Annotated in this window: 35 protein-coding genes and 6 pseudogenes (1 of these 41 running past the window's edge); 25 read left to right on the forward strand and 16 right to left on the reverse strand. The window is 70.3% G+C overall.

What is annotated here, in order from left to right; translation table 11 throughout:
- The 3 genes from paaE to ABZ396_RS22110 all read left to right on the forward strand — a co-directional run.
- On the forward strand, positions 1-243 hold the 3' end of the coding sequence (gene paaE / locus ABZ396_RS22100; RefSeq protein ID WP_358918074.1) for a 1,2-phenylacetyl-CoA epoxidase subunit PaaE. The gene continues 858 nt to the left of window position 1, outside the view; only the last 243 of its 1,101 coding nucleotides appear in the window; its start codon lies beyond the left edge, outside the window; it ends in the stop codon at positions 241-243.
- A gap of 110 nt (positions 244-353) precedes the next feature.
- On the forward strand, positions 354-1,061 hold the full coding sequence (locus ABZ396_RS22105) for a DinB family protein (RefSeq protein ID WP_358918010.1): 708 nt from the start codon (positions 354-356) through the stop codon (positions 1,059-1,061).
- 450 nt (positions 1,062-1,511) lie between these two features.
- A complete protein-coding gene (locus tag ABZ396_RS22110) occupies positions 1,512-1,853 on the forward strand; it encodes a hypothetical protein (RefSeq protein ID WP_358918012.1) in 342 nt (113 codons plus the stop codon).
- Positions 1,854-1,969: 116 nt separating this feature from the next.
- Here the strand turns inward: ABZ396_RS22110 and ABZ396_RS22115 are convergent, their stop codons facing one another.
- Together ABZ396_RS22115 and ABZ396_RS22120 are read right to left on the reverse strand one after the other, a co-directional pair.
- Positions 1,970-2,716: an SDR family oxidoreductase gene (locus ABZ396_RS22115; RefSeq protein ID WP_358918014.1), complete on the reverse strand. Its 747-nt coding sequence runs from the start codon at positions 2,714-2,716 to the stop codon at positions 1,970-1,972.
- A 136-nt stretch (positions 2,717-2,852) separates the two neighbouring features.
- Positions 2,853-3,326, reverse strand: a pseudogene (locus tag ABZ396_RS22120) (RNA polymerase subunit sigma-24); the annotation flags it as partial.
- Here ABZ396_RS22120 and ABZ396_RS22125 point away from each other — a divergent pair.
- The 3 genes and pseudogenes from ABZ396_RS22125 to ABZ396_RS22135 form a co-directional block, all read left to right on the forward strand.
- Positions 3,287-3,548 (forward strand): annotated as a pseudogene (locus tag ABZ396_RS22125) (RNA polymerase subunit sigma-24); the annotation flags it as partial. The pseudogenes ABZ396_RS22120 and ABZ396_RS22125 overlap by 40 nt on opposite strands.
- 24 nt (positions 3,549-3,572) lie before the next feature.
- A complete protein-coding gene (locus ABZ396_RS22130; RefSeq protein ID WP_358918076.1) occupies positions 3,573-3,779 on the forward strand; it encodes a non-oxidative hydroxyarylic acid decarboxylases subunit D in 207 nt (68 codons plus the stop codon).
- 222 nt (positions 3,780-4,001) lie between these two features.
- The gene (locus ABZ396_RS22135; protein WP_358918016.1) at positions 4,002-5,258 is read left to right on the forward strand and encodes an MFS transporter; all 1,257 of its coding nucleotides are present in this window, start codon (positions 4,002-4,004) and stop codon (positions 5,256-5,258) included.
- Between the two features lie 211 nt (positions 5,259-5,469).
- On the opposite strand, the gene ABZ396_RS22140 is transcribed toward ABZ396_RS22135, so the two are convergent.
- From ABZ396_RS22140 to ABZ396_RS22160, 5 genes and pseudogenes are all read right to left on the reverse strand, one after another.
- Complete coding sequence (locus ABZ396_RS22140) at positions 5,470-7,191, reverse strand: MFS transporter (RefSeq protein WP_358918018.1); 1,722 nt, start codon at positions 7,189-7,191, stop codon at positions 5,470-5,472.
- A 61-nt stretch (positions 7,192-7,252) separates the two neighbouring features.
- Positions 7,253-7,657, reverse strand: coding sequence for a MarR family transcriptional regulator (locus ABZ396_RS22145; protein WP_358918078.1), 405 nt, complete (start codon positions 7,655-7,657; stop codon positions 7,253-7,255).
- A gap of 355 nt (positions 7,658-8,012) precedes the next feature.
- Positions 8,013-8,216, reverse strand: a pseudogene (locus ABZ396_RS22150) (MFS transporter); the annotation flags it as partial.
- A 19-nt stretch (positions 8,217-8,235) separates the two neighbouring features.
- Entirely contained in the window at positions 8,236-9,093 is an 858-nt protein-coding gene (locus ABZ396_RS22155; RefSeq protein WP_358918020.1) for a DMT family transporter, read from the reverse strand.
- A 148-nt stretch (positions 9,094-9,241) separates the two neighbouring features.
- A complete protein-coding gene (locus tag ABZ396_RS22160) occupies positions 9,242-11,014 on the reverse strand; it encodes an ABC transporter ATP-binding protein (RefSeq protein ID WP_358918022.1) in 1,773 nt (590 codons plus the stop codon).
- Between the two features lie 207 nt (positions 11,015-11,221).
- On the opposite strand from ABZ396_RS22160, the gene ABZ396_RS22165 reads away from it, so the two are divergent.
- Together ABZ396_RS22165 and ABZ396_RS22170 are read left to right on the forward strand one after the other, a co-directional pair.
- On the forward strand, positions 11,222-11,485 hold the full coding sequence (locus ABZ396_RS22165) for a DUF2630 family protein (RefSeq protein WP_358918024.1): 264 nt from the start codon (positions 11,222-11,224) through the stop codon (positions 11,483-11,485).
- 161 nt (positions 11,486-11,646) lie between these two features.
- Complete coding sequence (locus ABZ396_RS22170) at positions 11,647-12,660, forward strand: amidohydrolase family protein (protein WP_358918026.1); 1,014 nt, start codon at positions 11,647-11,649, stop codon at positions 12,658-12,660.
- A 242-nt stretch (positions 12,661-12,902) separates the two neighbouring features.
- Here ABZ396_RS22170 and ABZ396_RS22175 read toward each other — a convergent pair whose 3' ends face one another.
- Entirely contained in the window at positions 12,903-13,421 is a 519-nt protein-coding gene (locus ABZ396_RS22175; protein WP_358918028.1) for an aldo/keto reductase, read from the reverse strand.
- Positions 13,422-13,504: 83 nt separating this feature from the next.
- Here ABZ396_RS22175 and ABZ396_RS22180 point away from each other — a divergent pair, with 83 nt between their 5' ends.
- Complete coding sequence (locus ABZ396_RS22180; protein WP_358918030.1) at positions 13,505-14,248, forward strand: YoaK family protein; 744 nt, start codon at positions 13,505-13,507, stop codon at positions 14,246-14,248.
- Between the two features lie 211 nt (positions 14,249-14,459).
- On the opposite strand, the gene ABZ396_RS22185 is transcribed toward ABZ396_RS22180, so the two are convergent.
- Positions 14,460-15,128: a response regulator transcription factor gene (locus ABZ396_RS22185; protein WP_358918032.1), complete on the reverse strand. Its 669-nt coding sequence runs from the start codon at positions 15,126-15,128 to the stop codon at positions 14,460-14,462.
- 133 nt (positions 15,129-15,261) lie between these two features.
- A complete protein-coding gene (locus ABZ396_RS22190) occupies positions 15,262-17,097 on the reverse strand; it encodes a DUF4118 domain-containing protein (protein ID WP_358918034.1) in 1,836 nt (611 codons plus the stop codon).
- Between the two features lie 378 nt (positions 17,098-17,475).
- On the opposite strand from ABZ396_RS22190, the gene ABZ396_RS22195 reads away from it, so the two are divergent.
- The 4 genes from ABZ396_RS22195 (at position 17,476) to ABZ396_RS22210 (ending at position 22,745) form a co-directional block, all read left to right on the forward strand.
- Positions 17,476-17,949 carry an ATP-binding protein gene (locus ABZ396_RS22195; protein WP_358918036.1) on the forward strand — a complete coding sequence of 158 codons (474 nt, stop codon included), beginning with the start codon at positions 17,476-17,478 and terminating at the stop codon, positions 17,947-17,949.
- Positions 17,950-18,101: 152 nt separating this feature from the next.
- On the forward strand, positions 18,102-19,580 hold the full coding sequence (locus tag ABZ396_RS22200) for a catalase (protein WP_358918038.1): 1,479 nt from the start codon (positions 18,102-18,104) through the stop codon (positions 19,578-19,580).
- Positions 19,581-19,740: 160 nt separating this feature from the next.
- The gene (locus ABZ396_RS22205) at positions 19,741-19,965 is read left to right on the forward strand and encodes a type II toxin-antitoxin system VapB family antitoxin (RefSeq protein ID WP_358918040.1); all 225 of its coding nucleotides are present in this window, start codon (positions 19,741-19,743) and stop codon (positions 19,963-19,965) included.
- A gap of 212 nt (positions 19,966-20,177) precedes the next feature.
- Complete coding sequence (locus ABZ396_RS22210) at positions 20,178-22,745, forward strand: LuxR C-terminal-related transcriptional regulator (RefSeq protein WP_358918041.1); 2,568 nt, start codon at positions 20,178-20,180, stop codon at positions 22,743-22,745.
- 738 nt (positions 22,746-23,483) lie between these two features.
- Here the strand turns inward: ABZ396_RS22210 and ABZ396_RS22215 are convergent.
- The gene (locus ABZ396_RS22215; RefSeq protein WP_358918043.1) at positions 23,484-25,349 is read right to left on the reverse strand and encodes an arabinofuranosidase catalytic domain-containing protein; all 1,866 of its coding nucleotides are present in this window, start codon (positions 25,347-25,349) and stop codon (positions 23,484-23,486) included.
- A gap of 385 nt (positions 25,350-25,734) precedes the next feature.
- Between ABZ396_RS22215 and ABZ396_RS22220 the strand changes: the two are divergent.
- Positions 25,735-26,088 (forward strand): annotated as a pseudogene (locus ABZ396_RS22220) (MFS transporter); the annotation flags it as partial.
- 246 nt (positions 26,089-26,334) lie between these two features.
- On the opposite strand, the gene ABZ396_RS22225 reads toward ABZ396_RS22220, so the two are convergent.
- Positions 26,335-27,858: a catalase gene (locus ABZ396_RS22225; protein WP_358918045.1), complete on the reverse strand. Its 1,524-nt coding sequence runs from the start codon at positions 27,856-27,858 to the stop codon at positions 26,335-26,337.
- 1,070 nt (positions 27,859-28,928) lie between these two features.
- On the opposite strand from ABZ396_RS22225, the gene ABZ396_RS22230 reads away from it, so the two are divergent.
- The gene (locus ABZ396_RS22230; protein ID WP_358918047.1) at positions 28,929-33,203 is read left to right on the forward strand and encodes a discoidin domain-containing protein; all 4,275 of its coding nucleotides are present in this window, start codon (positions 28,929-28,931) and stop codon (positions 33,201-33,203) included.
- Between the two features lie 166 nt (positions 33,204-33,369).
- Positions 33,370-33,873 (forward strand): DUF1203 domain-containing protein, encoded by a 504-nt coding sequence (locus ABZ396_RS22235; protein ID WP_358918049.1) that lies wholly within the window; start codon positions 33,370-33,372, stop codon positions 33,871-33,873.
- A 94-nt stretch (positions 33,874-33,967) separates the two neighbouring features.
- Here the strand turns inward: ABZ396_RS22235 and ABZ396_RS22240 are convergent, their stop codons facing one another.
- Together ABZ396_RS22240 and ABZ396_RS22245 are read right to left on the reverse strand one after the other, a co-directional pair.
- Entirely contained in the window at positions 33,968-34,882 is a 915-nt protein-coding gene (locus ABZ396_RS22240) for a hypothetical protein (RefSeq protein ID WP_359185543.1), read from the reverse strand.
- 4 nt (positions 34,883-34,886) lie between these two features.
- Entirely contained in the window at positions 34,887-35,981 is a 1,095-nt protein-coding gene (locus ABZ396_RS22245) for an NlpC/P60 family protein (protein ID WP_358918053.1), read from the reverse strand.
- 424 nt (positions 35,982-36,405) lie between these two features.
- On the opposite strand from ABZ396_RS22245, the gene ABZ396_RS22250 reads away from it, so the two are divergent.
- From ABZ396_RS22250 to ABZ396_RS22260, 3 genes and pseudogenes are all read left to right on the forward strand, one after another.
- The gene (locus ABZ396_RS22250; RefSeq protein WP_358918055.1) at positions 36,406-37,137 is read left to right on the forward strand and encodes an alpha/beta hydrolase; all 732 of its coding nucleotides are present in this window, start codon (positions 36,406-36,408) and stop codon (positions 37,135-37,137) included.
- A 63-nt stretch (positions 37,138-37,200) separates the two neighbouring features.
- Positions 37,201-37,338, forward strand: a pseudogene (locus ABZ396_RS22255) (IS5/IS1182 family transposase); the annotation flags it as partial.
- 531 nt (positions 37,339-37,869) lie between these two features.
- Positions 37,870-41,850, forward strand: a complete 3,981-nt coding sequence (locus ABZ396_RS22260; RefSeq protein ID WP_358918057.1) for a Pls/PosA family non-ribosomal peptide synthetase — start codon at positions 37,870-37,872, stop codon at positions 41,848-41,850.
- An 81-nt stretch (positions 41,851-41,931) separates the two neighbouring features.
- On the opposite strand, the gene ABZ396_RS22265 is transcribed toward ABZ396_RS22260, so the two are convergent.
- Positions 41,932-42,156, reverse strand: a complete 225-nt coding sequence (locus tag ABZ396_RS22265; protein ID WP_358918059.1) for a hypothetical protein — start codon at positions 42,154-42,156, stop codon at positions 41,932-41,934.
- 139 nt (positions 42,157-42,295) lie between these two features.
- On the opposite strand from ABZ396_RS22265, the gene ABZ396_RS22270 reads away from it, so the two are divergent.
- The 5 genes from ABZ396_RS22270 (at position 42,296) to ABZ396_RS22290 (ending at position 47,287) form a co-directional block, all read left to right on the forward strand.
- On the forward strand, positions 42,296-42,985 hold the full coding sequence (locus ABZ396_RS22270; protein WP_358918060.1) for a response regulator transcription factor: 690 nt from the start codon (positions 42,296-42,298) through the stop codon (positions 42,983-42,985).
- 6 nt (positions 42,986-42,991) lie between these two features.
- Positions 42,992-44,434 (forward strand): ATP-binding protein, encoded by a 1,443-nt coding sequence (locus ABZ396_RS22275; RefSeq protein WP_358918062.1) that lies wholly within the window; start codon positions 42,992-42,994, stop codon positions 44,432-44,434.
- 227 nt (positions 44,435-44,661) lie between these two features.
- Positions 44,662-44,973, forward strand: a complete 312-nt coding sequence (locus ABZ396_RS22280; protein ID WP_358918064.1) for a hypothetical protein — start codon at positions 44,662-44,664, stop codon at positions 44,971-44,973.
- Between the two features lie 256 nt (positions 44,974-45,229).
- A complete protein-coding gene (locus ABZ396_RS22285; RefSeq protein ID WP_358918066.1) occupies positions 45,230-45,907 on the forward strand; it encodes a response regulator transcription factor in 678 nt (225 codons plus the stop codon).
- Between the two features lie 3 nt (positions 45,908-45,910).
- Positions 45,911-47,287 carry an ATP-binding protein gene (locus tag ABZ396_RS22290; protein ID WP_358918068.1) on the forward strand — a complete coding sequence of 459 codons (1,377 nt, stop codon included), beginning with the start codon at positions 45,911-45,913 and terminating at the stop codon, positions 47,285-47,287.
- Here ABZ396_RS22290 and ABZ396_RS22295 read toward each other — a convergent pair.
- A complete protein-coding gene (locus ABZ396_RS22295; RefSeq protein ID WP_358918080.1) occupies positions 47,202-47,480 on the reverse strand; it encodes a substrate-binding domain-containing protein in 279 nt (92 codons plus the stop codon). The genes ABZ396_RS22290 and ABZ396_RS22295 overlap by 86 nt on opposite strands.
- A gap of 47 nt (positions 47,481-47,527) precedes the next feature.
- On the opposite strand from ABZ396_RS22295, the pseudogene ABZ396_RS22300 reads away from it, so the two are divergent.
- Positions 47,528-47,802 (forward strand): annotated as a pseudogene (locus tag ABZ396_RS22300) (AraC family transcriptional regulator); the annotation flags it as partial.
- Positions 47,803-48,026: the final 224 nt, after the last annotated feature.

Raw genomic sequence — 48,026 nt, forward strand, 5'->3', positions numbered from 1 at the left:
TCCACCACCGCCCGGCTTCCGCGCGGGACCGCGATCCTCGACTCCGCCGCCCGCATCCGCCCGGACCTTCCCTTCGCCTGCAAGGGAGGCGTCTGCGGTACGTGCCGTGCGCGGATCACGGACGGCGAGGCGGACATGCGCCGCAACTACGCCCTCGAACCGGCCGAGGTGGAAGCGGGCTATGTGCTGACCTGCCAGACGTATCCGGTCTCGGAGAAGCTGACGGTCGACTACGACAGCTGACCGCCCGTGACCCGAGGCCGCGGCTTCGAAAATCCGTCGCCCCCGCTCCGGCGGGTCGCTAGTGTCCGCCTGAGCGGGGCGGGACAGGCGACCGCGAAAGGCGGCTACACATGGGGACGGGCCGTACGGCCTTGCTGCTCGACCAGTTCGACCGCGCCAGGGAGCTGGCCCAGGTGCGGCTGACGGGCCTCGACGACGAGGAGTACCTGTGGGAGCCGGTGCCCGGTTGCTGGTCGGTCCGGCGCCGGGAGGAGGCGACGACACCCGGGGCGTACGGCCCCGGTGACTGGGTGCTCGACAAAGGCGCCCCCGACATCCCGGCCGGCGAGTACGCCGAGGTCGCCCGGCAGGCCGCCGCGGGCATGAGCGTCGCCAAGATCGCCGCCGACTGGAGCGTCGGTGTCGAGCGGGTCGAGGAGATCCTCGGCCGCACCGGCCCGCCGGAGCCCGACCGGACTCCCGTCACCACCATCGCCTGGCGGCTCGGGCATCTGCACTCGGGCTTCGCCGGCCGCTGGGAGTGGACCTTCGGTGACCGGCGGCAGCACCCGAAGCTACTGGTCGACTTCACCCCGGACGCCGCTACGGCACTGGACCGGTTCTGGGCCACGGCAGACCGCTGGCGGGCGAGTGTCGCCACCGTGACCGACGAGCAACTCGACACGGTCGGCTTCTCGCAGTACCCCTCCGGCTCCGACCCCGACGATCCGTTCGTCGACGTGCTGTGGGAGACCAACCTCGAGCTCGTCCACCACATGGCCGAGATCGCGCTCCTCCGCGACCTGCGGCAGGCCCGGTTCAACGGCGGAGGGTGTTAGGTGGCCTGTGCCGTCCGTCGCCGCCGCACGGATGCCGTGGAGGCCGGTGGCGTGGTCGGCGGGTCGGGCGGACAGGGCAGCCGGCCGTCGTAGGACCGGCCGGTGCGAGCCGGCGCGGTGGGGGACGCGCCGCCGAGCCAGACGGGCGGGCCGCCCGCCCTGACCTGCCTGAGGGGGAGATCACCGCACCGGCCGCCCTTGGGCCGCGCCCAGAAGAGTGCAGGGCGGTGCGGTGCCGGTGCTCTTGCGGCTTCAGGCGGAAGTTGCCACGCTGGTCGTTCACGTTGCCTGCTCCAGCTCTCTGCGCGGCGTTCGCGAGATCGCCGGCCCGACCAGTCCCGGCCCGACCGTTCGTGCGCGCTGCTCTCCTCCCCGGCGCTGACGCGCGTACACCGCGCCCACACCACAGTGACCGGCCGGACAGCCGCCGCCTCACTTGGGGAGCACACCATGGACACGAACGAGGAGGCCGCCCGCGGCCTGACCGACATCCAGGATTTCCTCTACCAGCAGGCTCATCTGCGAGCGGCACGTCAGCGGGTCGCGGACTTCACCGCACGGGAGCCGGGACTGACCCCGGACCAGAGGACGGACATCGAGCGCTGGTATCTCGCGGAACAGGCGTATGTGGCCCGCATGGTGACGGAGCACATCGCCGCGAGCATCGACGTTGTGGAACAGCGGCATCGTGCCCGCTTCGGACACTGGCTGCGCGGGACGCTGACCGCGATGATCCTGATCACCGTGGTCATGGCGCTGTGCGTCACCGTGGTTGTGGTCGGCGCGTCATAAGCCGGAAGGCTCTCAGCGCCGACCTCGGTCTGCGGCACGCACACGCAGCGAAGTCCTTGAGTGGACTCGGAAGCGGTGCGGCCCCGTCGGCCGACAGGGCCACCGCCCTTCGAGGCCTACTGCTGCCGTGCGAGCCAGTCGGTGAACCTGACCTCGCCGACGCTCGCGTCCGGACCGGGCAGGAGCGTGTCCTCCCGCAGCTCGGCACCCCAGTACCGCGCCTGCGGGTCCGTGACGACCTTACGGGGGTCGTTCGTCGCGGCCAGCGCCGTGCGGATGAACTCCTCGAGCTGGAACGCCTCGGGGCCGCCGACCTCCACCACGCCGTTGACCGGCGCGCCGGCCGACGTGCGGGCCACGGCCGCGGCCACGTCGTCGGAGACGATGGGCTGGATCTTGGCGTCCGGCAGGCGCACGGTGTCGCCCTCGGTGACCCCGTCGGCCAGCCCCTTCGCGAACTCGAAGAACTGGGTCGCGTGGACGATGGAGTACGGGATGCCGGACGCCTTGATCAGATCTTCCTGAGCCTGCTTGGCCCGGAAGTACCCGCTCTCCTGGAGCCGGTCGGTCCCCACCACGGACAGCGCCACATGGTGCCGTACGCCGGCGTCGGCCTCCGCCTGGAGGAGGTTGGCCGTGGAGGTGCGGAAGAAGTCCAGGACGGCCCGGTCCTCGAACGAGGGGGAATTGGACACGTCGACCACGACCGAGGCGTCCTGGAGGACCTCGGCGAGACCCTCGCCGGTGAGGGTGTTGACGCCGGTACTGGGCGCGGCCGCGACCGCCTCGTGCCCGTGCTCGCCGAGCCTGCCGACCAGCTTCGAGCCGATGAGCCCGGTGCCACCGATCACGACGACCTTCATGAGGATTTCCTCTCGGAGTTTTTCTGGTGTCTGCACCAGAAGAGACCGGGCAGCTCTTCCGCGTGTGACAGCCGTCCGCGCAATCGAGGAAATTCATCCGTTGCCGCCCCGGGTGCGGCCTAATGGACGAGGGGTCTCATCCGTCCAGCGAAGCCACGTAGGGGGACAGCTTGGCCGGGTTCATCACCCACATGATGCGTTCGATACCGCGTACGGACACGTCGACGGACAGCAGTGCCACCGCGTTCCCGCCGGCCAAGACCAGGACGGCCGGCCTGCCGTTGGCCTCGACCCAGCGAACGTCCGCCTGAGGCCAGAAACGCGGTACGAAGGCGACGAGGTACCGGGAGACATGCGGGAGCCCGAAGACCGGGATCTTGGACGCCCCGCGCATTCCGCCGCCGTCGGCGTGTCTGACCACGTCCTCGGTGAGGACTTTTTCGAGGACTGACAGACGGCCGTTCTGCGCCGCGGCGAGGAACACCTCCAGGAAACGCCGGTGCTCGGCGGAGCCGACCGGTTCCCGGCGCTCCGCCGCGAGGCGCTTGCGGGCACGACTCACCAACTGGCGTGCGTTGGCCTCGCTCGTCTCCACGATGTCCGCGATCCGCCACGGTCACCACCCGGCTGGCGATCAACTTCACCCAGTCCGCCCGGGTGCGCAGGGAGTCGTACGTCGGCCCCTGGCTTCCCGAGCCCGTCGACACGAGCACGGACCCGCAACTGGGCGCGGAACGCGCGGAGGCACTCGACCTGGCGGTTCTCCTCCTCCTGGAGAAGGCTGAACCCCGTGGAGCGGGCCGCTTACGTGCTGCGGGAAGCGTTCGACTACACGGCTGCTGTCCGAAGCCCGCGGCTGACCGGCGCCGACCGCGCGCCCCCGCCCCGTCTCACCGCGGTCTGGGACGTGCTGCAGTGCCACCGCTGCCTCTACACCTGGCGCACCACCGAACCCGCCCGCCGCAGGGCCGACGCCTACCCCGAGGCCTTCCGCCTGACCCCCGAAGCGATGGCGAACGCGCCGGAGGTCCCCGCCGTCCCGCCCCTGCGCGACCGGGCGTAGCGGCGCCGGGAGCGAGCACAGGCCGCCGCCGTGGTGACGCAGGTCACCCCGCCGTGTGAGCCGATCCCGGAATGCACACCCGCTCCATCTCGCTGCAACGTTCTTGGGGTGTGCTGGGCAAGGGCGCTCGGCGCGGCGTGCCCCGGAGGCAGAAGACACCTCCAGGTCCCGTCCCGCTCCCCGTCCCCGGACCGCCATCCCCGAAAGGTTCGCTCACCCACCATGCCTCTGGCTCTGCTGGCCCTTGCCGTCGTCACGTTCGGTATCGGCACCACCGAATTCGCCACCATGGGCCTGCTGCCCCAGATCGCGGACGGGGTCGGTGTGTCGGTGCCGCACGCCGGCAACCTCGTATCCGCCTACGCCCTCGGCGTCGTCGTCGGCGCCCCCGTGCTGACGGGCATCGGCGCCCGGGTGCCCCACAAGCGGCTGCTGCTCCTGCTGACCGGGCTGTTCGTCGTGGGCAACACGGCGTCCGCGCTCGCCCCGAACTTCGGCCTGCTCTTCGCCGCCCGCTTCCTGGCCGGACTGCCGCACGGCGCGCTGTTCGGCGTGGGCGCCGTCGTCGCCTCCCGGCTGGTGGCTCCGGACCGCGCGGCACGCGCCGTCTCCAGCGTGTTCCTCGGGCTCACCGTCGCGAACATCGTCGGCGTCCCCGCCGGTACGGCGCTCGGCCAGCATCTGGGCTGGCGGTACGCCTACTGCGCGGTCGCCGTCATCGGCCTCGTGGCGCTCGCCGCGCTCGCCCTCCTCGTCCCCCACCAGTCGCGCGGCCCGCAGGCGGGCATCGGGCGGGAACTGCGGGCGATGGGCAACCGGCAGGTCTTCATCGGCCTCGCCACCGCCGTCGTCGGATTCGGCGGCTTCTTCGCCGTCTACAGCTACCTCGTCCCCATGCTGACGCAGCTGACCGGCATCTCCGACTCCTCGACCACCTGGGTTCTCGCCCTGTACGGCGTCGGCATGACCCTCGGGACCCTGGCCGCGGGCCCCCTCACCGACCGGGCCCTGCGCCCGACGCTGTACGCCGGGATCACCCTGCTGGCAGCCGCGCTGGTGACGTTCTACTTCACCGTCCACAGCACGGTGCCGGCCCTGGTGACGGTCACCTTCATCGGCGCGATGGGCGCGCTCATCACCACGCCCGTCCAGATGCTGCTGATGATGAACGCGAAGGACGCCCCGACGATGGCGGCGGCCTCCAACCACTCCGCCTTCAACCTGGCCAACGCGGCCGGCGCCTGGCTCGGCGGCCTGGTCATCTCGGCGGGCTGGGGCTGGGCCGCACCCAACCTGGTCGGCGCGGCCCTCGCGATGGCCGGCCTGGGGCTGGCCGTCACCGGCGGCATCCTGGACCGCGGCAACCGCCCCTCGAAGGTGGTCACCTCCCAGGGCCCCGGCGAAGCGGGCCACACGTCAGCGTCCGCGGGTGAGGACATTCATGACCTCGCCGTCGAGGACCACCGCCCGGCCACCTGAGGCAGCCGCCCGTGCCGGCGAGCGCCACGGGCCGGGCGTGGCGCCCGGCATCGCGCCGGGCGTCACGCTGTCGGACGGACGGACGGAGTCCGTGGCCGGCCCGGGCGGTCAGGCGCAGGCCGACCATGGTGAGCCGGACGAAGGCGACCCGACCCGGTTCGACCGAGCGCCGCCGGGCCGTCGCGCCACGGCGGCGGGCCGATTCGCCGGGTCAGGCCGGGTTGTCGCGTAGTTCCACGAGCGTGGACGCCGTCAGCGGCAGTGGCGCGTCGGCCGGGTCGACGAGGACGACCGTGCAGGTCGCGGCATGGGCGAGCGCGGTGGTGAGACTGCCGTCGGCGAACTGGGCGAGCGGACCGCGCGGTGAGCGCCCGACGGCGACGGCACGGGCGTGGACCTCGGCGGCGTGCCGGGCCAGCATCCGCCCCGCGGCGGCGTGATCACCGACGCTGTCCAGGACCTGGCCGGTGGCGGCGAACCCCTGAGCCGCGAGCCGGTCCAGATGGCCGGTCACGGCGGCCCGGGCCTCCTCGGCGGTCTCGGTGTCCGCCGCCTGCTCCTCGACGACGGCGGTCCGCTGGACGTGCACCACCTCCAGCGGGCTGCCGGTGTCCCGCGCCAGCCGGGCGGCCGCGTCGACGATGGCGGCGGCCCGCTCGTGGTTCCCGACGGCCACGACGACCGGGCCGGAGCCGGCCTCGACCCGCCGCCCGACGGGGGTGAGGGCCGGGAGGACCGGCTCCCCGCCGCCGAGACGGGCCTCCGCCTCGCGCAGCAGCCGGTGCCCGCTGGCCAGGACCGGAATCGCGAGCAGGAAGGTGCCGGTGCCCAGGTAGAACGGCACACTCAGGTCGGTGGCGTCGGCGAGCTTCCCGGCGACGTACGGGGCCAGGCCGCCGCCGATGAACCTCAGGAAGCCGTACGCGGAGGAGGCCACGGGACGTTCCACCGGCGAGACCACCATCACCGCCTGCGTGGTGAGCGTGTTGTTGATGCCGATGAAGACGCCGCTCACGATGACGGCGACGATCACGACCGTCGGCGAGTCGACCCCCGCGGCGATGACGGCCATCACCGCGCCCAGGCCGACGAGATTGGCGTACAGCACGGGGGCGGTGCCGAAGCGGGCCTGCAGACGCGGCGCGAAGAAGACGCTGAACGCGGCCACCAGCAACCCCCAGCAGGTGAAGACGAGCCCCAGCTGATGGGCGTTCAGCTCCATTGGGTAGGGCGCGTAGCCGAGCATCGTGAAGAAGCCCCAGTTGTACAGCAGAGCCATGATGCCCATGGTCAGCAGACCGCGGTGGCGCAGCGCCGTGATCGGGGCCAGCGGTGAGGTACGGCGCTCCGGCTTGGGCAGCGCCGGCACGAAGGCCAGCGTCGCGAGGAGCGCGATCGCCATCAGGACGGCGACGCCGAAGAAGGGACCCCGCCAGCTGATGGCGCCCAACTCGCCACCCAGCAGGGGGCCGACGGCTATGCCGAGGCCGAGGGCGGTCTCGTAGAGGATGATCGCGCCGCCGAAACCGCCGCTCGCCGAGGCGACGATGACGGCCAGCGAGGTGGCGATGAACAGGGCGTTGCCCAGCCCCCACCCGGCGCGGAAGCCGACGATGCCGTTGATCGAGCCGGAGGTGCCGGCGAGCGCGGCGAACACGACGATGATCGCGAGCCCGGTGACGAGGGTGCGCTTGGCGCCGATCCGGCTGGACACCCAGCCGACGATCAGCATCGCGACCGCGGTCACGATCAGGTAGCTGCTGAACAGCAGTGAGACCTGGCTGGGGGAGGCGTGCAGGCTCTCGGCCAGTGCGGGCAGGATCGGGTCCACGAGGCCGATGCCCATGAACGAGATCACACAGGCGAACGCCACGGCCCACACGGCCTTCGGCTGTCTGAAGGGGCTCGCGGCCCTCGGGTGCGGTGCACTCATCAGCGGTCCTCTCTCCGGATGCGGACGGACGGGACGGCCCCTGGGGGAAGGGCCGGAGTGGTCAGTCGCGGGCCTGGCGTTCCTCTATCGCACGGGCCAGGGCGGGCAGGGCGAGCCGTACCGCCCGCTGTTCGGGCTCGGTCAGCTCCTCGATCAGTTCCTGGAGGGCGTGGGCGCGTTCGGCGCGCCGCTGCCGGAAGACATCGAGGCCGGTCCGGGTGATCTCGACCAGGACGCCCCGGCCGTCGGTGCTGTCGGCGTTGCGGGCCACCAGCCCCGCGCGCTCCAGCCGGCCGACGAGTTGGGTCATCCCCGGCTGCGAGACGCCTTCGGCACGGGCCAGTTCGGTCAGCCGCAGCGGACCCTCCCGGCCCAGCCGGGCCAGCGCGGAGGAGGCGGCGGTGCTCAGGCCGCCGGCGGTGGCGCTGTGGCGCACGTGGCGCACCAGCCGCTCCACGGCGATCATCAACTGCTCGGCCGAACCCGCGGGGCCCTCCGTGCCCGCCGACCCGTCGGAGGCCTGCCGATCTTCGACCCGGTTGTCCATAACGGCATTATGCATCTAGCTGTACTGTGAATCAAAGGGTCCGGGTTTCCGGGTTGCCGGGTAACGCCCGCCGCGTCGGGGAGCGTCGGCGAGTCCGTAGCTGAGGCGGCATCACATCCTCGCGTACCCCCACCCGTGTTCGAGCGCCACGTCATAGGCCGCCCGGGGTCGTCGACGCCTTCCCGCGGGCCTTCGGCCAGACCCCGGCTCCCATCCGGCGGACTGACGGACGACGTCCGCGCCGGAGGTCACCCGCGGGCCGCTTCCGTGTCCCTTACCCCTGCGGCGACCGGGCGGCAGGCGTGGCGAACACGGCGGCGACCACCAGGACGAGCACCAGGATCAGGGCGTGCCGCAGTCCGAAGTGCTCACCGAGGTATCCGAGGGAGGGCGGGCCCACCAGGAAGGCGACATAGCCGACTGCCGCGGCCAGTGAGATCCGGGCGGCGGAGCCGGGGCCGGAATCGCCCGCCGCGGAGGCCTCTGAACCGGCCCCCTCAGTGCACGACGTCCGCGAGGTGGGGTACGACGCGCGTCAGCCGGACCACGCCCCACAGGATCAGTCCGGCGCCGATCGCCTCGGGCAGCAGCCACCAGCCGGTGCGCACCGACTCGTCGAACAGGGCCACGCCCAGCAGCAGGCTCACCGCCGCGTCGCCGATCGTCAGCGCGGGCTGGGACGCGACGAGCGGACCGGCCTGCAGTGCGTTCTCCAGGAGCATCAGCGCCGCGATCCCGGCGAGCGCGAAACCGTAGGTCTGCCAGGTGGTGAGGAAGGCGGGCAGGCCCGCGTCGGCGAGCCGGCCGGTGGCCGACTTCATCAGCGCGGCGGTCAGCGCGTTGCCGATCGCGGCGCCCGACGCCAGGGCCGCCGCGCGGAACAACGGCGACGAGGAGGACCGTTCGAGCAGCACGGTGCAGGTGATGGCACCCACGGTGAGGGCCAGGGCCGGGATCCAGCGCTGCATGGACGCCTGCTCCCGTCCGCCGGACGGGGCAGCCGAGGCGAGGAGGAGGGCCAGGCCGGTCACGACGACCGCGATCGCCCGCCATCCCTGCGGGCTCGGCCGTCGGTGCAGCAGCGGCACGGCGATCAGCAGAGCGAACGGCAGCTCCAGCATGAACAGCGGCTGGACCAGCGCCATCGGTCCGTTCACCAGGGCCAGCGCCTGGAACACCGCGGCCCCCGTGACGCCGGCGATCCCGATGGCCCAGGCGGGCCGTCGTGCCAGGGCGAGCAGCAGGCGCACCCCACGGCTGCCGGGCAGCGTGGAAGCGGCCTTCCGCTGGAAGGCCGTGCCCGTCGCATTGCTGACGGCACCCAGGACGGCGAAGATCACGGCGAGCACCATCATGGTTCCAGCATGCCGTGAGCGGGGCACGCGCTCTCCCCGAGGGCACCGCCGGAGCCGTCCCCGGCCGCATCGGTCTCTCACATGCTGGGAAGCGGATCCCGAGCATCAAGATGCCTGAGTCCGCCGCGCGTCCCCTGGGCCCCTCCGGTCAGGCCACCTGCCCACCGTGCAGCGCGGTGTAGACACCGCCCCGGCGCAGCAGTTCCTCGTGGGTGCCGATCTCGCGGATACGGCCGTCGTCCATCACCACGATGCGATCGGCGCCGCGCACGGTGGACAGCCGGTGGGCTACCACGAAGGTGGTACGGCCGTGCAGCAGGCGGGCCAGGGCCTGCTGCACGAGCGCCTCGGAGCGGGTGTCCAGCGCCGAGGTGGCCTCGTCGAGCACGAGGACCCGCGGATCACGGATCAACGCCCGTGCGATGGTGAGGCGTTGGCGCTGACCACCGGAGAGCCGTGCGCCGCGCTCGCCGACCAGGGTGTCCAGTCCCTGGGGCAACTCGTCCACGAACTCAAGGGCGTTGGCGTCGCGCAGCGCCGCACGCACCGCTTCCTCGTCGGCCTCGTCCTCCATGCCGTAGGCGACGTTCTCCCGGATCGTGCCGTCGAAGAGGATCGACTCCTGCGGGACGACCGAGACGAACCGCCGGTAGGTGCGCAGATCGAGTCCGCTCATGTCGGTGCCGTCGAGGAGCAGCCGGCCGGCGGTGGGCCGGATGAACCCGATGACGAGATTGAGCACGGTGGACTTGCCGGCACCCGAGGCGCCCACCAGGGCGACGGTCTCGCCAGGCACCACATCGAGGGTGAAGTCCTGCACGGCCGGGCGGTCGGTGTCCTCGTAGGCGAAGCCGACCCGGTCGAACGTGACGGCACCGCGGACGGCGGTGACCTCCGTCCTGCCTTCGTTGTCCTCCAGTTCGGGCGCCTGCAGCACCTCACCGACCGAACGCACCGACTCCAGCCCCTTGGTGATGACCGGGGCCAGACTCGTCAGCGTCGTCGTGGAGTTGGTGAGGGTGGTCAGGAAGGCGCTGAGCATGACGACGTCGCCGGCGGAGACACCCCACACGCCGTAGTACGACACCAGTGCGGCGGCGGCGAGGACGGAGACGCCGATCACGTTGAGGATCACCCAGGCCAGCGAACCGAAACGGCCGTTGACCAGGTCCAGGCGCATTCCGGAGGTGAGCAGCCGGCGCAGGGTGCCGTCCATGCGGCGCAGCGCCTTGCCCTCCAGACCGTGGGCGCGGGTGACCGGGATGAGCCGCGTCATCTCGGTCACCCGGGAGGAGAGGGTCTCCACCTCGTGCCGGAAGTGCTCGTTGTGGGTCCGCAGCCGCGACCGCAGCCGGGCCACGAGCACCGTTGCGCCCGGCACCACGACCAGGAACACGGGCAAAAACTCCGGTGTGCGGACGGCGATGATCACCAGTCCGCCGGCCAGCACGGTCAGCGCGCCCAGGCCCTGCTCGGCGGTCTGCTGGACCATCTGCTCGACGGTCTCGACGTCCCGCACGACCTTGGCCTGGAGGACGCCGGCGCTGACCCGGGAGTGATAGCCGATGGACAGCTGCTGCATGCGGGTGCACAGCGCGGAGCGCAGCGTGGTGCCCATACGGCGGACGCTGCCGTAGAGGAGCCGTACATACAGCACATGCAGCGGGTAGTTGACCAGCAGGATCGCCATGATGATCAGCACGGCCGTCCACAGCCGGGAGACCTGCCGGTGCTGCACGACCGTGTCGACGACCGAGGCGGTGATCAGCGGAAGGAGCCAGACGGGGCTGTGCTTGACGGTGAACACGAGGACCGCCGCCGCCAGGCTGCGGCGGTCGGCGCGCAACAGGTAGACGAGTGTGCGGATGGGATGTTCGCCCCGGTAGCGGTGGTCGAGCGGCCGTTCCGACGTCGACGCCATCGGCGGTGATCCTCCCTGCGCGTCCGGCTTCCAGCAACCGCTTTCCGCCGGTCACCGTACACCCCGCGCCTCACGAGCACAGTGGGTCTGCTCGACTGATCGATGCGGCTGGGGGCCGAGTGGGAGAAGGTGGTGGAAGAGGGGCGGACGAAGCGGCGGGCGCCCCGAGGCAGTTGTGATCCACTCCGTCGCCGGAAAGAGGCAGCCATGACAGGACCAGAGGCCGAGGCCGAGAAGCAGATACTCGGCCGCATCACGGAAATGATCAGCCAGGAGAAGGACCTGCGTGAGCGCCTGGCGCAGCAGGACATCGACGGGACGACCGAGCACGCCCGCCTGGCACATCTGGAGACCGAACTCGACCAGTGCTGGGACCTGCTCCGGCAGCGGCGGGCCAGGGTCGCGGCGGGTCAGGACCCCACCGAGGCGAATGTCCGTTCGGCGTCCCAGGTGGAGGGCTACCTGTCCTGAGGACCGCACCCGCTCGGTCCGGCACGACCGCACCCGCCACGGTCCGATGGGCAGGGAGGGCGGCCCCGCACAACGCGGCGCCGCCCTCCCTGCCCCACAGGGAACGGACCGCCGTCGGAGAGGGACTGGACTCGACGTTCACCAGCACCGATCGTGGCGGTATGAACGATCACCGCACAGCACCCGCCGCCCCTGCCGAACCCGTCCCCGTCCCCGCCCAGGGCCCCTCCGACCGTCCGGGAGCACCGGTGCCGGACGATGCCACAGGCACGGCGGAGGGCACGAGTGAGGCGGGTTCGCGGGCGGAGGCCGGTGAGGTTCGCCGATTCCGGGAACGGCTCGGTCTTCCCGGACTGGTCGACGTCCACACGCACTTCATGCCTGAGCGTGTCCTGCACAAGGTGTGGAACTACTTCGACACGAACGGCCCGCTGATCGGGGGACTGGAGTGGCCGATCACCTACCGCAAGGAGGAGGAGGAACGCACCGCCCTGCTCCGGGAGTTCGGGGTGCGGGCCTTCACCGCGATGCTCTACCCGCACAAACCCGGCATGGCGATGTGGCTGAACGCGTGGGCCGCCGACTTCGCCCGCCGTACCCCGGACTGTCTGCACACCGCGACCCTGTACCCCGAACCGGGCGTCGAGACGTACGTCCGCGAGGCCGTCGAAGCAGGCGCCCGGGTGTTCAAGGCGCATGTCCAGGTGGGAGCGTACGACCCGGCCGACGAACTCCTCCAGCGGACGTGGGGCCTGCTGGCCGACGCCGGGATCCCTGTGGTGATCCACTGCGGCTCCGGTCCCGCGCCCGGCAAGCACACCGGCCCCGAGCCGATCGCACGGGTCCTGGCACGGCATCCGAGGCTGCGCCTGATCGTCGCTCATATGGGGATGCCCGAGTACGAGGACTTCCTCGGCCTCGCCGAGCGGTACGAGGAGGTGCGGCTTGACACGACGATGGTGTTCACCGACTTCACCGAGAGGTTCATGCCGTTCCCCCGCAACGCGCTGCCCCGGGTCGCCGCCCTGGGCGACCGCATCCTGCTGGGATCCGACTTTCCCAACATCCCCTATCCCTATGTGCACCACCTCCACGCCCTGGAACGTCTGGACCTCGGACAGGAGTGGCTGCGGGCGGTCTGCCACGACAACGCGGCCCGGTTGTTCCGGCTGTGACCGGGCGCACGGTTCCAACAGCGCACGCGAGTCCGCCTGCGTCGGCATGTCCTCGCCGACCGACGGCGCGCCTGCCGCATCGCGCGGGTGAGGGCGGCTGCTCAGCCGATCGCGGTGAGATGGTGCGATACCGCCGAGACGTCGCCGGAAAATGGCCTTCAGTGTCGGCGAGGTGGTCGGGGCCGGCCGGTTCTCCGACGACATGGAGAGTCCGGAGTCCGGACGGGGAGGCTGGGCAGCTTTCACGCCATGTCTTCCGGGGTGGGGCCGCCGAACGGCATTGCAGGGGCCATGATGCGTCGATTTCGGCAAGACCCTCTCCGCTCAGCCTCAGGCCGAGGGCCCCGAGGCTCTCCTGGAGGTGGGCCGGCGTACGCGAACCGAGGATGGCGACCTGGACGGTCGATGGGCAAGCATCCAGGCCACCGCCGGCTGGGCGATGGTGACGCCGCGTTCGGCGGCGGCCTGGTCGAGCGCGGCGACGACGTCCGGATAGCGCCGGAACCCGGGCCCGGTGAACGCCCGGCTGTGCGCCCGCCAGTCGTCTGCGCCGAAGAGGCGCTACCGGTGGTGGCGCCGAGCAGTCCGTGGTCGGCGGCGAGTGCCCGGCCGAACAGCCGCTCGGAGCGGCCGAACCCGTAGGCCTGCGCGGTGTCGAAGAAGTTGACGCCGGCCGAGCGCGCGTGACCGATCGTGCTGACGGCCGCCTGCTCGTCCGCGGGCCCCCAGCCCCCGCCGAACTGCTGGGTGCCGTACGCCATCGGCGCCAGTTCCAGTGAGGTTGGGCATCTGTGCGCCTGGTGGGTGTGGGAGCGGACGCCATTGGGACCTCTTCGTCGGCACGATGCGTTCAGGGCTGGGGGCCGTACGCCATGTCAGCCGCGCTGCCAGGTCATGCGTATCGCGTGAAGCCGGCTCACCAACCTGGGCACCACCCTGGGTCTCGCCCAGTTACCTCCGCCTGGGCCGAGTATTCGTCGCGAACATGACGGGCAATGTAGTGTTCCTCGGCTTCGCCGCGGACCCTCACTCCGGCCTCTCCGCAATCGCCTCGGTGATCGCGATAGCAGGGTTCCTCCTTGGCGCGCTGGCCGGCGGCCGGGTCGCACACACCCTTGCCCCCGGGCCGGCTCGCTGGCTGGCCACCGCGTTCACCGCGGAAGCGGTCCTTCTCGGCCTGGTCGCCCTGCTCACCGGCATCGGCGTACTGCCCTTCACCGGAGACGGCAGGTTCGCCACGATCGCCCTCCTCGCCGTCCCCCTCGGCGTGCAGAACAGCACCGTCCGCCATCTCGGTGCCCCTGACCTCACGACCACCGTGTTGACGCTGACCCTCACCGGGCTTGCCGCGGACAACCCGCTGGCACGCGGGCCCGGGGCCAAGCCTCACCGTCGGCTCAGCTCCGTCGCGGTCATGCTCGCCGGCGCCGCAGCGGGCGCGGGCATCCTCCAGTGGTCCTCCGTCGCTGTCATCGCGATCGCAGCCGCCCTCGTTGCCGCTGTCGCGGTCCTCTTCATGACCGCCACCCCTGATGTCATCCTCCGGACGCGCCCGGCTCCCTCGCCTTCCGTCGGACTGCGTACCTGATCCGGCAGTGCTGCTCGCCCCGACGTCGGCGCCCACACGAGTTGCAGAGACCTGGCAGGCCCGAATGGGGCCCGATGGCCTGACGCGGCGGGCAGTCCGGCAAAGGAGGGCGATGCCCGCGCGCCCCCGGACCCGGCGGTAGCCGCTTATCAGTCGTGGGGTTCAGCGAGGAGCCCGGTCGGTCAGCGGGGTGTGACGATGAGGTCCGCGATCAATGCATCCGGCGGGATTCCAGATAAGTGATGACAGCGCGAACGCGCCGGTGATCGTCTTCCCCCTCCTGAAGCCGCATCCGGCACAGGATGCTGCGCACGTGCTTCTCGACGGTGCCCTCAGCAATCCAGAGCCTGCGGGCGATGCCCGCGTTCGAGCGCCCCTCCGCCATCAAAGCGAGCACTTCGCGTTCACGCGATGTGAGCTGCTCCAGCGGGTCATTCCTGTGGCGGGCGGCGATGAGCTCCTGCACCAGAGCGGGGTCGACGACCGAGCCGCCCTGGTAGATCTGCTCGATCGCCTCGAGAAAGCCGTTGACGTCGGTCACCCTGCTCTTCAGCAGGTAGCCGACGCGCTGCCCGGTGGCCAGCAGCTCTACCGCCTGCTCGACCTGGGCGTGTGCCGAGAGAAGGAGGATCCCGGTCCTGGAGAACTCCTTGCGGATGACGAGGGCTGCGTCGAGACCCTCGGTGGTACGACTGGGCGGCATCCTGATGTCGACGACAACCACCTCGGGCTGTCGCTCACGGACGAGGCAGAGGAGTTCGGATGCGTCACCGGCCTGGCCAACGATCTCGTGCCCGGACCGGTCGAGCAGGCTTGCGAGCCCCTCGCGCAGCAGGACGTCATCGTCCGCCAGCGCCACCCGGATCCGGCTTCCGTCCACCGCTCTCCATCATCGTGACCTGAGAGGTACGGGGTTTTCCACCACCATCGTATAGGCCTCGTGGGCCGGTAAGGCGGGCCATGATGCCGCGACCGTCAGCCATGGCGGAGGCAGCGCCGCGGGGAGCCGGCGGTTACACGACATCGGTCGGAATGGTGATGAGCAGCGACGTACCACTTCCCAACGGGCTGGTGATCTCCATCTCGCCGCCGAGCACCGCAACGCGGTCCTTGAGGCCGATGAGTCCCGAGCCGTGGTCAGTGTCGGCTCCTCCGACTCCGTCGTCGCGGATGGCGAGCCGCACGACTGCGTCGTCAGCGGTGAGGCTTACGTCAACCACTGAGGCCTGTGCGTGTTTGGTCACATTCGTCAATGCTTCCGAAACGATGAAATAGACAGCGGTTTCGATAGCCTCGGGCAGCTGCCGAACTTTGCACACGTTCAGCTCGACCGGGACGCTCGAGCGGCGCGCGAGCATCTTCAGGGTCGGGCAGAGGCCGCCCCTGGACAAGATCGCCGGGTGCAGGCCACGAGAGAGCTCCTGGAGGTCCTCGACGGCACTGGTCAAGCCGTCAACCGTGTGCGACAGACGGGCTTTGAGCGCGGGTGTCGCGATGGCCTCGGCCGCTCGCAGTTCCAGCCCGAGCGCGACAAGACGCTGCTGTGCTCCATCGTGCAGGTCGCGTTCTATGCGGCGACGCGCCTCATCGGCGGCTGCGATGATACGGGCACGGGATGCCTTGAGCTCGGCACGGCTTTGCGCGTTTGCGATCGCGGTCCCGAGGAGTTCGGTGAATTTCACCATGCGCTCGTCGATCGCTTCGGGCGGCGGCTGGTTGTCGCGCGAGAAGGCGATGATCACGCCCCACACCCGGTTCTCGACCATGATGGGGCAGCCGACCACCGACTCGACCCCCCATTCAAGGGCACGCTCGATGATCTCGGTGTCACCCTTGTAGGGATCGGCCCTCGCTGGTTCTCCGGTCCGCCAGACCTGGCTGGTCACGACGCCATCCGCGATCGGCCAGCGCGATCCGATCGGCAGGAACCCCTCCCGGCCGCCATGATCATCCCAGTGACTGACCAGGGTCATCGTGCCGTCGGGCTCGAAGCGCTGCATGTCGATGTTCCGGTTGCCCAGGATGCGGCTCATCTCGCCGGTGACCGCGTCGAACACCTCGGACGGGTGGGCTCCGCAGGCGACCAGCGTCGCGATGCGCCGCAACGCGGCCTGTTCCTCCGCGACCCGGGCACGCTCCGTAAAGCTCGCCTGCAGAGCGACGCCCACCGTCTCGCGGTCCACTGCCGCGCTCAGCAGGGCCTGCAGCGAAGGCACCACTTGCTGGCGCAGCAGCACCAGCGTCGGCTCAGGCAGACCGGCGGGGACCAGGAGGGTGGCGATCTGAGTGGCGTCGTCGCGCAGCGGAAGCGCCACACAGTCCTCGTCGTCGGTGACGACCCCGGACCTGATGGCCGCGTTGGGCAGGTCGAACGACTGGGCCAGGCACTGTGCGGCTGCCGGCAGCGCCGAGTTCAGGTTCTCCGCGCGCAGCAGCAGGTGGGCGAGGTCGGCGGCGAGGACAGCGGTGCGACGGTGCTCTTCGGCCTGGATGGCCCGTGACCGGGCAAGGTTCCCGACGTAGCCGGTCAGCAGCGCGGTGGGGAGGAAGACCGTCATCGTCACCCATTGCTGGCTGTCGGGGAGCGTCCACTGTTCGAACGGCGGCAGGTGGAAGTAGTTGTAGGCAAAGGTACTGGCCACTGCGGTCGCCAGTCCCGGCCACAGACCCCATAGGGTCGAGATCACCAGCACACCGAGCAGATACACGACACCCACGTGAACCTGGGGATCAAATTGCCGGAGCGGGTAGAGCAGAACCGTCACGACGGCGACGCAGGCGACACTGGCCAGGAGTCCGACCGTCAGGGATGGAGTCCGGCGCAGTAGCGGCCTGGGCCTCACGTGCACTGACTCAGTGTATCCGCGTGCACCGTGCGGGCATTTTGGGTCGGGCGTTGGCCTGCCCGGTGAATCCGTTCACGACCTCGCGCGGGTCGACGGCCGGCCGGGCGTACTTCCGGCATCGACCCCTGCAGATCCGATGCCGGCCGGGCGCGATCAGCGCTCTTGCGGAGATTCTGGATTTCCCTTGATTCCCGGTCCAGGAGCGAGCAGCGCCGGAGTTGCAGCTGGCAGGTATACCGACAGACCCGTTGGCGGGAGCCAAAAGTGGGGGCTGCCCGCGCAGACCGCAGACGTCTTGAACGGGATCGTTGACAGCGAAATCAACTCCCATGGTGACCTCATCCGGGGATTCCAGAGGTGGTTACGGATCGGAGGCCGAGAATGCTCACGGATCAATCTTGCGCTGGGTCGAAGAAAGCGTTCGGCGGCGCTGCCGGCGATTCCGAAGCAGCTGCTCACCACGTCTCGTGGTCGTTCTACTCCGAAGCCTGCGCGGTGTCGGAGGCACGGCATCTGGTATGCGCCCAGCTGTGTGATTGGGGACTCGACGAGCAAAGCGACGTCGTCGAACTGCTTGTCAGCGAGCTGGTGACCAATGCGCTGCGTCACGCGTGGGGAGGACCGACCGTGACCCTCTCTGTCCAGGACTGCACGCTGCACTGCGAGATCGGGGACGCAAATCCCACCCTTCCTCCGCCCTGCCCAGCCCATAACCGTGGCGAGGACGAGGAAGCAGGTCGAGGACTACAAATCGTCGATGTGTTGTCCGGCTCCTGGGGCAGCGACCAATCGGCCGCTGGAAAGATCGTCTGGTTCGAACTCCCCGCCCGGCCGACAAGCGGGTCCCAAGAATGATGTACGGCGGGCGAACGCTGCCAACGCCGATGGGACGACCGCTGACTGGCTGAGCGCACTGCGGCAGCTTTCCCGGACCGTCCCGAGACGACGAGCAAAGCGCTTTTCGATCAGGGTTTCCCGCACGACCAATTCCCAACCGGAGATGCAAAGTGACTGTAACCGACGGACCGCGCCCCATACTCACCACCGAAGCAGGCGCGCCCCTGGCAGACAACCAGAACACCGAGACCGCCGGCGTGGGGGGCCCGCTGCTCCTACAGGACCAGCAACTGTTCGAGAAACTGGCGCACTTCAACCGCGAGCGGATACCCGAGCGTATCGTGCACGCGCGTGGCGCCGGCGCGTACGGCACCTTCACGCTGACCCGGGACGTCAGCCAGTGGACCCGGGCAAAGTTCCTGTCCGAGGTCGGTAAGCAGACGGAGGTCTTCGCACGCTTCTCCACGGTGGCGGGCAACCTCGGCTCGGCGGACGCGGTGCGCGACCCGCGCGGTTTCGCGCTGAAGTTCTACACCGATGACGGCAACTACGACATGGTCGGGAACAACACCCCGGTGTTCTTCATCAAGGACCCCAGCAAATTCCCCGACTTCATCCACACCCAGAAGCGCGACCCGTACACCGGCTCGCAGGAGGCCGACAATGTCTGGGACTTCTGGAGCCTGTCGCCGGAGTCGACGCACCAGGTGACCTTCCTGTTCGGCGACCGCGGCATCCCGGCCTCCTTCCGGCACATGCACGGTTACGGCTCGCACACCTATCAGTGGAACAACAAGGCCGGCGAGCTCTTCTGGGTGCAGTACCACTTCAAGACCGACCAGGGGATCAAGAACCTCACCGCGGAGCAGGCCGCCGTCCTGGCGGGCGCCGACCCCGACAGCCACCAGCGCGATCTGCGGGAGAGCATCGAGCGCGAGGAGTTCCCCAGCTGGACCGTACAGGTGCAGATCATGCCGGCGGCCGAGGCGGCCGACTATCGCTTCAACCCGTTCGACCTGACCAAGGTCTGGTCGCAGACGGACTATCCGCCCGTCACCATCGGCACGCTGGAGCTCAACCGCAACCCCGACAACATCTTCGCCGAGGTCGAGCAGTCGATTTTCTCCCCGTCCCACTTCGTGCCGGGCATCGGTCCGTCCCCGGACAAGATGCTGCAGGGCCGGCTGTTCGCCTACGCGGACGCCCACCGCTACCGCGTCGGCATCAACGCCGACCACCTGCCGGTCAACCGTCCGCACGCCACCGAAGCGCGAACGTACGGCCGCGACGGCGAGCTCTATGACGGCCGCCACGGGCGGGCGAAGAACTACGAGCCGAACAGCTTCGACGGCCCGGTGCAGACCGACCGGCCGCTGTGGGCGGCCACCGAGGTCTCTGGCCTCACCGGTAACCATGCCGCTCCGCAGCACGCCCAGGACGACGACTTCGTCCAGGCCGGCGATCTCTACCGGCTGATGTCGCCGGACCAGAAGGAACGCCTGGTGACCAACCTGGCGAACGCCATCGCCGGGGTCTCCGCCGATCGCGACGACATCGTCGAGCGGGCCGTCAACAACTTCCGTCAGGCCGATGCTGCGTTCGGCACCCGCCTGGAAGCGGCCGTGAAGGCACGACGCAGTCGCTCCTGAAAACGGGACACGCACGGTCCGGTCCGGGACCGGAACCAACACCGATGCCAACCCACGCACGACCATGGTGCGGCCGCTCAGAGCCCTCTCGCGGGAAGCGTCCGCACCGCGTACCACGACACGACACGTCAGCTCCTCAACGAAAGGTCAACCAGTGGCCATGCCCAAAATCACGATCGACGTCAACTACGGGATGCTCGCCGAGGCGGCCAGGATCTTCGACACCCTCACGAAGACCTCCACGGTCAATGCCGCTTTGGAAGACGCCGTCAAGCGCCGCAGGCTCGAAGGGTTCTCCTCCTCGTCCAAGGAGGACGCCCCGGCCGGCAGTCGCAGGGGACCGATCGACGTCGAGCACGTGCCGAGCTGGTCCCCGGCACGCTAGTGCCGCAGCGTCCCGCGTCCCACACCACCTTCCCCAACATCTGCGCTCGGAGAGGTCCAATGTCAGTCCCCTCTGTCCCGCTTACCAGCTCCGGGCGTGTCAACCGGGCCACGGCCGGTATTCCCGCTTCCTTCGATCCGGTCACTCCCGCTGTCAGCGGAGGGATCGTCTCGCGTCGCGGACTGTTCGAGCGGCTTGGGGCAGCAGCTCGTGTGACCGTGGTGTCGGCGTCAGCGGGGAGCGGCAAGACGTATCTGCTGCGGTCCTGGATTCGCGATGCCGGCCTGACGGAACGTGTCGCGTGGGTGTCGGTGCAGGACGAGGACCCTGATCCGCAGCGGTTCTGGATCTCGGTCGCCGAGGCGCTGAGGGACGCGACGGTCGGGTCGGCGCCGGTCAGGGAGGTGACGGCGGCGCCGGACCTCGACGGCTGGGCGATCGTCGAGCGATTGCTGGAGGACCTTGGCGCGCTGGACGACCAGGTCTGGCTGGTGATCGACGACCTGCACGAGCTGGGCTCCAGCGAGGCACTGGGCCAGCTCGAGCTGTTGCTGATGCGCGCGCCTCGGGGGCTTCGATTCCTGCTTGCCACCCGGCGGGACATGCGGCTGGGGCTGCACCGTCTGCGACTCGAGGGCGAGCTGACCGAGATCCGCGCGGCCGAGTTGCGCTTCACCCGCGACGAGGCGCGCGCGCTCCTGCACGGTGCCGGGGTGCAGCTGTCCGATGCCGTCCTCGCCCAGTTGATCGAGCGGGTCGAGGGATGGGCCGCCGGCCTGCGGCTGGCCGCCCTGTCGCTGGTCGGGCACGCCGATCCGGAACGGTTCGCCGCCCAGTTCTCCGGTAGCGAGCGCACAGTGGCGGAGTATCTGTTCGCCGAGGTGCTCGACCGGCAGAGCGAGCCGGTCCGGCGGCTGCTGTTGCGGACCTCGCTGCTGGAACGGGTGAACGGCGAACTCGCGGACCTGCTGACCGGGGGGTCGGGCGGGGAACGGATCTTGCAGGAACTCGAGGCCGCCAACGCGTTCGCGGCCGCGCTGGATCCGGCGCGGTCGTGGTTTCGCTACCACCAGCTCTTCGGCGAGTTGCTGCAGCTTGAGCTGCGGCGTACCGCGCCGGACGAGGTCCAGGTGCTCCATGCCACCGCCTCCGGATGGTTCGCAGAGCACGGCTGCCCAGTCGAGGCGATCCGCCATGCCCAGGCGGCGCAGGACTGGAGCCGGGCGGCTCGCCTGCTGGCCGACCACTGGCTTGCTCTTGCTCTCGACGGTCAGGTCACCACCGCGCACAACCTCCTTGCCGGATTCCCGCCCGGTGTGGTGGCGGCCGATGTGGAACTGGTCGCGCTGACCGCGGCCGCCGAGCTGGACCGAGGGTCGCTTGACGGAGCAGAGCGGTATCTCGCCCTGGCAGCAGGCGAATTGGAGTCGATTCCGGCCGATCGGCGGGGAGTCTGTGAGTCGTTGCTTGCCGTCCTCCGAATGTTGCTCGGCCGCCAGCGCGGCGACCTCCCGGCCGTGGTCGAGGAGATGCAGCGGCTGCTGGGCCCGAGCGAGGCTCTGGACAGCAGGCAGTTCCGGCTTGGCGGGGACCTACGTACGGTGACGCGGCTCAGTCTCGGCATAGCCGAGCTGTGGTCTCTGCGAGTCGAAGAGGCGGAACGGCACCTGGAACAAGGCCTCGCGCTGGCACGCCGGACCGGGCGGCCCTACCTCGAGATCAGCAGCCTGGCGCATGGGGCGCTGGCCGCGAGCTTCCGGTGCTTCGCGGAGGTGGAGGAGCGAGGCAAGCAGGCGATCGAGCTGGCCCGGCGGCACGGCTGGCTCGACGAACCAGTTGTCGCCGTCGCCTACCTGGCGTTGTGCGACACAGCCGTCCGGCAGGGAGACCTGGAGAGGGCAGAGCGGTACCTTGGCCACGCCGAGCGTGCACTTCGGGCAGAGGTTCAGCCCGCGGCCGCGCTGCTGCTGGACTGCGCCCGCGGCCATATCGAGATGGCACGCGGCTGTGATGAGGAAGCCGTCTCCGCCTTCCGGGCCGCCGACAGACTGACCGAGCAGACCGGGCCGACGCGGCTGTGGGCCGGGCATACACAAGCGCTTCTTCTGCTGGCCAGGGCACGGCTGGGCGATACCGAACTCGCCGAAAGGGCCCTCTCCGAGCTGGACGACGAGGAATGCGAAACAGCACAGATGCGAACCGCCGTGGCGGCATTGCGGCTCGCACAGAACGATCCGCAGGCGGCGATCCTCACGCTGGCGCCCGTTCTCGAGGGTTCTGTCGCCGTGATGAACCTGCGTGACTGGGCTGTCCAGCCTTTCCTGCTGGAGGCGATCGCACGCGACAGGCTCGGCGAGCCGGCCACCGCCTGGCGTGCCCTCGAGCACGCGCTCGATCTCGCCGAGTCCCACGGCATCCTTCTGCCCTTCCTGCTGTATCCGGCCCCGCGGCTCCTCGAGCGTCACGCCCGCGACCGCACCGCGCACGCCGCCCTGGTCTCTGAGCTTCTGGACCGGCTGGCCGGAAAGAACCGAGTAGCACCGCCCGGGGACGCGCACCACTTGCGTGAGCCGCTCAGCGACAGCGAGACCCGCGTTCTCCGCCATCTGCCGACAAACCTGTCCGCTCCGGAGATCGCCGCAAAGCTCTGCGTGTCGGTGAACACGGTCCGGACGCACACGCGCCATGTCTACGAAAAGCTCGGTGCGCACTCTCGCGCGGAAGCCGTTGAGGGCGCGCGCGCTCTCGGCCTGCTCGCACCCTCCTCACGCAGGCCCTGAGCTCGACTCCAGCCGGGGCTGGGCCGCTGAGGAACTCCTTCCAGAAAGGAACAGTCGCGTTCAGCTTTCATGGCGCGGTCGGCGGCCGTCGCTACACCAATCCCGCGGACGTGACCGCAGCGTGCGCACCTGGCGGCGTCGCGGTGTGCTGGACCTGATCGACCTGTAGCCCTTCGCTGGTGACGAAGTTGGATCCCCCTTCCAACGCCCGGATATGGGAGCCATCGACGGCCGCCCGGAAGAAATCCGGGGCGTTCGCGCCGCACAGCTTGGTGAGGAGGACGTCGTGCAGCCTGGGCCACACGGCGGCCTCGGTCCATTCAGCTAGGGGGTGCCGTCTGGATCAGGTCGGCAGTGAGGAACAGTTCCTCCTGACCGAGCCGAGCGGGGTCTGGTGCGTGCAGCTGCAAGGCGGAGGAGGCGTGGACAATCAGCCGCTGCCGCGGCGGGCGAAGCGGTGGGGGCACCCCCCGGCCGAAGGCTGGGGGACGTCGGCGAGTGACGACAACGCCGCTGGGGGCACCCCCTCTGGGCGAGTGCGTGCCATCGAGTGGATCGAAGCCGTCGAACAGGACGATCTGGGCGTGCATGAAGGGCCCTTCGGGGTGCGGAACACCCGGCCTCTGCCGGGCACGCACCGAACGTAACCAGCGGCCTCTCCGCCTCCCAGTGGCATGGGTGACACCCTTCAACGGAATAATGCCGAGGCCGGGAGAGGCCGCCGATCCGCGTCGGGATTCAGCTCAGGCTGAACTTCTGTGCGGTGGCGCCGTTGCAGTCCCAGATCTGGAGGCGGGTGCCGTTGGCGGTGGCGCCGCTGGGGGAGTCGAGGCAGCGTCCGGACTGCGGGTTGAGGAGGGAGCCGTCGGCTTGCTGGACCCATTTCTGGCCGCCGACACCGTTGCAGTCCCACAGCTCCACCATGGCGCCGTTCGCCGTGCCGTTGCCCACGATGTCCAGGCAACGGCCCAGCGTGGCGAGCGAGTTGTCGGACCGGTGGTACCAGTGCTGGTCGACCGCGTACGACTGGCAGTCCCACAGCTGTACGGCGGTTCCGTCGGTGCCGGTGTCGTCGGCGGCGACGTCCACGCACTTGCCGCCCGGGCCCTTGACCGGCCCTCCGCCGTTCACCGAGAACTTCTGTGCGGTGGCGCCGTTGCAGTCCCAGATCTGCAGGCGGGTGCCGTTGGCGGTGGCGCCGCTGGGGGAGTCGAGGCAGCGTCCGGACTGCGGGTTGAGGAGGGAGCCGTCGGCTTGCTGGACCCATTTCTGGCCGCCGACACCGTTGCAGTCCCACAGTTCCAGCTTGGCCCCGCCTGCCGTGCCGTTGTTCTCGATGTCCAGGCACCGTCCGAGCGTGGACAGCGAGCCGTCCGGGTTGTGCGTCCAGTGCTGGTCCTCGGCATACGTCTGGCAGTCCCACAGCTGTACGGCGGTTCCGTCGGTGCCGGTGTCGTCGGCGGCGACGTCCACGCACTTGCCGCCGGGGCCGGTGATCGTCCCCTGCGGGCCGTTGGGCACGTCCGTCCGGCCGCTGTAGCCGACGGAGACGATGTTCGCCTGGACGGAGTTCTCGGCGGCGTCGGTGGGATAGCCGGAGACCATGACGCCCTCGAAGAAGGTGCCCCGGTTCCAGTTGCTGTTGTCGCCGCCGATCCCCAGGATGATCCCGCCCTCCTGGTGCATGGGCTGATAGCCGCCCCGGGTGGGCAGTGCTCCGTCCCACCAGGTGTTCAGCCCGCCGGACCGCGAGTCACCGCCCTTGAGGGCGTACCGGGTCTGCCCGTTGTTCTTCAGCTCGGCGGTGACGAAGGTGCTGCTGTTGCCCAGGTTCGCCGTGTTGGAGCCGTTGTCGCCCTGGAACATGCCGTTCTCCAGGTCGGCCTCCACCCAGGGGCCGTTCCCGGTGCAGGGCGCGAAATAGCAGGTGGTGGCGATCGATACGGCGTCCATGTGCCCGTTGCCGGTGTCGGCCGGAGTGCTCTCCGCGTTGCCGTAGTCGAAGCAGCAGGCGGATCCGACCTGGGTACCGCTGGCCACCATGTAGGCGCCCTCGGGCTGACCGCCCACGGCGACTCCGGAGGCGACGCCGGTGTAGCGGTAGCCCACGCCCGGTGAGATCCACAGCCCATACACCGTGTGCCCGCCCGCGGTGACGGCGATCTCGGACGCGTCGGCGCCGCGGTCCGCACCCATGCCGGCGGTGCCGGCGGGCCCCGGCGTCAGGTCGTTGTGCCGGCCGCTCTGGTCGTAGATCTTCGTGATCCGGCAGCCGCCGCTGTTCTCGCAGAAGGCGTCCTGGGCCGCCGCGTTGGCGTACCCGCCGGGTGCCAGCGGCCCGATGTCGAGGGTGGCCCCGTCCGAGACGCGGGTCACCTGGTACAGCGGGCCGTTGTAGGAGGACAGCAGCGCGCGGGTGACGCTGTGCGCGGCCACGCACGGCGTGCCGGCCGCGGCGTAGATGTCGCACGGCAGCGAGCCGGCGGCCTGTGAGACGGCCGGAAGCCCGAGCAGCAGCCCGAGAGCGAGCCCGAGGGAGGCCAGCACGGCGACGACCCGTGACCTCCGTATCCATGATCTTGTCCACGGTCTTGGTGAGCTCATGACATTCCAGGCGGATGGGGAACCACGCACGGCAAGTCCCTTCGAAGCTGGAGTGGGGGAGGGCGGCACCCGACGGCGCGGCGGCACAGCTCTTCGATCGGCTCGGCCCGGAACCTACGCACACTGTGCGACCGCGTCAATATTTGTTTCCTTTTCTGGGTCAGACCAAGTCCGGAGTGTGAACTGCTGTTGCCCCGTGTGGGTTTCGGACGTATCGGCAACGCCCACGGTGCAGGAGCACAGACCGTGAAACGTCTGATCGTGGAAGGCCGTGAAAGGGGGAGGCAGCGTGGCCGGAGCCGTACCCGACGGGCCCTCCGGACCCGGTCCGGTGAAGCTGCCTCCGACAGTCGCCGAACTGCCCCGGCAGGTCCGCGACGATCTCATGCGCAGGCTGCTGCGGAACGACCGGGCCTTCCGCAGCGGTGACGTGCAGGTCGTCGAGCCCCCGCTACTGCGGCGCGCGGTCGGCGCCTCGGCGCTCGGCAACTGCATGGAGTGGTTCGACTTCGGCGTCTACAGCTACCTGGCCGCCACCATCGGCAAGGTCTTCTTCCCCGGAGCCTCGCCCGGGGCCCAGGTCATCTCCTCGTTCGCCACCTTCGCGGCGGCCTTCGTCGTACGGCCCCTCGGCGGACTCTTCTTCGGCCCGTTCGGCGACCGGGTCGGGCGGGAGAAGGTACTCGCCACCACCATGATCATGATGGCGCTCGGCGCTTTCGCCATCGGGCTCATCCCACCTGTGCGCCGCCTGCCTGCGGGACGCGCGGAGCGGGCCACACTCGGTGTCGTCGACGCGTTCGCACCCGCGCTGAGGTGCCGTGTGGGCGCGCGTCGCCCGGATCAGCGTCCCCCGTGCCGGCCGTTACCAGGCCGGCGATCTGCACGCGCGGGCGGCGGCCGCAAGCAGTAAGCGCCACGGGCCACCGACGCAGTCGGTGGCCCGTGGCGCATGGCAGACGTACCTGTTTCCCCGCTGTTGAGGTCAGGCCTTGCGCTGCATGGAGCTTCGTGCCGGATTGCCCTGTTCGGCGGCCTTGGGATCCTTCTCGTCGGCCTTGGACCGTACGCCGTCGGCGATGCGCTTGCCGATCGTCTCGTCGATGTTCGACCAGTACGTGAAGGCGCGCTGGAGGACGGGTTCGGTGACGCCGTTGAGGAGATGCCCGACGACATTGTCGACCAGACGGTCGCGGGCGGCGTCGTCCAGCACCTCCCGCACCATCGTGCCGGGCTGCCCCCAGTCGTCGTCCTCGGCGTGCGAGACGTACGCGGTACGGGTGATCTCGCCGTCGGCCGTCCAGCTGGGCCGCGGGCCGAAGCGGGCGGGGTCGGCCGCGGGACCGCCCTTGGAGTTCGGGGCGTACACCGGATCGGTCGTCTTCCGGTAGGCCATCGCCCCGTCCTTGGAGTAGGTGTGGACGTCGACGATGGGCGCGTTCACGGGGAGCTGCTGGTAGTTGGCGCCGATGCGGTGCCGGTGGGCGTCCGCGTAGGAGAACAGCCGGGCCAGCAGCATGCGGTCCGGGCTCGGCCCGATCCCGGGAACGAAGTTGTTGGGCTGGAAAGCCGCCTGCTCGATCTCGGCGTGGTTGTCGGTCGGGTTGCGGTCCAGGGTCATCCTGCCGACCGGGATGAGCGGATAGTCACCGTGCGGCCACACCTTGGTGAGGTCGAACGGGTTGAAGCGGTAGCCCGGGGCTTCCGCGTACGGCATGAGCTGCACGTACAGGGTCCAGCTGGGGTACTGGCCGTCACGGATGTGCTCGAAGAGGTCACGCGTGTGGTAGTCCGTGTCGACGGCGGCCATCTGGTCGGCCTCGTGCTGGGTGAAGAACTCGATTCCCTGGTCGGTCTTGAAGTGGTACTTCACCCAGTACCGTTCGCCCCTGGCGTTGATCCACATGTACGTGTGGGAGGTGTAGCCGTTCATGTGGCGCCAGGTCCGCGGGATACCGCGGTCGCCCATCAGCCAGGTGACCTGGTGGGCGGACTCCGGGGACAGCGTCCAGAAGTCCCACTGCATGTCGTGGTCGCGCAGGTTGTTGTCCGCGCGGCGCTTCTGGGACCGGATGAAGTGCTGGAACTTCATCGGATCCTTCACGAAGAACACCGGCGTGTTGTTGCCGACCATGTCGTAGTTGCCTTCGCTGGTGTAGAACTTCACCGCGAAGCCGCGAGGGTCGCGCCAGGTGTCCGGGCTGCCGCGCTCACCGGCGACCGTCGAGAAACGAATGACCAGGTCGGTGCGGGTGCCCGGCTGGAAGAGGCCTGCCATGGTGTAGGCGCTGACGTCTTCGGTCACCTCGAAGTGACCGAACGCGCCGCTCCCTTTGGCGTGCGGCTGGCGCTCGGGAATCCGCTCCCGGTTGAACTGCGCCATCTGCTCGATCAGATAGGCGTCCTGCAGCAGGACCGGCCCCCCGGGTCCCACGGTCAGCGAATGCTCGTCGCTCTCGACGGGGGCACCGGAGTCGGTGGTGGTGGCGAGGGGAGGTTTCTGCGTCATGACTCTGCCTTTCTCCGCACGGAGCAGTGAGGTGCCGGTCCTCGCCGTGCCCATGGACCGGCCGGTGCACCTGTGGCATTGCCCCGGGACAGTGCCGTACGGATGTGCTCGCGTCCTTCGATTTCCGGAGCTTCGGGCTCCGACTGAGCGGGTGACCCTGCGTGTGCGAGGCAAACACCGAAGGCCGCCCCGAAGACACGGGCCGCCGCGGCCCGGCCGGGCGGGCTCTCCGGCATCCAGCCTGGTCCCACCGGGCCGGAGCCGCCACTCGGGGGCGGCCTGGGGGTGCTCGACGACGCTCCGACGCTCCGAGCGGGCCGGTGGGGGAGCGGGCGTCGCGGCGGCCGGTCGCCGCGACGCCCGTGCGGAAGCGGAGAGACGTCCGCGCGGACGTGCTTCCCGCGCGGCGGGACACCGCCACGGGTCTCGATTGGGCTAGACCGTCAACGGCGTGACCTTTACGACCGGGGGCGGCGAGTCCGGCGACGCGCAGACGGCTGGAAGGCGACGCGACGATCGCCGGTGTACGTGGACACCCGCTGACCGGCATGTCCCGTGGTGCGGTCGGCGTCAGTGATACGTCGGCCGGGAGTTGCAGGGCCGCGTGCAGGATCACGCAAGAACTTGCGTCGCTTGCGTTCGCTTGCGGGTTGGTGACGCAAGCCTGCAGCCCACGCCCGAGTTACGGACAAGGGCAATGCCGTCGCGTGAACGTCGCCTGGGTGCCTGCTCGTTGACTGCCTCACTGGTTCGGCAAAGATGTGCGTACCGCCATCATCGCCGAGTCGTGAGTGCTTCTGGTGAAATTTGTGCCGTCCTGCCTGTGGACCGACTCACTCGACTCTGCAATATTTCGATGAAACAACGCAAGATTCTGCGCGTGATGCTTGCTCTGGGGATCATGCGCCTCCGCCGGTCGGCCCCTGCCGTCCTCACGCACCGCGCCACCGCTCCGCAGAGAACCGCAGAGAACCGATTCGCCCCGCACCTTTTTTCTGCACGACTCCGCCAGGAACGAGCCGCCCTCGCCGCCCCTTTGGCGTGCGAGCCTCCGCAGAGAGTGACTCCGCATGACTCGACACAAGCCGAGATCCTGGAGACGGCGCGCAGCTACCGCTGTGCTCGCCTCCGCCGTCATGGTTCTGGGCCTGCCCGCCGTCGGCGCACACGCGGCCGGCGGCCCCAACGCCGCCGCGGACGCCGCGGCCAAGGCGGGCAGTTCCCGCGCCGCACACGCGGCCGCCAACGTCACGGACGGCGACACCGACACCTACTGGCAGGCCGGAACGAAGTCGGCGCAGTGGGTGCAGACCGACCTCGGACGGACCAAGCGCGTCCGCCAGGTCGTGCTGCGGCTGCCCGAACAGTGGCAGACCCGCAAGCAGACGCTGGCGCTCCAGGGCAGCGCAGACGGCAAGAGCTTCGCCACGCTCAAGTCGTCGGCGCAGTACGTCTTCAGCCCCGGCAACGACAACACGGTGAAGATCTCCCTCCCCGCGACCCTCGCCCGGTACGTACGGGCCGACTTCAGCGCCAACTCGGTCGCCGCCACCGCGCAACTCGCCGAGATGCAGGTCCTCACCACCGCCGCCGCGACCGCCAACCTCGCCCAGGGCAAACCCTTCAGTGAGAGCGGGCACGCCGACGTCTACGGCGCGGCCAACGCCGGTGACGGCAACCGCAACACCTACTGGGAGAGCACCAACAACGCCTTCCCGCAGTGGCTCCAGGTCGACCTCGGCTCGTCGGTCAAGGTGAACCAGGTGACGCTGCGGCTGCCCAGCGGCTGGCCGAGCCGGAGCCAGACGCTCAAGATCCAGGGCTCGACCGACAACAAGACCTTCACCGACCTGACGGCCTCGAAGGCGTACACCTTCGACAGCTCCAACGACCAGTCGGCGACCATCACCTTCGACGCGACGACGACGCGATACGTGCGCGCGCTGGTCACCGCCAACAGTGGCTGGCCCGCCGGGCAGGCGTCCGAGCTGGAGGTCTACGGACCGGCGACCGGCGACACCCAGGCGCCCACCGCGCCGTCGAACCTGAGCTACACCGAGCCCGCCACCGGGCAGATCAAGCTGACCTGGAGCGCGGCCACCGACGACACGGCCGTCACCGGCTACGATGTCTACGCCAACGGGCAGCTGCGCGCGAGCGTCGCCGGGAACGTCCTGACCTACACCGACACCCAGCCGGCCGGCAGTGACATCACCTACTTCGTGCGGGCCAAGGACGCGGCGGGCAACGTCTCCGCCAACAGCAACAGCGTCACCCGTAAGGGAGCGAGCGGCGACACCCAGGCTCCCACGGCGCCCGGCAACCTCGCCTACACCCAGTCCGGCAGCGACGTGAAGCTGACCTGGCAGGCGTCGAGCGACAACGTCCAGGTCACCGGCTACGACGTCTACGCCAACAACCAGCTCGTCAAGTCCGTGGCGGGCGACGTCACGACGTACACCGACACCCCGCCGGCGACGGCCACGGTCACCTACTACGTGAAGGCGAAGGACGCCGCCGGGAACGTGTCGGTGGCGAGCAACAGCGTCACCCGGAACGGATCCACCGGTTCCGGCTCGAACCTTGCCCAGGGCAAGCCCATCGAGGCCTCCTCGTACACCTTCACCTACGTGGCCACGAACGCCAACGACGGCCAGACCAGCACCTATTGGGAGAGCGCGGGCAGCGCCTACCCGGCCACCCTCACCACCAAGCTGGGTGCCAACGCCGACCTCAGCCAGGTCGTCGTCAAGCTCAACCCGGACGCCGCCTGGTCCACCCGCACCCAGAACATCCAGGTGCTCGGCCGTGACCAGGACGCGACCGCGTTCACGAGCCTCGCCGCGGCGAAGGACTACACGTTCAACCCGGCGACCGGCAACACGGTGACCATCCCGGTCTCCGGCGCCGCCGCCGACATCCAGCTCAAGTTCACTTCCAACACCGGTGCCCCGGGCGCGCAGGTCGCCGAGGTGCAGGTGATCGGCACGCCGGCCGCCAACCCGGACCTCAAGGTCACCGGGATCACCAACTCGCCCGCCGCCCCGGTCGAGTCGGACGCCATCAGCCTGACGGCAACCGTCACCAACAGCGGCAGCAAAGCGTCAGCGGCCACCGACCTGAACTTCACGCTCGGCGGCACCAAGGCCGCCACGGCCGCTGTCCCGGCCCTCGCGGCGGGCGAGACCAAGACGGTCACCGCGAGCATCGGCACCCGGGACGCGGGCAGCTACCCGGTCGGCGCCGAGGTTGACCCGTCGAACAAGGTCATCGAGCAGAACGACGCGAACAACGTCTTCACCCGCTCCGACGCCCTGGTCGTCAAGCCCGTCTCCAGCTCCGACCTGGTGGCCGCGCCCGTCTCCTGGACGCCCTCCAGCGCCTCCGCCGGCGACGCGGTGACCTTCACCGTCGCCATCAAGAACCAGGGGACGACGGCCTCGGCCTCCGGCGCCCACGGCGTCAGCCTGACGATCCAGGACGCCAACGGCGCCACCGTCCAGACGCTCAGCGGCACCTACACGGGCGCCATCGCATCCGGCCAGACGACCACACCGGTCGCCCTGGGCTCGTGGACGGCCGCCAACGGCAAGTACACCGTCAAGACGGTCATCGCCGACGACGCCAACGAGCTGCCGGTCAAGCGGACCAACAACACCACCACGCAACCCCTGTTCGTCGGCCGCGGCGCCGACATGCCGTACGACATGTACGAGGCCGAGGACGGCACGGTCGGCGGCGGCGCCAAGGTCGTCGGCCCGAACCGGACCATCGGCGACATCGCCGGCGAGGCGAGCGGCCGCAAGGCGGTGACGCTGAGCGGGACCGGCCAGTACGTCGAGTGGACCGCCCGCGCGGCGACCAACACCCTGGTCACCCGCTTCTCCATCCCGGACGGCACGAACACCACCCTCAACGTCTACGTCGACGGCCAGTTCCTCAAGGCGATCGACCTCACCTCGAAGTATGCCTGGCTCTACGGCAACGAGACCTCACCCGGCAACTCGCCCGGCTCCGGTGCGCCCCGCCACATCTACGACGAGGCGAGCCTGCTGCTCGGCAAGACCGTCCCGGCCGGTTCCAAGATCCGCCTCCAGAAGGACGCGGCCAACACCTCGACCTACGCCATCGACTTCGTCAACCTCGAACAGGCGACGGCGAACCCGAACCCGGACCCGGCCGCCTACGCGGTTCCGGCCGGTTTCTCGCACCAGGACGTGCAGAACGCGCTCGACAAGGTGCGCATGGACACGACGGGCAAGCTCGTCGGCGTCTATCTGCCCGCCGGTGACTACGAGACCGCCAGCAAGTTCCAGGTCTACGGCAAGGCGGTCAAGGTCGTCGGAGCCGGGCCGTGGTTCACCCGCTTCCACGCCCCCTCCTCGCAGGAGAACACCGACGTGGGCTTCCGGGCCGACGCCACCGCGAAGGGCTCCACGTTCGCCGGCTTCGCCTACTTCGGCAACTACACGTCCCGGATCGACGGCCCGGGCAAGGTGTTCGACTTCTCCAACGTCTCCGACATCACCATCGACAACATCTGGGTCGAGCACATGGTGTGCCTCTACTGGGGCGCCAACACCGACAACGTGACCATCCAGAACTCCCGCATCCGTGACATGTTCGCCGACGGCATCAACATGACGAACGGCTCCACGGACAACCACGTGGTGAACAACGACGCCCGCGCCACGGGCGACGACAGCTTCGCGCTCTTCTCGGCGATCGACGCCGGCGGCGCCGACGAGAAGAACAACCTCTACGAGAACCTGACATCCACACTCACATGGCGCGCGGCAGGCATCGCCGTCTACGGCGGCTACAACAACACCTTCCGCAACATCCGTGTCGCCGACACCCTCGTCTACTCCGGCATCACGATCTCCTCGCTGGACTTCGGCTACCCGATGAACGGCTTCGGCACCGAACCCACGACGATCGAGAACGTCTCCCTGGACCGGACGGGCGGCCACTTCTGGGGCTCCCAGGTCTTCCCCGCCATCTGGGCGTTCTCCGCCTCGAAGGTCTTCCAGGGCATCAGGGTCAACAACGTCGACATCGACGACTCCACCTACGGAGGCGTCATGTTCCAGACCAACTACGTCGGCGGCCAGCCGCAGTTCCCGGTGAAGGACACCATTTTCACCGACATCTCCATCACCAACTCCAAGAAGAGCGGGGACACGTTCGACGCCAAGTCCGGCTTCGGCATCTGGGCCAACGAACTGCCGGAACCCGGCCAGGGACCGGCCGTCGGCGAGGCCACCTTCCGCAACCTGCGGATGAGCGGCAACGCCCAGGACATCCGCAACACGACGAGCACATTCAAGATCAACATCTTGTAGGTGCCGAAGGGCCGTGAAGGGACGGGGCGCCCCCGGCGGGGCGTCCCGTCCTGCCGTGTCCGGCGTGCCCCGGCACTATCGGGGCGACTGGCGTGGCGGCGGGCCGGTGAAGACGGCGTCCGGTACCCGCCAGCGTCCCGGGCCGGCCCGCGTCACCCTCAATGGCATGACTGCCGCCTTCCCTCCCCTCCCCATCCCCTCCGTGGCCCTGATGGAACTCCGGGTCCGTGACGACGCCGGGATTCCGCCACGTCCGTACACGGACGACGAAGGCGATGCGCCGCTGCGCTGCTGCCTGCGGTCCAGTACCGGAGGAGAGCGGATCGCCCTGGTCTCCTACGCCCCGCTGCGCCGGTGGGCGGCGCGGACGGACGCCGACCCGGGGGCGTACGACGAACAGGGGCCGGTGTTCATCCACGCCGAGGACTGCGGCGGCCCGGCGGGCGAGAACCTCGGCTACCCATGGGCGCGCCCCGGCGCCCTGCGTGTCCTGCGTCGCTATGACAGCCGAGGCCACATCACAGGCGGCCGCATGCTGATACTTCCCGAGGACGCAGACGCGGCTTTCGCACACGCACTGGCCGAGGCTTTCGCCGACCCCGAGACCGACCAGGTACACGTACGCGCCGTCGAATACGGCTGCTACCACTTCCGGGTGGACCGCCCCTGAGGGAAAGGCACTGGATCGAGCTCAGGCGCGGTCCGGGCGGTTGGGCAGGAGCGACGGGTCGAGGAGTGGCCCGGCCGGTCCGCCGAGCCACCGGCTAGCGCGACGACTCGGCGGACCGGCCGGGCCACCGGGTGAAACGACGCATCCCCCGTCGTGTGGGCTCGAGGGGCTGGTCCTCGGGGGCGAGCGGCACCTCGCCCGCGGTCACGGCCGGAGCCATGGCCGGGGCCGGCACGGACCGTCCGCCCTGTTCGAGCCGGCTCTGGACGGTGGCGGCCATGGCCTGGTGTGCCGGTTCCAGCAGCAGGCCCTCCGCGGACAGGTGCTCCCACATGTGCAGCAGCTCCTGTCCCCGGGTGGCCACCTGGCTGCCGTCCATCAGCCGCTGCCACGCCGCGGTGGCGCGGGCCACATCGGGCGCCGCCCGGCTCAGGTCGGTGCGGCAGCGGATGCGTGCGACGGTCAGCGCGAGGACGGTGGAGAGCATGTAGTCGCCCCGCAGATAGGCGAGATACGCCTCGATCGCCCGTGCCTCCAGCGAGAGTTCGTCCTCCGCGCCCCTGCGCAGCGTGAGGTGCTCCCGAAGGGCGCTGGCCAGGACGAACGCGGCGTGCAGTTCCTCGCGCTGCGCGTGCTGGATGATGCGCTCGACGCGGGCGAGCGGAGGGAATGCCGCCTCTTCCGCGGCGGTGCGCTCAAGCCCGGGCGGCAGGTCGTCCTCGTCGGCGATGGTCCGGCTCGACCCGTCGGGGAACACACGCAGGCGTGCCACCTGCTGCACCATGCGGTCGATGACGGTGGCCGCCACCGGGGTCCCCACGGCGCGCGCGAACATGGCGACGGCGTCGAGGATCGCCTCGTTGGGCGGCCGCGTGCCGCCCATGTCCAGCAGATGGCCATTGACCACCGTCGACCCGTCCTCGGCCACGTAGGCGTCGAGACGGATCAGCGGCGGTGCGCTGAGCGCGGGCAGGTTCCCCTTGTCACGGGGGGTCAGCGAGTGGTTCATCCGTTCAGACTCCGGGTCGCACGACGCCGAGGATGGGCATGGAGGCGGCCGGCGCGGTCGTGACCGTGCGTCCGGGCCGCGGGGCGTGGACGATCTGCCCGCCCCCTATGTACATGCCCACGTGCGTGGCGTCGCTGAAGTAGATCATCAGGTCCCCGGGCCGCGCGGACGCCAGGCTGACCCTGGTCAGTCCTTGCCACTGCGCCTGCGAGGTACGGGGTATGGGGTGCCCGGCCGCCGCCCACGCCGTGGACGTGAGTCCCGAGCAGTCGTACGACGACGGGCCCACGGCGCCCCACACGTACGGTCTGCCGATCTGCGCCATCGCGAAATCGACGGCCCGCGCGGTCGCTCCGCTCGCCTTCGTCCCACCGCTCGAGCCGGTCCCGGTCGAGGTACCGCCGCCGCTGTCGGACCCCGTCCACCTGGATCTCGCCTTCTCGGCCTCTTTCTTCTCCAACTGGGCAAGCCTGCGGGTCTGTTCCTTTTCGAGCCCCGCTTCGATCTGCTCGGCCGCGGCGATCTTGCCCTCGATCTTCTGCTTCGCCGCGGCCTTGTCCGCGCGGCTCTTCTTCAGCTCCCGCAGTTCCTTCGCGGCGGTGTCGGTCTGCCGGCTCAGCTCCGCGTGGGCGGTTTTCTGGGCCTCGGAGACGTTGACGAGATTCCGCAGAGCCTGGCGCGCCTGGGACGCCTCGTTCAGGGCCTGGTCGGGGTTGTCGCCGAGGAGCAACTGAATGCCTGTGGCGGCGAGATTGCCCCCGCGGTACTGCGTCCGCGCGGCCGCACCCGCGAGGTCCTGCAGATCGTCCACCCGGCTCTCGGAGCGGGCCAGGTCCTTGCGGAGCGACGTCAGTCGCTTCTCCTGCTCGGTCGCCTTCACGTCCGCGGTGTTGTACGCCTCGGTGGCAACCTCCGCCTCGCGGTAGAGACCGTCGAGTTCGGCGCGGATGTCATCGATCGACTTGCCGCCCTGCGGGTCGGGGTCGCTCGGCGTCGCGTAGCTCGGCCCGGACAGGAGGGCGATCGCAAAGACAAGGGTTGCTGTGGTAGCTGTGGTAGCCCGACTCCGTAACCGTCTGCCGCCGGTCGACACGTTCATCAACTCCACTTTCAGAGGTCGCGTGCAGGCGGCTCAGACGGACGACTTGCCCGTCGCAAGCGCCGAAGCCGTTCATCCGGAGGCCCGTTCAAGCTTCGAACACACTACCTTCCCCAGAACGGCTGACCTCTGTCGGCCCTGCGTGTGGAAACCGGTTCTCTCCGCATTTCCGTGAATTCCCGGCTCTGCGCGGCCATCGTCGACCGCCTCACCTTCCACGGCGCCGTCATCCAGACCGGCAGGACATTGAGCATGCGGAACAACCAGACATGGCCGAGGACCTTCGTGATACCTTCAGCGCCGCCGTGCGCCCACTGCGAACTTGAGGAGGTGAGACCCATCAACGCTGCGACAGGCCGGGCCTCCCTCCCCCGCATGGCCTGGGGAGTGCCCGCATAAGGCATCCCGAAGGGCTTGAAACGCTATGCGCTTCATCTCTGAGACGTCTTCGGAAGGCGTCTGCGAACAGCTTTTTGTCCTCAACGAGATTCCCGGAGTTCTGTGGACGCCGGAAGGTGCTGCCGGTACTCGTCCCCTCATCGTGATGGGACACGGTGGCGGTCAGCACAAGAAGGCCCCCGACATCATGGACCGTGCGCGCCGCTTCGTGACCGAGTGCGGGTTCGCTGTGGTGGCGGTAGACGTGCCCGGCCATGGTGATCGGCCGCTGGACGAGGAGTACGACCGGATCGCGACCGAGAACCGGGCACGCGTGGAGGCCGGGGAAGAACTCGCGCCGCTGATCGCGGGATTCCAGGCGCTCGTGGCCCGCCAGACCGTTCCGGAATGGCAGGCGGTTCTGGAAGCGGTCCAGCAGTTCGATCACGTGGGCGCCGGCCCGGTGGGCTACTGGGGGGTCTCGCTGGGATGTGGACTCGGCGTTCCCTTCGTGGCCGCCGAACCCCGTGTCCGTGCGGCCGTGTTGGGGCTTGGCGGGGCCTTGGCCGCTGGCGAGGACGCCGCACGGATCTCCGTTCCGGTGGAGTTTCTGGTGCAGTGGGACGACGAGCGCGTGCCACGCGACCAGTGCCTGGCGCTGTTCGACGCCTTCGCCTCGACCGAGAAGACGCTGCACGCCAACCCCGGCAAACACGGGGGCGTGCCAGCATTCGAACAGGACAGCACACTGAGGTTCTTCGCCCGGCACCTCGCCTGAGCACGCCGCCTGCGGTCAACGACGCGCCGATCGACACCCAGTTCCGACCGGCGCGTCCGGACCGAACGCACCATGTCCTGGCTCGCCGGCTGCCGCCGTCTGCACCGTCGCCACGAGCGAAAGACCGAGCACTTCCTCGCCCTCACGAGCATCGCCCGCACCCTCATCTGTTACCGCGACTCGCCCGCTGATGTGAGCTAGCAGCTTCACCGCCAGGTCGTGGCCGTAATGAATGGCCAGTTCCCTCGGGGTGTGACCACCGGTGTCGCCGCACTGTGATCTGGCGCAAGATCGCCTCTGATGGCCGCAAGCGTGTGGAGGAACGCAAGGCGTCCTGCCGATGCCGCCATCGGTGAGTTTCCCCGAGCCGCCTCCCGAACCCGGCATGCCCGTCTCCGAGTTCCGGGCTCTCCTAAATTCCGTTCATGGCGAGGCATGACCAGGGTGGGGCCCAGACGGAAGTCCTCGGGCGAGCGGATGTCCTCCACCGTGATCACCACGATGAGCGCGATCGGGAACAGCGGCAGCGCAGGCGTGGAATGTCACGCCTGCCGCAGACCCGCAGCGCTCTGCCGGTGACCGTGCCCACCAGCGGGCTCTGCGCAGATCGCCAGACCACCCCCGCCGCCGGTCGGTCCGTTCTCAGCGTCCTCTCAGCGGCCGCCTCCCAGGCTGGGGGCGTCACCCGGGACGACGACCGAGAAGCCATCGCACGCAGACAAGGGGAGCCCCATGGCCGCCCACACCGCAGCCCCACCCGTCGCCGCGCCCGGGCCGAGCGGCACCGGGCGGCCGGAGCCCGCCCGGCTGCACCGGTTCTTCGAAGCCGCGCGCGACCGCACCCCGCGAGCCGTCGCCCTCGAATGCGGGCCTCTCCGCCTGACCTACGCCGCCCTCGACGCCCGCGCCGACCAGGTGGCCCGGCGACTGCGCGGGCTCGGCATCGGCCCGGGCAGCCGCGTGGCGCTGCTGCTGCCCCGGTCCGTCGAGATGTACGCGGCGCTGCTCGGCGTGTGCAAGACCGGCGCCGCCTTCGTCCCGATCGACCCGGCCGCACCGCCTGACCGGGTCGACTTCATAGTCCGCGACGCCCGAGCCGCCGTTGTGCTGACGACATCGGCCCTGGCCACGGCTGCGCACCCGCCGTGTCACGTGGTCGAGGTCGACGGCCGCGCCGAAGCCCGAGCCGAGCCGCGCCCGCGCCTCATACCCACGCCCGAGGACGGCACCGAGGACGACCCCCTCGCCTACGTCATGTACACCTCGGGGTCGAGCGGCCGGCCCAAGGGCGTGGAGATCACTCAGTCCAGCATCTGCAACTTTCTGCGCGTCGTGACCCCGCTCTACGGCATCCGGCCGCACGACCGCGTCTACCAGGGCATGACGATCTCGTTCGACTTCTCGATCGAGGAAATCTGGCCGACCTGGTCGGCGGGTGCCGCACTCGTCGCCGGACCGGCCGGCGCCGCACGGCTGGGCGACGGACTCGCCGACTTCCTCCAGGAGCACGGGATCACCGTGCTCTACTGCGTGCCGACGCTGCTGGCCACCATCCGGCGCGACCTGCCCGGGATCCGCAGCGTCCTGGTGGGTGGCGAGGCCTGCCCGGCCCGCCTGGTCGAGCGCTGGAGCACACCGGGCCGGCGCATGCTCAACACCTACGGCCCGACCGAGGCCACCGTCACCGCGACCTGGCAGGAACTGCGGCCGGGCCGTCCCGTGACCATCGGCCGCCCGCTGCCCACGTACTCGGCGGTTCTCCTCGACGAACGGCGCCGCCCGGTGCCGTACGGCGCGGTCGGCGAGATCTGCCTCGGCGGCCCCGGCCTCGCCCGCGGGTACGTCAACCGGCCCGACCTGACCGCCGACCGATTCATCGAGTCACCCCGGGGCGACCGCCTCTACCGCACCGGAGACCTCGGCCGGATGACCGACGACGGCGAGATCGAGTACCTCGGCCGGGCCGACGCCGAGGTGAAGATCCGCGGCTACCGGGTCTCGCTGGACGAGATCGACGACGTCCTCCTGGAGGACCCCGAGGTGGCCCAGGCGGTCACCGGACTCGCGACCGACGTACTCGCCGCCTTCGTCGTACGCACCCGCGACGGCACGACCGGTGACGACGAACTCACCGCCCGGCTCCACGAACGCCTTCGCCGCTCACTGCCCACCTACATGGTGCCGACCCACCTGGACTTTCTCGACCGGCTTCCGGTGATGCCCAGCGGCAAGGCCGACCGCGCCCGGCTTCCCGCCCCGACCGGCCGCCGGCTCGCGGCGGCCGGACCGGTGGTGCCCGCGCGCGGCGCGACAGAGACGCGAGTGCGGGACGCCTGGGCCCAGGTGCTCGGCCTCGGCCCCGGCGAACTGTCCACGCAGGCCGACTTCTTCACCGACCTCGGCGGGCACTCCCTGCTCGCCGCCCGGGCCGTGTCCCTGCTGCGCGGCCACGACGGTACCGCCGGCACCACCCTGCGCGACCTCTACGAGCACCCAACCGTCCATACTCTCGCCGGACACCTGGACGCCAGGCACCTGGACGCGCCGCGCGCCCAGGCCCCGCCCCGGCCGGCCCCGCTCCGCCACGGCTCCGTCCGCGTCGCCCGCGCCGGCCTCGCCCAGGCCGCCGTGCTGTACGCCCTGCTTGTCCTGCTCACCTGCCCGGCGGCCGTCGCCTACTCCGCACACCGGGGCACCGCCTGGGCGGTCCTCGCCGTACCGGCCGGCTACCTCGCCGTACGCTGGCTCGTCCCGGTGGCCCTGGCCCGCCCCCTGGCCGCGGGCATCCGGCCCGGTCGTCATCCCCTGTGGGGCGCCACCTATCTGCGGCTGTGGATCCTGGACGTCCTCCTCGTCACCATCGGCCCGCTGCGTCTCCTGAGCGGCTCCCCGCTGATCGGCCCCTACCTGCGGCTCCTCGGCGCGCGCATCGGCCCCCGCACCACCGTCAACACCGGCCTCGTAGGCCTGCCGACCCTGCTGCGCGTCGACGCCGACGCGGCGATCGGCTACGGCGTCACACTGCGTCCCTGGCAGGTCGACGACGGCTGGGTCACGGTCGCCCCCATCACGGTCGGCCAAGGGGCGTACGTCGGCGCGGGCGCCGTGCTCGAACCCGGCGCCCGTCTGGGCCCCCGCTCCGGGCTCGGCGAGCAGTCCGTCATCGGCCCCGAGGCGCCGGTGCCCCCCGGAGCGCGCCGCGCCGGTTCACCCGCCCGCCCGGTCGACGCCCTGTCCCCGGCCGTCGAGGCCATGCTGAGCGCCCGGGGCGCCCCGGACCGCTGGCGGCGCCGGCACCTCGCCGCCGCGCTGCTCGGCCTGGTCTTGCTGGAAGCGGCCGTGATCGCGACACTCCTGCCGAGCGCCGCCCTGTTCCGGTGGGCCTGGCTGCACGGCGGAGCGGCGGGGGGAGCGGCGGCCGCCGCCCTGTCCGGCCCGGTGTTCGTGTGCTCGGTCTGCGTGGTCGTCGCCGTCGGCAAGCGCCTGGTCATGCCCAGGGCGCCCCAAGGCATCCACCCGGCCCGTTCGGCGGCCGGGGTGCGCAAGTGGATCGCGGACAAGCTGCTGGAGCAGAGCCTCACCCTCACCAACTCCCTCTACGCGACGCTCTACACGGTGCCCTGGCTGCGGCTGCTCGGAGCGCGGGCCGGGCGCGGCGCCGAGGTCTCGACGATCGCGCACCTCGACCCGGAGCTGCTCACCCTGGGCGAGGGCAGCTTCGTCGCCGACATGGCGAGCGTCGGTGCCGCCCGTTTCGCCGGCGACCGCATGTCCTTCGCCCCGACCGAGGTCGGCAGCCGCGCCTTCGTGGGCAACGCGGCCCTGGTCCCGGCCGGCACCCGGCTGGGCGCGAACTCCCTGACCGGCGTGGCGACCGTCCCGCCACCGGACCATGTACCCGATGCAAGCACCTGGCTCGGCTCGCCCGCGCTGCGGCTGCCGGTACGCCAGAGCAGCGCGCCCTACCCGGAGGAGCTCACCTTCCGGCCCACCCGCAAGGCCGTGGCCGGCCGCCTGGTCATCGAGTTCTTCAGGGCCACCGTGCCCGCCACGGTGCTTGCGGCCGCCGCCTGCCTGTACATCCTGGCCCTGTCCGGCCTCACCCGGCGCAGCACGATGGCCGTGACCGTGCTGCTGTCACCCGTGCTCGCCGCGGGGGCCGCGCTCGCCGTCGTCGTGGCCTGCGCGCTCGCCAAGCGTCTGGTCATCGGCACCTACCGGCCGCGGGTCGAGCCGCTGTGGAGTCTTTTCGTGCGGCGCACGGAGTTTGTCACGGGCCTCTTCGAGGCGGCCGTGGTTCCGGCCTGTGCCGGCCTCCTCGTCGGCACCCCCCTCCTGCCGCAGGTGCTCCGTCTGTTCGGCGCCCGGATAGGCCGGCGCACCTGGATCGGCACCACCTTCCTCACCGAGTTCGACCTCGTGGAGGTGGGCGACGACACGGCCGTCGGTATGAATGTCTCGCTCCAGACCCACCTCTTCGAGGACCGCGTGATGAAGATGTCCACGGTGACCGTTGGACCCGGCGCGAGCATCGGCACCCGTTCCGTCGTCCTGTACGACGCCGTGGTCGGCGCCGACGTCAGGCTGGGGGCGCTGTCGCTGGTGATGAAGGGGGAGCGGCTGACCCCGGGCACCAGCTGGCAGGGGCTGCCCGCCGAACCGCCCAGGGCCGTCGTACGCCGGACGGAGACTCCCGCGGTGAGTACCGCATGAACGCCGTCATACAACGACGTCAGACGTCATACGAGGCCGGCCCGCGCTCCCGAAGAGCGTGGGCCGGCCGTCCCTTCCCATTCAGCCGAACGGCCGATCGGCGACGCGCGAAGTGCGCACCAGGCGCTCCCGCTCGTCGAGGTCCCGCTCGCGCTGTTCGCCGGTCCGCCTGTCGTCCCGGCGGACATCGTCCCGGGGGACGTCGTCGCGACGGACGTCGTCGCGACGCCGGTCGCGTGCCTCGTCGTTGCGCCCGCGGTCCCGGGTGTCCTCCCGGTCGCGGCGCTCGTCACTGGGGTTCCTCATGGTTCCTCTCCTCCTTCTTCCGTCCTCGATGGACGACTCCAGACTGCGACCGGGGCGCTGAGAGGAGGCTGAGACGGCGAGACGGTCGCGGGGCTGTCCTCACACGCCGTTCACATGCGGCTGCTCCTACGTTGGTGGTATGCGGGTGCTGGTGGTCGAGGACGAGGTGCGCACGGCGGCGCTGCTGCAGCGCGGGCTGTCTGAGGAGGGGTATGCCGTCGATGTCGCCGGTGACGGTCCGGAGGCGGTGTGGCGGGCGGAGGAGAGTCAGTACGACGTGATCGTGCTGGATGTGATGCTGCCGGGATTCGACGGTTTCGAGGTGTGCCGCAGGCTGCGGGCCGGTGGCTGCTGGTCGCCGGTTCTGCTGCTGACCGCACGGGACGCGGTCAGTGACCGGGTGCGCGGGCTGGACTCGGGCGCGGACGACTACCTGACCAAGCCCTTCAGCTTTGCCGAGCTTTTCGCGCGACTGCGGGCGCTGCTACGGCGGGGAGCAAGGGAGCGGCCCGCGCTTCTTGCCGTGGGGGACCTGCGGCTGGACCCGTCCAGCCGGCGGGTCTGGCGCGGCCAGGCGGAGCTTCAGCTGTCGCCCAAGGAGTTCGCGCTGCTGGAGCTGTTCCTGCGGTATCCCGGTGACGTCCTGACCCGCACCCGCGTCCTGGAGCACGTGTGGGACTTCGCCTACGACGGGGTGTCCAACGTCGTGGACCAGTACGTGGCGTATCTACGGCGCAAGATCGACGAGCCGGGCGGGGAATCGCATCTGGAGACCGTCCGCGGGGCCGGATACCGGCTGCGGGCCAGGGCTCCCACGAAGGACGGATGAGCGGTCATGCCCCTGAGGTGGCGGCTGGCGCTGCTGTTCGCGCTGGGCACAGCGGTCGTGATAGCCACGGCCGGGCTGCTGTTCGTCCAGCAACTGACGACAGGTATGAACAGCTCCCTGGACTCCACCCTGCGCGTGCGGGCCGACGCGGAGGCCGTGCGCCTCCAGTCCGCCGGACCGCTCCCTCCACTGCCGCCGCCCCCGCCTCCCGAAGGCAAAGACGGCGGCCGGCAAGTGGATCAGCAGGGGCAGCACCCGGCGTCCGACGACATCACGCAGGTCCTCGCCCTCGACGGCACCGTGCTGGCGACCACCGATCAGGCCGGCCGGCAGCCACTGGCAGCGGCCGCGCAGCGGCAGGCCGCCGCCCGCACCCCGGTGAGGTTCACCGCCGTTCTGGAGGGGGAGAAGTTCCGGGTGCTGGCCCTGCGGGCCCGTAACGGCACCCGGCCGGTCGTCGTCGTGGTGGGCGTCGGCTCCCATCTGGTGGAAGAGGCCACCACACGCACCAGTACCGCGCTCTGGATCGCCGGCCCGCCCGCTGTCGCTCTCGCCGGACTCGGCGCCTACCTGCTGACCGGCTCCGCGCTGCGCCCGGTGGAACGGATGCGGCGCCGCCTGGCGGACATCTCCGAGCAGGACACCGGAGCGCGGCTGCAGGTGCCCGAGACCCGCGATGAGATCGCGACGCTCGCCACCACCATGAACGCGGTACTGGACCGCCTTGCCCTGGCCCTGGCCCGGCAACGCGGCTTCGTCGCCGACGCCGGCCACGAACTGCGCACGCCGCTGACGACCCTGAAGGCCGAGCTGGAACTGGCGAGCCGGCCAGGGCGGTCCCACGATGCGCTGGTGGACGCGATCACCGCCGCGGCGGACGACACCGACCGGCTGATCCGGCTGGCCGAGGACCTGCTGCTGCTGGCCCGCGCGGACGAAGGGCGTGCCTTCATACGATCCCAACCGATGGCCCCGGCCGACATCCTGACCCGAGCGGTCCACGCGGCCTCGGCACGTGCCGATACGAGCGGTGTCCGGCTGAACCTGAACGCCGACACGAGCGTGCGGGTCGTGGCCGATCCCGACCGGCTGCGGCAGGCGGTGGACAACCTCCTCGACAACGCCCTGCACTACACCCCGGACGGCGGGGTCATCGACGTGGCGCTCAGCACCGAACCCGGAGCGGGGTTCGCCGTGATCGAGGTCCGCGACGACGGGCCCGGCTTCCCGCCCGCGTTCCTCCCGCTGGCCTTCGAGAGATTCCGGCGTGCCGACGCCGCACGAGCCCGGACGAGCGGCGGTGCCGGCCTGGGCCTGGCGATCGTGCGGTCCATCGCCGAAGCGCACCGCGGCAGGGCGGTGGCGGACAATCCCGCGGACGGAGGCGCCCGAGTCCGCGTGGAGCTCCCGCTCGCCCCGTCCCGGGAGCAGGAGCCGGTACGACGGTGACCGCGGTGCGCCGCGCCTGGACGCGGCGCACCGGCACGGGCGGCCCTCCGGTGCCACGGCGGGCATGGGCTGTGGGGGCTTCGGCGTTCCCGCCGACGTCGGATCCGGCGACGTTTTCGCCCGGATTCCACCATGTCAGCGCTCACATGGACCCCACACGGTCGCCTCATGGGCTGCTTCGCACACTGGCCGTATCAGTACATCGATCCGTTCGGAAGGCGGACATCATGAAGTTCAACCGGAAGATCGCGGCCACGGCCGTCGGCGTCCTGGCTCTTGGCGGAGCCGGCGTCGGGTCCGTGGTAGCGGCGTCCAGCGCGAGCGCGGCACCCTCCGCGTCCGTTGTCCAGCAGGACACGCCGTCGGAGCCGTCCGGTCCGGACACCGACAACATCCAGCAGGGAGACCAGAACGCCCCCGACAACGGGCAGTCGGGAGAGCAGGGCCAGGCGGAGACCCCGGACGCTGCCGACGGGCCCGGCGGGCACGCCGACGCGTCCACGAACGCCCAGCACGAAGCCGGCAATGCGGAGAAGTAAGCAGACACAGTGAGACCAGGGGCGCCTGCGGCGAGCGTGCCACGCACGCGCCGCGGGTGCCTCCGTCTCCAGACCACCGAACAAGCGGTTCCTCCGCAGGTTCGATCTTGAGCACACCTCCCGGCTGTCCCAACACACCCTGGGCCGCGCCGTCACGAAGGTCTGTGACCCGCACACCGCCGACCTGCGGACCTGGCCGCAACCAGCTCGGACAACACCGGTTACGGTCCTGGGCTACCGTGGGGGTGAGGCTGCCATGCGGATGCTGATCATCGAGGACGAGCGCGGACTCGCCGAGGCGATCGCCTACGGGCTCGTGGCGGACGGCTTCGTCGCCGATGTCGCCCTGGACGGCCCGGAGGGCCTGTGGCGGGCACTGTACGAGTCGTACGACGTCATCGTGCTGGACATCATGCTGCCCGGCCTGTCCGGCTACGAGGTCCTCAAGCGGCTGCGGGCGGCCAGGGTGTGGACCCCGGTGCTGATGCTCACGGCGAAGGACGGGGAGTACGACGAGGCGGACGCCCTCGACCTCGGCGCCGACGACTACCTCAGCAAGCCCTTCTCGTACGTCGTGCTCGTCGCGCACCTCCGTGCGCTGATGCGGCGCGGAGCGCCCGCCCGGCCCGCCGTGCTCGCCGCCGACGACCTCACCCTGGACCCCGCCCGCCGGCGCTGCCGCCGCGGCGACCACGACATCGATCTCACCGCACGGGAGTTCACGCTCCTCGAGTACCTGCTCAGGCACCCCGACGAGGTGATCAGCAAGACGGACATCCTCACCCACGTCTGGGACGAGAACTTCGACGGCGACACCAACATCGTCGAGGTCTACGTCGGATATCTGCGGCGCAAGATCGACGCCCCGTTCGACTGCCGGACCATCGAGACCGTGCGCGGCGCCGGGTACCGGCTGCGCGGCGGCGTGAGGTGAGCGATGTCCGCCGGCGTCCGTTCGTGGTGGGCTCACCGCTCCCTGCGGCTGCGCCTGACCGCGGCCGCCGCCCTGGTGATCGCGGCCGGGCTGGCCGGCGCCGCCGTCCTGCTCGTCGTCTGGCTGCACGCCAGCCTCATCAGCGGACTCGACCAGACCGCCGTGGAACGTGCCCAGGTCGTCGCCGCCGACGTCGACAGCGAGCGTGTCACCGCCAAAGTGCCCCTCACCGACCACGGCGAGGTCGCCGTCCAGGTCGTCGACGGGAGCGGAGCGGTCCGCTACGGCTCGGCCAACCTCCGGGGAAAGCCACGGGCGTTCACCTTCCCGGCGAGTACGTCAGGCACCCCTCGGGCCCGCACCGTCCGGGACATCCCGGTCGGAGAGACCGGCACCTGGCGCGCCGTCGCCGTCGAGGCCGGCGCCTCCCACCGCCCCATGACCGTGTACGTGGCGCTGCCCACCGAGAGCGTCGACCACGGGCTCGCCCAGCTCACCGCCGGCCTGGCCGCCGCCGTCCCGACCGTCGTCGCGCTGCTCACCGCGGTGGCGTGGCTGCTCACCGGCCGCGCCCTGCGCCCCGTGGACGCGATGCGCGCCCAGACCGCCGAGATCACCACCTCCGACCTCAGCCGCCGCCTTGACGTGCCGCCCGCCCACGACGCCCTGGGCCGGCTCGCCCAGACCCTCAACGACCTGCTGGCCCGTCTGGACACCGCCACCCGGCGGCAGCACAAGTTCGTCGCGGACGCCGCCCATGAGCTGCGCAGCCCACTCAGCACCCTGCGCACCCGTCTCGAAGTCGCCGTCCGGCACCCCGAGTCGGCCGACGCACGGGTCCTCGCGCCCGGTCTGCTGAAAGAGACCGAACGGCTCTCCCGGCTCGTCGACGACCTCGTCCGGCTCGCCCGCCTGGACGCCCGGCCCCGGCTCAGCCGCCGCCCCGTCGACCTCGACGAGATCGTCTACGCCGAGGTCCGCGAGGCCCGCCGCCGCACCCCGCTCGTCATCGACCAGCACGATGTCGGGGCGGCTCGCCTGTCCGGCGACGAGGATGCCCTGGCCCGGGTCGTGCGCAACCTCCTGGACAACGCGCTGCGCCATGCCGAAACCCGTATCGCCGTCGGCCTGCGGGTCGCCGACGGCACGGCCCGGCTGGTCGTCGCCGACGACGGTCCCGGAATCCCCGAGGCCGACCGGCAGCGCGTGTTCGGCCGCTTCACCCGCCTCGACGACGCCCGCGCCCGGGACACCGGCGGCAGCGGGCTGGGCCTCGCCATCGTGCGCGACACCGTCACCGCCCACCACGGCACCGTCCATATCGAGGACAACAGCCCGGGCGCCCGGCTGATCGTCGAGCTCCCGGCCACGGGAACCTAGTGCCGCAACAGGCACTTCGCCCCTTCGTGACGCCCGGCACGCACTCTCGCCGCACCGGCAGGTCGTCGAGGGAGATGTCGTCGCAGCCGATGACCGACATGTCCTCGGGGGTGCGCAGGCCCGACTCCTCCAGCGTGCTCGCCGCCCCTCGCGCCACCAGGTCGTTGTACGCGACGACCGCGGTGACGTCCAGGTCGCGTACGGCGCCCGCAGCGTCGTACCCTCGGCGAACTCCGCCGGCTGCTCACCCGCCATGCGCGGCCGGACTGGAGCACCGACATCGAAGGCGTTCGCGTGTCGAAGTTCGAAAGTCCCTATCCGCCCACGCCGACGACGACCGGGACGGTGCTGGCGCTGATCGCTCAGGGGACCAAGCGGCTCAGGCTGGGCGACCGGGAGTACGAATACCGCGCCGGGCAGTACCTGGTCGCCTCGGTGGACCTGCCGATCACCGGAAACTTCTCCGAGGCGAGCCACAGGAGCCCGCCCTCGGGCTCGGGCTGACCCTGGAACCCGCATCACCGCGGGGCCGCTGGAGACCGACGCGGTGACGTGACGCCGAGCACGGCATAAAAGCGGCATCGGAGGCGCCGCGACGGTGGGTTCAGCGTGCTGTTGCGAGGAACGCCAGGGCTTCCAGCCCTGGGAGGAATCGCATCTTTGTGGTTGCGGCGCGGAGCGCCGCGGTATCGCTGCTGGGCGCACGGTCGCGGAGCGGCCGGGTGTCGTCTCCGGCGGA

This window comes from Streptomyces sp. NPDC005866, assembly GCF_040629895.1.
Lineage (GTDB): Bacteria > Actinomycetota > Actinomycetes > Streptomycetales > Streptomycetaceae > Streptomyces.

Excerpts from the sequence above, each read along its gene's own strand:
- ABZ396_RS22135 (WP_358918016.1), top strand. The coding sequence starts at position 4,002 with ATGCCTCTGGCTCTGCTGGCCCTTGCCGTCGTCACGTTCGGTATCGGC.
- ABZ396_RS22180 (WP_358918030.1), top strand. The coding sequence starts at position 13,505 with ATGCGTTCAGGGCTGGGGGCCGTACGCCATGTCAGCCGCGCTGCCAGG.
- ABZ396_RS22270 (WP_358918060.1), top strand. The coding sequence starts at position 42,296 with ATGCGGGTGCTGGTGGTCGAGGACGAGGTGCGCACGGCGGCGCTGCTG.
- ABZ396_RS22235 (WP_358918049.1), top strand. The coding sequence starts at position 33,370 with ATGACTGCCGCCTTCCCTCCCCTCCCCATCCCCTCCGTGGCCCTGATG.
- ABZ396_RS22110 (WP_358918012.1), top strand. The coding sequence starts at position 1,512 with ATGGACACGAACGAGGAGGCCGCCCGCGGCCTGACCGACATCCAGGAT.
- ABZ396_RS22145 (WP_358918078.1), bottom strand. The coding sequence starts at position 7,657 with ATGATCGCCGTGGAGCGGCTGGTGCGCCACGTGCGCCACAGCGCCACC.
- ABZ396_RS22230 (WP_358918047.1), top strand. The coding sequence starts at position 28,929 with ATGACTCGACACAAGCCGAGATCCTGGAGACGGCGCGCAGCTACCGCT.
- ABZ396_RS22165 (WP_358918024.1), top strand. The coding sequence starts at position 11,222 with ATGACAGGACCAGAGGCCGAGGCCGAGAAGCAGATACTCGGCCGCATC.
- ABZ396_RS22260 (WP_358918057.1), top strand. The coding sequence starts at position 37,870 with ATGGCCGCCCACACCGCAGCCCCACCCGTCGCCGCGCCCGGGCCGAGC.
- ABZ396_RS22155 (WP_358918020.1), bottom strand. The coding sequence starts at position 9,093 with ATGATGGTGCTCGCCGTGATCTTCGCCGTCCTGGGTGCCGTCAGCAAT.
- ABZ396_RS22195 (WP_358918036.1), top strand. The coding sequence starts at position 17,476 with ATGCTCACGGATCAATCTTGCGCTGGGTCGAAGAAAGCGTTCGGCGGC.
- ABZ396_RS22140 (WP_358918018.1), bottom strand. The coding sequence starts at position 7,191 with ATGAGTGCACCGCACCCGAGGGCCGCGAGCCCCTTCAGACAGCCGAAG.
- ABZ396_RS22280 (WP_358918064.1), top strand. The coding sequence starts at position 44,662 with ATGAAGTTCAACCGGAAGATCGCGGCCACGGCCGTCGGCGTCCTGGCT.
- ABZ396_RS22170 (WP_358918026.1), top strand. The coding sequence starts at position 11,647 with ATGAACGATCACCGCACAGCACCCGCCGCCCCTGCCGAACCCGTCCCC.
- ABZ396_RS22245 (WP_358918053.1), bottom strand. The coding sequence starts at position 35,981 with ATGAACGTGTCGACCGGCGGCAGACGGTTACGGAGTCGGGCTACCACA.
- ABZ396_RS22265 (WP_358918059.1), bottom strand. The coding sequence starts at position 42,156 with ATGAGGAACCCCAGTGACGAGCGCCGCGACCGGGAGGACACCCGGGAC.
- ABZ396_RS22175 (WP_358918028.1), bottom strand. The coding sequence starts at position 13,421 with ATGGCGTACGGCACCCAGCAGTTCGGCGGGGGCTGGGGGCCCGCGGAC.
- ABZ396_RS22215 (WP_358918043.1), bottom strand. The coding sequence starts at position 25,349 with ATGAGCTCACCAAGACCGTGGACAAGATCATGGATACGGAGGTCACGG.
- ABZ396_RS22115 (WP_358918014.1), bottom strand. The coding sequence starts at position 2,716 with ATGAAGGTCGTCGTGATCGGTGGCACCGGGCTCATCGGCTCGAAGCTG.
- ABZ396_RS22105 (WP_358918010.1), top strand. The coding sequence starts at position 354 with ATGGGGACGGGCCGTACGGCCTTGCTGCTCGACCAGTTCGACCGCGCC.
- ABZ396_RS22240 (WP_359185543.1), bottom strand. The coding sequence starts at position 34,882 with ATGAACCACTCGCTGACCCCCCGTGACAAGGGGAACCTGCCCGCGCTC.
- ABZ396_RS22250 (WP_358918055.1), top strand. The coding sequence starts at position 36,406 with ATGCGCTTCATCTCTGAGACGTCTTCGGAAGGCGTCTGCGAACAGCTT.
- ABZ396_RS22160 (WP_358918022.1), bottom strand. The coding sequence starts at position 11,014 with ATGGCGTCGACGTCGGAACGGCCGCTCGACCACCGCTACCGGGGCGAA.
- ABZ396_RS22275 (WP_358918062.1), top strand. The coding sequence starts at position 42,992 with ATGCCCCTGAGGTGGCGGCTGGCGCTGCTGTTCGCGCTGGGCACAGCG.
- ABZ396_RS22285 (WP_358918066.1), top strand. The coding sequence starts at position 45,230 with ATGCGGATGCTGATCATCGAGGACGAGCGCGGACTCGCCGAGGCGATC.
- ABZ396_RS22225 (WP_358918045.1), bottom strand. The coding sequence starts at position 27,858 with ATGACGCAGAAACCTCCCCTCGCCACCACCACCGACTCCGGTGCCCCC.
- ABZ396_RS22290 (WP_358918068.1), top strand. The coding sequence starts at position 45,911 with ATGTCCGCCGGCGTCCGTTCGTGGTGGGCTCACCGCTCCCTGCGGCTG.
- ABZ396_RS22205 (WP_358918040.1), top strand. The coding sequence starts at position 19,741 with ATGCCCAAAATCACGATCGACGTCAACTACGGGATGCTCGCCGAGGCG.